The 57,671-nt window shown below is 66.8% G+C and carries 44 protein-coding genes and 1 tRNA gene (1 of these 45 running past the window's edge); 20 read left to right on the plus strand and 25 right to left on the minus strand.

All coding sequences use genetic code 11. The features are described 5' to 3' along the window. The first annotated feature begins 180 nt into the window (after positions 1–180). Positions 181–645, plus strand: coding sequence for a hypothetical protein (locus JX005_RS05575; RefSeq protein WP_214466423.1), 465 nt, complete (start codon positions 181–183; stop codon positions 643–645). Between the two features lie 258 nt (positions 646–903). Here the strand turns inward: JX005_RS05575 and JX005_RS05580 are convergent, their stop codons facing one another. The 3 genes from JX005_RS05580 to JX005_RS05590 are packed head-to-tail and all read right to left on the minus strand — an operon-like array spanning position 904 to position 5,764. After that, positions 904–2,403: an Orn/Lys/Arg family decarboxylase gene (locus JX005_RS05580; protein WP_214466424.1), complete on the minus strand. Its 1,500-nt coding sequence runs from the start codon at positions 2,401–2,403 to the stop codon at positions 904–906. Further along, positions 2,400–3,593: a M20/M25/M40 family metallo-hydrolase gene (locus JX005_RS05585; RefSeq protein WP_214466425.1), complete on the minus strand. Its 1,194-nt coding sequence runs from the start codon at positions 3,591–3,593 to the stop codon at positions 2,400–2,402. The genes JX005_RS05580 and JX005_RS05585 overlap by 4 nt, the downstream gene beginning before the upstream one ends. Positions 3,594–3,628: 35 nt before the next feature. Next, positions 3,629–5,764 carry a heavy metal translocating P-type ATPase gene (locus JX005_RS05590; RefSeq protein ID WP_214466426.1) on the minus strand — a complete coding sequence of 712 codons (2,136 nt, stop codon included), beginning with the start codon at positions 5,762–5,764 and terminating at the stop codon, positions 3,629–3,631. Between the two features lie 339 nt (positions 5,765–6,103). Between JX005_RS05590 and JX005_RS05595 the strand changes: the two genes are divergently transcribed. Beyond that, positions 6,104–6,997 carry a DUF308 domain-containing protein gene (locus tag JX005_RS05595; RefSeq protein WP_246533562.1) on the plus strand — a complete coding sequence of 298 codons (894 nt, stop codon included), beginning with the start codon at positions 6,104–6,106 and terminating at the stop codon, positions 6,995–6,997. Between the two features lie 386 nt (positions 6,998–7,383). Here JX005_RS05595 and JX005_RS05600 read toward each other — a convergent pair whose 3' ends face one another. Further along, positions 7,384–7,998 carry a hypothetical protein gene (locus tag JX005_RS05600; protein WP_214466427.1) on the minus strand — a complete coding sequence of 205 codons (615 nt, stop codon included), beginning with the start codon at positions 7,996–7,998 and terminating at the stop codon, positions 7,384–7,386. A gap of 112 nt (positions 7,999–8,110) precedes the next feature. Here JX005_RS05600 and JX005_RS05605 point away from each other — a divergent pair, with 112 nt between their 5' ends. Next, positions 8,111–8,290, plus strand: coding sequence for a MerR family transcriptional regulator (locus JX005_RS05605; protein ID WP_223169206.1), 180 nt, complete (start codon positions 8,111–8,113; stop codon positions 8,288–8,290). 371 nt (positions 8,291–8,661) lie between these two features. Here the strand turns inward: JX005_RS05605 and JX005_RS05610 are convergent, their stop codons facing one another. After that, the gene (locus JX005_RS05610; protein ID WP_214466428.1) at positions 8,662–9,492 is read right to left on the minus strand and encodes a DUF3800 domain-containing protein; all 831 of its coding nucleotides are present in this window, start codon (positions 9,490–9,492) and stop codon (positions 8,662–8,664) included. Positions 9,493–10,046: 554 nt separating this feature from the next. On the opposite strand from JX005_RS05610, the gene JX005_RS05615 reads away from it, so the two are divergent. Then, complete coding sequence (locus tag JX005_RS05615) at positions 10,047–10,349, plus strand: hypothetical protein (RefSeq protein ID WP_214466429.1); 303 nt, start codon at positions 10,047–10,049, stop codon at positions 10,347–10,349. 52 nt (positions 10,350–10,401) lie between these two features. Here the strand turns inward: JX005_RS05615 and JX005_RS05620 are convergent, their stop codons facing one another. The 5 genes from JX005_RS05620 to JX005_RS05640 form a co-directional block, all read right to left on the minus strand. Continuing rightward, a complete protein-coding gene (locus JX005_RS05620) occupies positions 10,402–11,589 on the minus strand; it encodes a Mur ligase family protein (protein ID WP_214466430.1) in 1,188 nt (395 codons plus the stop codon). Between the two features lie 211 nt (positions 11,590–11,800). Beyond that, positions 11,801–14,176 carry an AAA family ATPase gene (locus JX005_RS05625; protein WP_214466431.1) on the minus strand — a complete coding sequence of 792 codons (2,376 nt, stop codon included), beginning with the start codon at positions 14,174–14,176 and terminating at the stop codon, positions 11,801–11,803. A gap of 348 nt (positions 14,177–14,524) precedes the next feature. Then, positions 14,525–15,259: a hypothetical protein gene (locus JX005_RS05630; protein ID WP_214466432.1), complete on the minus strand. Its 735-nt coding sequence runs from the start codon at positions 15,257–15,259 to the stop codon at positions 14,525–14,527. A gap of 490 nt (positions 15,260–15,749) precedes the next feature. Then, entirely contained in the window at positions 15,750–16,940 is a 1,191-nt protein-coding gene (locus tag JX005_RS05635) for an Asp23/Gls24 family envelope stress response protein (RefSeq protein ID WP_214466433.1), read from the minus strand. A 277-nt stretch (positions 16,941–17,217) separates the two neighbouring features. Continuing rightward, positions 17,218–19,959: an AAA family ATPase gene (locus JX005_RS05640; RefSeq protein ID WP_214466434.1), complete on the minus strand. Its 2,742-nt coding sequence runs from the start codon at positions 19,957–19,959 to the stop codon at positions 17,218–17,220. A 512-nt stretch (positions 19,960–20,471) separates the two neighbouring features. On the opposite strand from JX005_RS05640, the gene JX005_RS05645 reads away from it, so the two are divergent. From JX005_RS05645 to JX005_RS05660, 4 genes are all read left to right on the plus strand, one after another. Next, positions 20,472–21,530, plus strand: coding sequence for a DNA cytosine methyltransferase (locus tag JX005_RS05645; RefSeq protein ID WP_214466435.1), 1,059 nt, complete (start codon positions 20,472–20,474; stop codon positions 21,528–21,530). Between the two features lie 131 nt (positions 21,531–21,661). Further along, positions 21,662–23,284, plus strand: a complete 1,623-nt coding sequence (locus JX005_RS16365) for an McrB family protein (RefSeq protein ID WP_214466436.1) — start codon at positions 21,662–21,664, stop codon at positions 23,282–23,284. Positions 23,285–23,488: 204 nt separating this feature from the next. Next, a complete protein-coding gene (locus JX005_RS05655; protein ID WP_214466437.1) occupies positions 23,489–25,075 on the plus strand; it encodes a DUF2357 domain-containing protein in 1,587 nt (528 codons plus the stop codon). Next, entirely contained in the window at positions 25,053–25,484 is a 432-nt protein-coding gene (locus JX005_RS05660) for a very short patch repair endonuclease (RefSeq protein ID WP_214466438.1), read from the plus strand. The genes JX005_RS05655 and JX005_RS05660 overlap by 23 nt, the downstream gene beginning before the upstream one ends. A 295-nt stretch (positions 25,485–25,779) precedes the next feature. Here the strand turns inward: JX005_RS05660 and JX005_RS05665 are convergent, their stop codons facing one another. The 7 genes from JX005_RS05665 to JX005_RS05695 form a co-directional block, all read right to left on the minus strand. Further along, positions 25,780–27,576 carry a GmrSD restriction endonuclease domain-containing protein gene (locus JX005_RS05665; RefSeq protein ID WP_307858503.1) on the minus strand — a complete coding sequence of 599 codons (1,797 nt, stop codon included), beginning with the start codon at positions 27,574–27,576 and terminating at the stop codon, positions 25,780–25,782. Positions 27,577–27,765: 189 nt separating this feature from the next. Then, on the minus strand, positions 27,766–30,945 hold the full coding sequence (locus tag JX005_RS05670) for a type I restriction endonuclease subunit R (protein ID WP_307858504.1): 3,180 nt from the start codon (positions 30,943–30,945) through the stop codon (positions 27,766–27,768). Beyond that, on the minus strand, positions 30,942–32,282 hold the full coding sequence (locus JX005_RS05675; protein WP_214466440.1) for a hypothetical protein: 1,341 nt from the start codon (positions 32,280–32,282) through the stop codon (positions 30,942–30,944). Before JX005_RS05675 ends, JX005_RS05670 begins: the two co-directional genes overlap by 4 nt. 5 nt (positions 32,283–32,287) lie before the next feature. Continuing rightward, entirely contained in the window at positions 32,288–32,896 is a 609-nt protein-coding gene (locus tag JX005_RS05680; protein WP_214466441.1) for a hypothetical protein, read from the minus strand. A gap of 71 nt (positions 32,897–32,967) precedes the next feature. Then, positions 32,968–34,170 carry a restriction endonuclease subunit S gene (locus JX005_RS05685; RefSeq protein WP_214466442.1) on the minus strand — a complete coding sequence of 401 codons (1,203 nt, stop codon included), beginning with the start codon at positions 34,168–34,170 and terminating at the stop codon, positions 32,968–32,970. Continuing rightward, positions 34,167–35,771, minus strand: a complete 1,605-nt coding sequence (locus JX005_RS05690) for a class I SAM-dependent DNA methyltransferase (RefSeq protein WP_214466443.1) — start codon at positions 35,769–35,771, stop codon at positions 34,167–34,169. The genes JX005_RS05685 and JX005_RS05690 overlap by 4 nt, the downstream gene beginning before the upstream one ends. A gap of 8 nt (positions 35,772–35,779) precedes the next feature. Then, entirely contained in the window at positions 35,780–37,786 is a 2,007-nt protein-coding gene (locus tag JX005_RS05695) for a hypothetical protein (protein ID WP_214466444.1), read from the minus strand. A gap of 192 nt (positions 37,787–37,978) precedes the next feature. On the opposite strand from JX005_RS05695, the gene JX005_RS05700 reads away from it, so the two are divergent. The 4 genes from JX005_RS05700 (at position 37,979) to JX005_RS05715 (ending at position 41,448) form a co-directional block, all read left to right on the plus strand. After that, on the plus strand, positions 37,979–38,605 hold the full coding sequence (locus tag JX005_RS05700; RefSeq protein ID WP_214466445.1) for a DUF4352 domain-containing protein: 627 nt from the start codon (positions 37,979–37,981) through the stop codon (positions 38,603–38,605). 52 nt (positions 38,606–38,657) lie between these two features. Then, positions 38,658–39,692, plus strand: coding sequence for a TM2 domain-containing protein (locus JX005_RS05705; protein WP_214466446.1), 1,035 nt, complete (start codon positions 38,658–38,660; stop codon positions 39,690–39,692). A 104-nt stretch (positions 39,693–39,796) separates the two neighbouring features. Continuing rightward, complete coding sequence (locus tag JX005_RS05710) at positions 39,797–39,991, plus strand: hypothetical protein (protein WP_214466447.1); 195 nt, start codon at positions 39,797–39,799, stop codon at positions 39,989–39,991. Between the two features lie 326 nt (positions 39,992–40,317). Continuing rightward, the gene (locus JX005_RS05715; protein WP_214466448.1) at positions 40,318–41,448 is read left to right on the plus strand and encodes a site-specific integrase; all 1,131 of its coding nucleotides are present in this window, start codon (positions 40,318–40,320) and stop codon (positions 41,446–41,448) included. 219 nt (positions 41,449–41,667) lie between these two features. Here the strand turns inward: JX005_RS05715 and JX005_RS05720 are convergent. Further along, positions 41,668–41,739, minus strand: a tRNA-Arg gene (locus JX005_RS05720). 58 nt (positions 41,740–41,797) lie between these two features. On the opposite strand from JX005_RS05720, the gene JX005_RS05725 reads away from it, so the two are divergent. Beyond that, positions 41,798–42,607 (plus strand): endo alpha-1,4 polygalactosaminidase, encoded by an 810-nt coding sequence (locus JX005_RS05725; protein ID WP_307858505.1) that lies wholly within the window; start codon positions 41,798–41,800, stop codon positions 42,605–42,607. Between the two features lie 70 nt (positions 42,608–42,677). Here JX005_RS05725 and JX005_RS05730 read toward each other — a convergent pair whose 3' ends face one another. Further along, positions 42,678–42,959 carry a Fe-S cluster assembly protein HesB gene (locus JX005_RS05730; RefSeq protein ID WP_214466449.1) on the minus strand — a complete coding sequence of 94 codons (282 nt, stop codon included), beginning with the start codon at positions 42,957–42,959 and terminating at the stop codon, positions 42,678–42,680. A 346-nt stretch (positions 42,960–43,305) separates the two neighbouring features. Between JX005_RS05730 and JX005_RS05735 the strand changes: the two genes are divergently transcribed. After that, positions 43,306–44,850, plus strand: a complete 1,545-nt coding sequence (locus tag JX005_RS05735; RefSeq protein ID WP_214466450.1) for a Re/Si-specific NAD(P)(+) transhydrogenase subunit alpha — start codon at positions 43,306–43,308, stop codon at positions 44,848–44,850. After that, positions 44,847–46,262 (plus strand): Re/Si-specific NAD(P)(+) transhydrogenase subunit beta, encoded by a 1,416-nt coding sequence (gene pntB / locus JX005_RS05740; RefSeq protein ID WP_214466451.1) that lies wholly within the window; start codon positions 44,847–44,849, stop codon positions 46,260–46,262. The genes JX005_RS05735 and pntB overlap by 4 nt, the downstream gene beginning before the upstream one ends. Positions 46,263–46,282: 20 nt before the next feature. On the opposite strand, the gene JX005_RS05745 is transcribed toward pntB, so the two are convergent. Both JX005_RS05745 and JX005_RS05750 read right to left on the minus strand, forming a co-directional pair. Next, positions 46,283–46,639 carry a histone-like nucleoid-structuring protein Lsr2 gene (locus JX005_RS05745; protein ID WP_214466452.1) on the minus strand — a complete coding sequence of 119 codons (357 nt, stop codon included), beginning with the start codon at positions 46,637–46,639 and terminating at the stop codon, positions 46,283–46,285. A gap of 250 nt (positions 46,640–46,889) precedes the next feature. Further along, entirely contained in the window at positions 46,890–47,768 is an 879-nt protein-coding gene (locus JX005_RS05750) for a helix-turn-helix transcriptional regulator (protein ID WP_307858506.1), read from the minus strand. A 142-nt stretch (positions 47,769–47,910) separates the two neighbouring features. On the opposite strand from JX005_RS05750, the gene JX005_RS05755 reads away from it, so the two are divergent. Beyond that, entirely contained in the window at positions 47,911–48,264 is a 354-nt protein-coding gene (locus JX005_RS05755) for a DUF485 domain-containing protein (RefSeq protein ID WP_214466453.1), read from the plus strand. Further along, positions 48,261–49,874 (plus strand): monocarboxylic acid transporter, encoded by a 1,614-nt coding sequence (locus JX005_RS05760; RefSeq protein ID WP_214466454.1) that lies wholly within the window; start codon positions 48,261–48,263, stop codon positions 49,872–49,874. Before JX005_RS05755 ends, JX005_RS05760 begins: the two co-directional genes overlap by 4 nt. Before the next feature lie 207 nt (positions 49,875–50,081). Here JX005_RS05760 and JX005_RS05765 read toward each other — a convergent pair whose 3' ends face one another. Then, positions 50,082–50,627: a methylated-DNA--[protein]-cysteine S-methyltransferase gene (locus tag JX005_RS05765; RefSeq protein ID WP_214466455.1), complete on the minus strand. Its 546-nt coding sequence runs from the start codon at positions 50,625–50,627 to the stop codon at positions 50,082–50,084. Between the two features lie 195 nt (positions 50,628–50,822). Here JX005_RS05765 and JX005_RS05770 point away from each other — a divergent pair, with 195 nt between their 5' ends. Both JX005_RS05770 and JX005_RS05775 read left to right on the plus strand, forming a co-directional pair. Then, positions 50,823–54,527, plus strand: coding sequence for an AAA family ATPase (locus JX005_RS05770; RefSeq protein WP_214466456.1), 3,705 nt, complete (start codon positions 50,823–50,825; stop codon positions 54,525–54,527). Next, positions 54,514–54,705 (plus strand): hypothetical protein, encoded by a 192-nt coding sequence (locus JX005_RS05775; RefSeq protein WP_214466457.1) that lies wholly within the window; start codon positions 54,514–54,516, stop codon positions 54,703–54,705. Before JX005_RS05770 ends, JX005_RS05775 begins: the two co-directional genes overlap by 14 nt. A 649-nt stretch (positions 54,706–55,354) precedes the next feature. Here JX005_RS05775 and mscL read toward each other — a convergent pair. Genes mscL through JX005_RS05790 form a run of 3 tightly spaced genes read right to left on the minus strand, consistent with a single transcriptional unit; the run spans position 55,355 to position 56,737 of the window. Beyond that, positions 55,355–55,777, minus strand: a complete 423-nt coding sequence (gene mscL, locus JX005_RS05780; protein ID WP_214466458.1) for a large conductance mechanosensitive channel protein MscL — start codon at positions 55,775–55,777, stop codon at positions 55,355–55,357. A gap of 33 nt (positions 55,778–55,810) precedes the next feature. Continuing rightward, entirely contained in the window at positions 55,811–56,125 is a 315-nt protein-coding gene (locus tag JX005_RS05785) for an FmdB family zinc ribbon protein (protein WP_214466459.1), read from the minus strand. 15 nt (positions 56,126–56,140) lie between these two features. Further along, complete coding sequence (locus JX005_RS05790; RefSeq protein ID WP_214466460.1) at positions 56,141–56,737, minus strand: 5-formyltetrahydrofolate cyclo-ligase; 597 nt, start codon at positions 56,735–56,737, stop codon at positions 56,141–56,143. 113 nt (positions 56,738–56,850) lie between these two features. Between JX005_RS05790 and galU the strand changes: the two genes are divergently transcribed. Beyond that, a protein-coding gene (gene galU, locus JX005_RS05795; protein WP_214466461.1) for a UTP--glucose-1-phosphate uridylyltransferase GalU crosses the window boundary here: on the plus strand, positions 56,851–57,671 show its 5' portion. It continues 67 nt past the right edge of the window; only the first 821 of its 888 coding nucleotides appear in the window; its start codon is at positions 56,851–56,853; its stop codon lies beyond the right edge, outside the window.

Genomic DNA, 57,671 nt, shown 5'->3' on the forward strand with positions numbered 1-57,671 from the left:
CGATCGATGCTACGAGCGCCGGTCGGGCGATCGCCTCCTCCGTGAGGGGGAATTCCGGCCGCCGCAGCCGGATCGGTTCGACGTCGGATGCTCCGCGCCCACGCATTCTCATCCTCGAGTCGCACGCGGATACACCGCCCGGCCGACGACCGGACGGGGCCGGTTCGCGAGGCTGGAGTCATGCCTGCATCCCGTACCTCCGCCCGTCTTGCCGCCCTCGCCCTCGTCGCCGCCGCAGCCGTCGCCGTCCCCGGCTGCGCGGTCGTCGACGAGCTCGTCTACAAGCAGCGCTCGTCGAGCTTCGACGCCCTGGCCGACGCTCCCGACGCCTCCGTCGCGCATGCCGCGTGGGTGCCCGCTGACGCGACCGACATCCAGATCGTTGAATCGACGAACGCGGATGCCGGCAACGCGACCCTGCTGCTGACGAGCTCCGCGCCACTGGATCCCGACCTGTGCGTGGAGGTCGACCGGCAGTCCGCGCCGAGCTATGCGATCGACGGCGCGCCGGAGATCTACGGCGAGAACGGCGCCGCGACCGTCTTCGCGTGCGGCGCGTGGAGCGTCGTCGCCTCCGACGACGGCTGGTTCGGCTGGACGCCCAACCACCCCGACGAGCACGCGCGGTCACCCGCGGCGCCCTGACGAGCGCTCCGGATGTCGCGCGGCGAGGGCGCCACGCCGATCGAGTCGGAACGCTCGCAGCGCGTGCTCTGCTGCTCGAATCGCGCACTTTGCGTATTCGGTCCTCGAGAACAGGCAAAGTGCGCGACTCGAGTCGATCGAGTCCGCGTGTATCGAGATCCGAGGTTGCGGGGGTCTCGATACGGCGCTGTGCGCCTACTCGACCGGCGGGGGACGGCGCTGCGCGCCTACTCAATCGGCGGCTGACGGACCGGCCGCTTACTCGACCGGCGAGGGCTCGGTGACCACCTGCACGGTGGCGAGCGTCGGATCAGCCGCGTACGCGATGCGTCCGCCGTCGGCACGCGTGGCGCGCAGGGCGTCGAGCGCCTCGGCCGTCACGATCTCGCCGGGCGCCAGCACTGGCACACCCGGCGGGTAGGGGGCGATGAGTTCGGCGCAGATGCGGCCGGTAGCGGCATCCGCTCGCACTGTCTCGTGCGGGGCGAAGAACGCGTCGCGGGGCGGGATGGCCGTCTCGGCGCGCACGCTCCACGCGGCAGACGCGGTGATCCGTCGGGGCTCGCCGCGGTGACGCTCGATCGCGGCGGTCAGCGTCTCTACCAGCCGCGCGACGGTCGTCTCGTCGTCGGCGAGCGTGATGATCGGCACGAGCACGTCGCGGTCGGCCATCTCGAGCGTCATGCCCTCGGCGAGCAGGTCGGACTCGATGGCGTGCCCGTGCGCGCCCGTGCCCGCGAGCAGCACGACGAGCTTCGCGGGATCGACCGCAAGCGGTCCGTCCGGGTGAGTCGCGGGCCGATCGACCAGCACCTCGACGCCGTCGATGGCCGACAAAGCTGCACGCGCGACGGCGACGAGCTCGACGAGCCGGCCGATGAGCTCGGCGCCGTCGCGCTGCAGCAGCGCACGCGAGGCGTCGGCGCTGGCGAGGATCGCGCCTGCGGCGCTGGTGGTGGCGGATGCCTCGAACCCGCGTTCCAGTCGGTCGGGGTCGAGCAGCCCGCCCGAGCGCGTGGTGCGGGCGAGCAGGAGGGCGGATTGGCTCCAGGCGGGGAGGGTCTTGTGCGCGCTCGTGATGAGCGCGTCGGCGCCGCGGCCGAGGGCGTGATCGGGCACGCTCGGCGAGAAGCCGAAGTACGCGGCCCACGCGGCGTCGATGACGAGCGGCACGCCGGCGGCGTGCGCGGCGTCGGCGAGGCCGGCGATGTCGGACATCGTGCCGACGTACGAGGGGTCGCCGACGAGCACGCCGCACGCGTCGGGGTTCGCGGCGAGGGCCGCCTCGACGGCGGCGACCGGCACCGACCCGGGCAGGCCGGTGGCCGCGTCGATCGACGGGTGGACCCACACCGGCCGCAGCCCGGCGAGCACGAGCCCCAGCAGCACCGAGCGGTGCAGCGTGCGCGAGACGATCACGCTCTGACCGGGCCGCCCGAGCGCGAGCACCGACGCCTGATTCGCGTGCGTCGAGCCGCCGACCGAGAGGCGGCACCAGTCCGCGCCCCACGCCTCGGCCGCGCGGGCCTCGGCGGTCGCGAGCAGGGCGTGGTCCTGCTTCATCGTGTCGAGTCCGGCGAGCATCGGCACATCGCCGGCGATCACATCTCCGACGAGGTCGCGATGGTGCTTGTGCCCCGGGATGCTGAACGGCATCGTGCGCCCGTCGCGCACGTCGGCCATGAACCGCAGCCAGGCCTCGAACAGCGGCGCGTCGGCGGCGTAGCCGCGAGGGTCGCGCGGGTCGGTCGGGGTCATGCGCGTGCCTCCAGGAATCGGCCGACGGCGTCGGTGACCGCGATCGCGTAACGCTCGACCTGCGCCACCTCGACCCACTCGTCGACCGCGTGCAGCCCGCCGCCCGCGGGTCCGCACACCACCGTCGGCACGCCCGCGGCCTGCCAGAGCGCCGACTCCATCCAGTACGGCTCGCCCACTGCGTCGGGCCGCCGAGACCCGGCGGCGACGAGCGCCTCGCCGAGGAGCGTCGTGAACTCGGCGGCGCTGCCCGCGGCATCCGCTTCCCATGCTTCGCGCGCATGCGTGAGCGTGACCTCGGCGGTCAGGCCGGGCGTGCGGGCGGTGACCGTGTCGACCAGGGCGCGCACCTCTTCCAACGCGTCGGCGGCGGCTTCGCCCGGAACCGTCCGGCGCTCGACGGTGACGGAAGCGGTCGCGGCGACGGTGAATGGAGCCGACCCCGCCCGCACGACCGTGGCCATGAGCGAGCCGTGGGGGAGGAGCGGATGCCGCGACCGCTGCCGCAGGTCCTCATCGGCCTGCGCGATCGAGGCCAGCAGCTCGCCCGTCGCCCGCGCAGCATCGACGCCTTCGTCGGGCTGCGACGAGTGCGCCGCCTTGCCGCGGAGGCTGACCTCGACGACCGAGTAGCCGCGGTGCGCGGCGGCGAAGTCGAGCCAGGTCGGTTCGCCGATGAGGCAGAGGTCCATGCGCACGCCGCGCGCGGCGAGGTGCTGCAGCACGGTCTCGGCTCCGACGCTCGCGTCCTCCTCGTCGGCGACGAGGGCGACGATCACGGTGCCGGGTGCGTCGAGTTCGGCCAGTCGTTCGGCGGCGACCACCAGCCCGGCGAGCCCGCCCTTCATGTCGCTGGCGCCGCGTCCGGTGAGGCGGCCGTCGTCGATGCGCGGAGCGAAGGGCTGCGGCATCCCCTCCACTCCCACGGTGTCGAGGTGGCCGTTGAGCACGATCGTGCGGCCGGAGCGCGAGCCGGTGTGCTGCGCGAGCACGCTGACCCGGCGCGCGTCGGACGGCGCGGGGAACAGCTCGACGGTGTAGCCGGCACCCTCGAGCCGCTCGGCGAGGACGGACGCGATGTGCGCTTCGCCCTCGGCCGAGGGCACGAGGCTGGGGTTCACGCTGTCGATCGCGATGAGCGTGGTCGCGAGGTCGACGGCAGCCGCGCCGAGATCGGAGGGTGAGGGCACGGCTCCGACGATAGCGCGGGGTCGGGACCCGGCTGTCAGCGCCCCAGCAGGGTGTCGGGCCGGAGGTCGAGCCGGCGCAGCAGCTGGGCGTTGAGCGCGACCACGATGGTCGAGAGCGACATGAGGATCGCCCCGACCGACATGGGCAGCACGAAGCCGATGGGGGCGAGGATGCCCGCGGCGAGGGGGACCGAGATGAGGTTGTAGCCGGCGGCCCACCAGAGGTTCTGCTTCATCTTGCGGTAGCTCGCGCGCGACAGCTCGATCACCGAGAGCACCGAGCGGGGGTCGTCGCTGGCGAGGATCACGCCGGCCGAGGCGATGGCGACGTCGGTTCCGGCGCCGATCGCGATGCCGACGTCGGCCTGCGCGAGCGCCGGGGCGTCGTTGACGCCGTCGCCGACCATCGCGACCTTGCGTCCCTCGTGCTGCAGCTGCCCGACCTTCGACGCCTTGTCTTCAGGGCGCACGCCGGCGAAGTAGCGGTCGATGCCCAGCTCGGCGGCGACCGACGCCGCGACGGCTTCGGCATCGCCGGTGATCATGACGACCTCCACGCCGCGGTCCTGCAGCGCGCTGACCGCCTGCCGCGACTCGGGCCGGATCTCGTCGGCCAGCCGCAGGGCGCCCGCCACCTCGCCGTCGACGAGCACGTGCAGGATGATCGCGCCCTCGTTGCGCCAGTGCTCTGCGATCGAGAGCTCGGCCGTGCCGGTCTCGTCGAGCAGGTGCGGACCGCCGACCTGCACGCGGTGGCCGTCGACCTGGGCCGAGACGCCGACCGCAGGGGCCGACGAGAAGTCGGTCGCGCGCGGGATGGTGAGGTTCTGGTGCTGCGCGGCGGTGACGATGGCGCGGGCGAGTGGATGCTCCGAATCGGCCTCCGCCGCGGCGGCCAGCGCCAGCACGCGGTCGGCGTCGTGACCGGTGGCGGGCTCGATCGCCGTGACGGCCGGAGCGCCCTTCGTGAGCGTGCCGGTCTTGTCGAAGAGCACAGAGTCGACGGTGCGCATGCTCTCGAGGGCGAGGCGGTCCTTGATGAGCACGCCGCTGCGGGCCGCGCGCTCGGTCGCGATCGACACGACGAGCGGGATCGCAAGGCCCAGCGCGTGGGGGCACGCGATGACGAGCACGGTGATCGTGCGGATCACGGCCTCGTCGGGGAACCCGATCAGCGACCAGACGATCGCGGTGATCGCGGCCGCGCCGAGCGCGAACCAGAACAGCCAGCCCGCGGCGCGGTCGGCCAGGCGCTGCGCACGCGACGACGAGTTCTGCGCCTCGGTGACCAGGCGACGGATGCCGGCCAGCGCCGTGTCCTCTCCGACCGCGGTGATGCGCACGCGAAGCCCGGAATCGGTCGCGACGGTGCCGGCGACGACCGGGTCGCCGGCACCGCGGCGGACGGGCCGGGACTCTCCGGTGATCATGGACTCGTCCATGCTCGCGGTGCCCTGCACGACCGTGCCGTCGGCGGGCACGCGTCCGCCGGGGCGCACGACGACGACGTCGCCGAGCTGCAGGTCGGCCGGCGCGATCGTGACCGTGGAGTCGCCGTCGACCTTCTCGGCCTCGTCGGGCAGCAGCGCCGCGAGCGAGTCGAGCGCGTTGGTGGTCTGCGCGAGCGAGCGCATCTCGATCCAGTGACCGAGCAGCATGATGACGATGAGCAGCGCGAGCTCCCACCAAAAGTCGAGCTCGGGGTGCAGCATCCCGAGACTCGCTCCCCACGACGCGACGAACGCGACGGTGATCGCGAGCCCGATCAGCAGCATCATGCCGGGCTTGCGCGCGCGCAGTTCGCTGACCGCGCCGGTGAGGAAGGGCGCGCCGCCCCAGACGTACATGACCGTGCCGAGCGCGGGGGAGACCCACGCGACCCAGGCTGCGTCGGGCAGCGAGTAGCCGAGGATCATCGCGAACATCGGCGAGAACGCGACGACCGGGACGGCGAGGAGGAGGTTCCACCAGAAGAGGGTGCGGAAGCGGGTGACGTGGGAGGTGTGGCCGGCGTGGCCGGAGTGGTCTTGGTGGGTGCCGTGGCCGGCGTGGGCGCCATGGTCGGCGTGTGCCTGGCGGGATTCAGGGGTGGAGGCGTCGATGGTCGACGCAGTGGGGTGGTGGTCGTGCTCGTGCGGCGTGTGGTGCGTGTGGGTGTCGTGCTCGTCCATGCGGCTCTCCTCGGTGAGGCTGGCGTGATGCAGTCGACAACGTGGGTACCCCCCTAGGGTATTCCAAGTTCGTCGCGTTCTGTTCTCGGAGTTTCGATGGGATGGCGCTTGCTCAGGAATGCGTCAGCCTCGGCACAAGAGCCGTTGCCAGGGATTGATGTGGCCATAGGTTCGATGCTGGCGCGCATAATGCGCGGGGGAAGTCTGGGCGATTCGCCCATCGGATGCCTCGTCGCGCGCCGACCGGAGCGCACCTCATTCCTTGGCCTTGCCAACGCTCGAGGATCCGCGCTGTGGTTCTCCCGCGGCCCCAGAGCCGTCCACCACCGAGAGAGATCAATGACTGACGCACCACAGCAGCCCACGTCCTACCCGCAGCCGCCCCAGGCGTATCAGCCCCAGCAGCCGCAGGGGTACCCGCCCCAGCAGCCCGGTTTCGTGCCGCCTGCGGTTCCGCCTGTGAAGCAGAAGCCGGCACGGAACGTGCTCGGCATCATCGCGCTCGCCACGGCGGCGCTCGGCTTCGTCTTCGCCTGCATCCCCGGCGCGCTCATCGTGGGCTGGATCCTGCTGCCCGTCGGGTTCATCCTCGGCATCATCTCGCTCTTCCTCAAGGACAAGGCCAAATGGCAGGGTCTGACCGCGATCATCGTGTCGGTGATCGGCACCATCGTCGGATTCATCGTCTTCTTCGCCGTCGTTGCGACGTCGTTCAGCAACGCGTTCCAGTCGGAAGTGAATGTCAGCTCCGGCGATGACACTGCCGTCGTGGAGGAGGAAGGCACCGCCGACGAGGCCGCCCCTGAGGTCGGCACGCGCGAGAACCCCGCTCCGCTTGGCTCCGCTGTCGAGGGTGAGGACTGGACGGTCGTCATCAACTCGGTCACGCTCGGCGCAACCGACCAGATCCTCGGCGCGAATCAGTTCAACGAAGCCCCCGATGCGGGGACCGAGTACATCCTCATCAACTACACCGTCACCTACACCGGTGAGGACGCCGAAGGCGGTATGCCCGTGATGGTCGGCGTCGAGTACGTGACCGCTGCCGGCGTCACGGTCGACTCGCTGGAGAAGATGTTGGTCGGTCCGGACGAGATGGACGCCATGAGCACTCTCTACACCGACGCATCGGCGACCGGCAACGAGGCGCTGCAGGTGCCGACACCCGCCGACGGCGTGCTCGCCGTGCGCCCGGGCATGTTCGCAGACACCGTCTTCGTCGCCATCAAGTAGGCAACGCTACGAGCGAGGGCCGGGGGCACGAGCTCCCCGGCCCTCGCTCGTTTCCGAAGGGGCCAGCCAACCCCTAGAGGGACTCGAACACGTTTTGAGCATTCTGCATAGCGATGTCGAACGACAACTTCCGCGGAATTACGCGGGGTTCTGAGATCGCCGCGACATCCAGCGACGTCCGAAAACAGCCAGGGGCGAATGGAATGCGGCCAAAATGCGGGCAAGAGTTGCCAGTGCTGGAGGGGGCTTCAGGCGCATCTCAGAACCTAATGCGGCCAAGCGGGTATTGGTCACTGGTTGACGCGTGCAATTTTGCGCGTTCTGCTCACAGTTGCTCGTCATGCTTTGCAAAGTGCTCAAATGCGGTTCAACGCATTCCAATGGTGTCAGCGGCCGATCGAGGGTCCCGATGAACCTGGCCTGACCGAAGGTCCGGTGAACTGCTCGCGAAGCTGCTGCTCGCGAGCCTGGACAAGCACCTCGCGACCGGTGGCCTCGTCGACGAGGCCGGCAATACGCGCCCGATTCATCATGCGCGTCGCGGTGCTAACGCTGACGCCGAGCTGTTCCGAGACGAGCTTGAGGGGGCCGTCGTTGATGACCGAGGCGAGGCGGTACAGCCTGGCTGCCTCGTGCAGGTTCTGTTCCTCGGAGCGCGACTCGTCCGCCCTCAGTCGTGTCAGGTATTGTCCGTAGGTCTCGAGCTCAGACAGGCCACCGTCGATGCGGACAACGCGAGCTGCAGCCCATTTGACGATGGCCTGCACTCGGAGGTCGCGCAGCAGCGTGGTGGTCACCTCGTCGCCCTGGCCGCTCCGATCCACTCGAATCGACTCAGCCGCCGCCCGCCGCAGCGTCGGGTCGTACACGACGTGGGCCCGCACGGCACCCGGAATGTCAGGAATGCCAGTCACGACGGCGACCCACGAGCGTGGAATGTGAATGCCGTCGCCGGCGTCGAGTATCTCGTCGTCGATCAGTTCGATCGAGAGTTCAGGCATGCTGCGAGTTTCCCAGTTTCGGGAAACGCGAGCAAGTGATGACATCGAGCACTCACCGGTGTACAGTGCGTGAGCAAGTGATGACATCTACCATCCAGCGAAGGAGAAAGTCATGAACTCATCGCCGAATTCGCTTGCCCTGACGATGAAGGATGCCGCGAAGCTCGTAGGTGTCGACTACCGCACGATCAAGCTCGGCATCGAGAACGGAACGATCCCCACAGTCCAGCTCGGCCCGCGCCGGATGATCCCCCGCGTGCCGCTGTTGCGCGCCTTCGGCGTCGACGCCTGATAGCGGCCTGATGGGCGGTGCGACGTCGCCGCGCATGTCTAACGGGTTCGCAAGCGACCGGTGTGCGTCTATCAGCGGTCCCATCCGTTCGACGAAAGCGCCGCTGCGTACTGCCGTATCGCGCGGCAGACACTGTTCAGCCTGATCAGCCAGGGTCGCCGGCCGAGCTACTTCAGGCATGGGACGTGTGACGCGTTCCTCGCCGCCCGCCCTGGACGTACGGATCCAGACGCGCCTAGCATCCGTAGACCAGTCTCGCGAACGTAACGTGAAGCTGCGCGAGGCCAAAGAAGAAGGCGACTAGCTGCGCTAGCCGCCTTCACGTCCGGGCTATAGGCCAGAGGCCCACACCCGATGCCAACCATTATATCTCACTCGTTTCCAGAAAATAGTCCCTTGGTCAAAGATGTGGTCGACATTGGCTTTGACTCGAGGGCGTCTGCCGCCGCGGTGGCAGGCGATCCGTTCGGACTCGGAGGAGTCCATCCTCCGTGCGTGTAGATCTTCAACGAGTGAGGCCCGGAATGAAGGCCGCCGATCAGGGTCGTGACCCCGAGCTGGGTTCGCACATGCTCGGCGAGCTGTCCTTTGGGGGAGGTGTGGCTTGCTAGCCCGGCTGCAGCGCGGAACTCAAAGGCAGCAGCGGACGTCAGCATATCAACGATCTGCAGGCCGTCAGATGACTTCGAATCCAGCCGCACCACGCTCGTGAGGGCGAGTCTTGAGGTACGTCGGTTCACGCGATCGCGAAGGTCATCCTCAAAGCGCACATGGTCTGGAGTTGAATAGTTGTCAGCCAGTACCGACGCGACCTCGTTGAAGACAAGCGCGCCAAGCACAAGCTGCTCAGCCATCTTCAGATACGCCTGCCACTGATCCCCAAAGCGCACTACCGGGTCTGCCGCCTGTCGATCGGCCAGGAAGCACCTGAAACTAAGGTCTCCACAGCCGACCGCTTCGCTTGCTAGATCTTTATACATCGGCAGCGAAGAGCGGGTCACGTCCGAGAACTTGAACTCGGTGTAGTAATGCTTGCGGTCGCGAAACTTCTGCACCGTGCGGAGCAGTGTCGAGGGGTTGGTTGCCTTCACCAACCCGACTGCAAAGAACCGATCGTTCGAGATAGCGCCGGTTTCATCGAGCAGCAGTAGCGACGTCGGGTGCTTGCGTCCCAACCGATCCCCGTAACTTGTCCCCGCCATGACAAAACACTATCCAACACCGCGGACCCGGATCCGCGTCCGGGCGGTGCTCGGGGAGAGGGTGCACGGGACGGGAGGGTGCGCGGCACGCCGCGATGGGCGCTGTGTGGAGACCCTCAGCGGAGGACACGCGTGCGCAGTGGAAGCGCGGCTGGAGCTGCCCGCCGGCGCCAAGCCCCGGCGACAACGGCCTCGACGAGGGCGGCGTCATCCTCCACATGCGGCTGGCGATCGGGATTCCGGTCGGGGCCGTGCGCATGAGCGCGGCGTGGTTTGCGCGCGGATCCCTGCGCGGGCGAGGAAGGAGACGTCGTACGCGCACTGAGGCATTGAGAAGATGTCGGACGCGGAAGGACGTGTCGACGACGCCTAACGACCGGATGTCCTGACGGAACTTGGATGATGCAAGCGGTTTGGGGATTGCACCGTGACCGCCTCAATGGGGACCTTCCGGCACGACCCTTTCGCCATAATTCGGTCGGAGGGTTGCAACCGTACCGAAGATCCTCGTTGAATCGGTAGAGCGTCGCCGACGCACGAAATGAGAGGGCTTTATGGCTGACGAGGCTAGCGCGGGCTACAACCCGGACGGCGGGTATGACCCGGACGGCGGGTATGACCCGGACGGCGGGTATGACCCGGACGGCGGGTATGACCCGGACGGCGGGTATGACCCGGACGGCGGGTATGACCCGGACGGCGGGTATGACCCGGACGGCGGGAATGACCCGGACGGCGGGTACGATCCGGACGGCGGATACGACCCCGACGGCGGCTACGACCCGGACGGCGGGTACGACCCGGACGGCGGGTACGACCCCGACGGCGGATACGACCCCGACGGCGGACGCGCCTGACCACCTTTCGAGCGCGGCGTCAGCGTCTTGCTGTCGCCGCGCTCGTCTGTCCTTAATCGAGGCGTTGCACGGGTGACATCGCCTCACGGATGACATCGCGGTCATCATGGGGCAGACGCCGGGTGCCGACGAGCTGGTAGTGTTCGTCGCCTTTGCCTGCAACCAGCACTGTGTCGCCAGGGCGGGCCATCTGCAAGGCGGCGCGTATGGCGTCTTTGCGCAGCGGGATCTCGATGCTGTCCGGTGCCCCTGCGCGTACCTCTCGTCGGATGCGATCCGGCGGCTCGCGTCGCGGGTTGTCATCCGTCAACACGACCAGATCCGCCAGGCTTTGAGCGATCTGTCCCATGTCGCGTCGCTTCCCTCGATCTCGCTCCCCACCGGCCCCGAAAACCAGCAGGAGACGTCCGTGCGTACGCGCACGAACGGATTGTAGGGCCGTGCGAAGAGCGCCCGGGTTATGCGCGGTGTCGACGATGGCGGTGACACCGTCGCGTTCGCCGATCACTTGAAGTCGGCCCGGTGGCGGTGTTACCTTGCTGAGCGCTTCGGCTACAGCGGCCGGATCGCCACCAGCTCCGATCACCGCCGCAGCCGCCAGCATGAGGTTCGTGACCGCGATCGGATGCACAGTAGGCAGCGCAACGAGGTGCGATGCTGCGCCGATTATCAACCGTCCGCGCAGACCACCGTCGACTTCTTCCGCCCCGACGAGGCGAACCTCGCCGCCTTCGCCAACGGTGACCAAACGCGCGCCGCGCCTACTCACCGCTGCTCGAACGAGGTCGCCCTGAGCGGAGTCCGTCGCCAAGATCGCAACGCCGTCAGCTCGCAAGTACTCCTCGAATAGCCTGAGCTTTGCGTTCCAATACGCATCGACGCTGCCGTGCACGTCGATATGGTCCCGCTCGAGGCCTGTTGACACGGCGGTATCGACTTCCACTCGCTCAAAGAGCCCATCGGCCAAAATCCCGACGAAAGCCTCCAGAGAGATCGCGTCCGCTCCAGCGCGAGCCTGAGAGTCGATGAGGTCAGGCAAATAGTCGGCAGACCGACGCGTCTTTGCCTCATGCACAACGCCGTCGACGTCCGTGATTCCGGTGGAATCGTAGCCCGCTGCACGCCACCCGACGAGCTTCATCAATTGAAGCGTGGCGGTCGCAACGCTGGTCTTTCCGTTCGTCCCGGTAACCGCCGAGATAAGTGGCCTGCCCTGTGGCGATGTGACGGGCTGAATCATGATGCTCCCTCGGTCCGGCGCGTCCGGCCACGCAAGATTCATCCCACCACATATGTGAGCGATACGCGGCGGGTCTTACGTGCTGCCCACGAGCGCTTCCTCAGCGGGCGCTCGACCGATCGACGCGAAACTACTCGCGGGAAACGACGACATAGGCCCGACGCTCAGCGATCGATCCCCGGCTGAACAAGCCTTGTGCGCCAGCCAGGGGTCATTGAGACGCAGTTTGTACCCTGACGGCGCCGGCGTAAGGCAGCGCCGCGAAGGCTTCGAGGAAGCCTTCGTAGTCATCGACCGGCTCCCGAGGAGCATCGCTCAGCGAATACTCGCGAGTCCATGTCGCCATCACCGCACGCACTTCGTCTGCTTCCGCGCTGTCGTCAAGTTGGCTATCAATCTCCTCGATGAGGAGGAGCACGGCCTCTCGGGGTGCTGACACAGGGTAGTCCGTCTGGAACCGGTCCCGGATGCGGTTAACACGATCCTTGATCAGCTCACTCGACTGAGTTCGCAGGGCTTTCCGTTGGACAGTCGCGAGCTCTCGAAGGAGCAGCGAGAAGTTGGCGGCCAGGCGCTCGCGTGCTGGAAGCGGAACGGCGTCGGAAACGCCTGCTGCGACTACGTGACGCGCGAACGCGATCTTGTCGAGGTGGAAATCTTCCATCGAGAGGTGATCTCTAACAGCAGTTGCGACTCGATCGAGCGTCCCGCCCGGAGTCGCGAAGACCAACTTCGGATCCAGCTCGAGTTTGTCCACGTTTGCATCAGTCACGAACTCGGCGACGTAACGGCGAACTGCGTCAAGCGCGACATCCAAAGGCACGAGATCTTCGATGCCAACTACACCGCCGGGATTGTCGGACTGGAATCCAGTGATGTCATTCAGTTGGCGAACGAACTGAGGGTCAACCAGCTGCTTGCCGTTCGGTCCTCCTTTGCGCAGCTTTGCCACAGCTTGGTCGCCGGCAGCGTCGCTGTCGAGGAGTACGATCACCGCTGGCTTGTCCACATCACGCCCGCGGGCGAGGAACGCCATATACGGCACATGACTTGCCGAACCCGCTGGCACGAGCGAGATGTCATTGAGGTTCAGGTTCTGGGATTCTGGCACCCCGGCAAGCCTCAGGTTGCCCGACATACCCGCGATTAGCACCTGATCCGAGGCGCCCTCAAGAATCAGATTGCACCCGCCCATGAAGGTCGTCTCTGCAACCAGTTCCCCGAGGGCAGAGCGTAGCGGCTCGTAGTGGTTTCGCGCGGCATTCGCGACCACGCGCGTCCCCTCGTCATGCCGTCCCTTGTCCAGAACTCTAAGACGCTCAGCGTGGTTCTTGTCGATGAGGAAAGGGGAGTGCGTAACATAAACCACCTGCACGGCAGGTACGGCGGAGTCCTGCGGAAATGCAAAGGCCTCAAAGATCCGCAGCAGATCTTGCTGGCCCGACGACGACAAGTACGCGTCAGGTTCGTCCATCAAGAGGATCTCTGGGCGTGCCCCGTTCCCCTCCTTCGCTGCATTAGCGACGTGGGCTAAGTACTGCACGAAGTAGCTGAGGAAGTACTTAAGACCGCCGCTTCGCTCGTCGAACGAGTATGTCCGTCCGGTTCTGTCACGAATCATGAAGTCAAGATGGAACTCCTGGTGCTCCACGAACAGCTCGAAATGCTGATCTTGGCGCCACCAGTGCTTGAAGTTCAGCGCATGAGAAAGCTCGGAGTTGATCGTGTCGACGATGCTGGTCGCGTAGCCGCTCTTGCCCTGGCCGATCGCAGTCGAGAGCTGGTCGAACAGATCGGGATTGAGTCCTGCGACATCGAGGAGAAGAGTCCTTGCAAGCTCAAATTTGCGCAGATCGGTCTCCACGACCGCGGCGCTGGCAGTGAGGTTCGACCTTAGGGTCTCCCGGTTCGCCTCGAAGTCTGAGGGCGAGGACAGCATGCCCAGCTGGCCGAATAGCAGTTCCAACCCGGAACGAACCTGGGCGTGTGGCATCGCATCCCTTGATTGTCCAGATGCGACGTACTTGATCGGCACGGAGTCCGGAAGGGGAACCCCCGCATCGATTTTGAAGACCGACGGCATCCCCAATTGCTCGAGGGCAGTCGGTTTCTTGACGGTGGCGATTGTCCACTGCTCGCCGTGACGCAGGTAGATCCGGGTCTTCGGCGTTGTGTTCATACGGAAGTACGCCAGCTCGTCGGGCAGCACTTCCACCTTTTGGCCGATTACTTCGCCAAGGAGAGGTAGGTCTGTGACGGAAAGGTCGTTGAATCTCAGCCCGAACTCGGGGAGCAGTAGATCCTTGTGGCGCAGGAAGAAGGGCGAGTATCGACAGAAGTCACGCTGCAGCACTTTGTCGCCGGTCAGCCCAAACTCGATGGCCGCGAGGACTTGGCTCTTGCCGGATTCGTTGGCGCCGACAACGGTCGTGATGTGCGGGTCGAGCGTGACCTTCACGAAGGGGTACGGCGCCAGGCCGCCCGGAACATCGTCCCACGGCAGGGGGATATAGCCGGGGCTGGATCGCTTCATGAAGTCGAAGTTGAGCGAGCGAAAAAAACGTGCGTACACGGCGGTCAGCTTCATCGAGATCCCCCAGAGAGTTTTCCTAAATGTAGCGAGTGCGAACGACATGAGGGGCGCCAAGTCTGCTCACGGAACATTCGTGTCCCGAGTGATGGTCGAGATCCTCGCGGAACTCAACGGCAACGCATTGACCCGGCCGACGTGCTGGCGCACGTTTGGGAGGGATCTCGGGACGTCGCGTCAATGCGTACAACTGGACGCCTGACGGGTGCCGAACCGAGCGGGTCCGTCGAGATGCGGCATCCCGGGAAGGTTGAATGTATGGCGGACAGCCGATCCTGCGATAGGTGCATCAAGGACATCGACCGGCGCATTCGGAACAGAGCTTCGGCTGCAGCTGTGACTGATCTACGAGATCCAGCCGACGATTGTCGGGTACAGCGAACTGAGTGCGACGAGAAACAAGAAGGCGGCGACGAAGATGGAACCGCGGGCGGGTGCTGGCGTCATCACGCGGACGAGGCGCCCAGTCCTAGGGATGGCGGCAAAACGCGGCATCGGCTCCCCGTCGGCGTCATCTAGCCAGATTCGGTCGCGGAGCGGCAATGCATCCCGCCACCGTTCCGAAGTGAGTGCGCGAACAGCCGCACGCGCGAAGCCAGCATGATCGACGGAGAAGCAGAGCCATGCGCTCTTGGCAACCACGCCCGCCAACGCGATGAGTGCAACGGATACCACGATCAGCGCCAAGAACCCGTAGAAGTATTGATTCGCCGACGACGCAGTGCCGACGCGGTCGAGGTCGAACGCGAGGAGAGTCGCTATGTACGCGCCGAGGGCGAAGGTGGCTCCGGTCCAGATGAGGCGCCCCGCCCATCTACCCGTGCCAGCGAGCGCCGAACTGGACCCTTCAGTTGTCACCGGCATGCGGGAGGCGATCCAGACGACCAGTGCGACAGGAGGTGCCGTGGCAAGCACGCCGGCGAAGGAGACGAGGTCCTGCGAGGGCAGGTTCGGTGATGGCGAGAGCGTCACGGCCAGAACCGCAGCGCCAACGAGCACGAGGTAGAAGCAGTACCACAGCACAGGGTTCTGCAAGTGATCACGGATGCCTTCGGCCGATACGCTGCTGGATGCCGCCATGACACTAGGATGTCGAGCACCGCCGACAATCGCGGTTCCTTTAGAGGGCTTATGCGTGCCAATCCTCGGCTGAGTGGCGGAACTCGGCGCCTCGACCGCGTGGAACGGAAGCGGTCCTTCGAGGTAACAGGCGAGAAAATGTGCGAGCGAAGCTGAGGTGCCGTCTAGGGCCGCACAGCTCTACGCGAAGACCGACGCGCTCGCAGAGCAGAATTTCACTCGACAGGACACGAAGGAGGCGGCCCACGAACCCGGCACATTGGCGTCCTGATGGACGAGATTCTCACCGAGGTCTTCCAGGGTCCAGCCCGAACCGCGCGGCTACGGGGCAAGCGCACCGCGCCTGGTCGGTGACCGGAAGTCGCCCTCCCCAGGCCACGTAGGCCGCATCTCATCGACGATAGGTCGGGAGTCGAAAATCACTCGACCCTCTACCCGCAGGTGCCCCTGCGCGCTACTACGGATTGAGCCCAATGCTATTGGGCAGACTTCAAGTCGGATCCTCGTCGCCGGGTTCCTCGTCCTCGCTCGCACGCGGCAGGTTCTGATTAGCGAGACCTGTCAGCAGCAGCGGCTCAGCCATCTCATCGCCGTTGTGGTCGCGCCACGTGAGGCGAAACCTGCACTCCTGGTTGACACCGCCCGCGTGCACCCGCACCTTGAACATCCGGTTGCCTTCTCCGTGCATCTGCTGCCAGTAGCCGGCATCTACGACGGAGGAGTTCGCGTCCATGGAATCGATCCGGACACCGTGTGCCGTACTGTCAGGCATAGCGTTGCGAAGGATCACTTCCATCGTTCCGCCATCCGCGGTCCAAGAGCCCGCCCCCCAGCTGATGGACCATCGCGGCGCAGGCGGTGGTACAGACATGAGCACCGTCTCGGCGTGATCCTGGAGGCCGCGTTGGTATCCCTCTTTGACGCCCTCGCTGTGTCGTTTGCGCAGCAGATTCTCGTGAGCGGATCGGATGTCTTCCGACGGCATGAGAACATCCCGCTCAAAGGCATCACCGCGTTGGTCTCGCCACGAGACGTGAAATGTAACGCCTTCCTCCAGCCCTTTGCCTGTCGGGACGCCTTCGAACCACTTCCCCGTGCCGGGGCTCATTGGGCCCGCGAAGGACGCTTCACCAAAGCCGGTGAATTCGGACTCATCCCAAGTGACCTCTACGTCGGACACCGAGTAACCGTGGTTGGTGAGAAAGATCGCATTGGGCATGCCAAAGCTGTCTTTGACGTCGAACCGCCAGGTGGGTTGCGCTGAGCTTGTTCGCTCTTTCTTGACCTCGACACTTCGACGGTCGTAACCCTCTTGCCCCAGCGCCGCGCGCTGGGCGGCTGACATGATCCTGAGCTCGCCGCCCCAGGCAAAGAATCTGTCGATGTTCTCCCAGACGGCACGCCGCCATGCGTGCAGGGCGAACGACAACGTCAGCAGGACCAAGATGGCAAGCCCCGCGACGACCGCAATGATGAACAGGCCCCACCACCAAAATGCCGCCCAGAAGGAGCTCGTTCCGTTGGTCTTGATGTACTCCCGGATGCCGTCCTCAATGAACGGAGCGGCTACTGCGATAGCTAGCGGAATAATGACCGCCAGGAGGATTAGTGAGCCGAACACCCACCCGAGAACTCGGAGCGTGCGGAAGCCTGACTTGGCCGCGGCCGACGAATCACTCACAGCGGAACATTAGCGTCTGGCGATCAGCCCCTCCCGTCGATACCTCGCGACACGCGCCTCGGGTCTAACCCTTCGATCCGTCTCTAGGACGTCTCGTGTAGCGCGACACTGCCAGGCGGATCATCGCCGAGCCGGCACGGCGCACCCGACTTGCTCGAGAGAGGGTCCTTCACATCAGCAGCCGAGGAGAATCTGCGCGAGCGATGCTGAGGCCCCGCTTACAGCGGCCGTATAGCCCACCGGGACACTATCTCGCCAAGCGCCCGCCAATCGGGCTCTACATGCCCATCCCGCGCCCCGCGTACGACGCCCCGACCACCGGCCCCGTCGCCATCGCCGCCTCGCGGTCCCGCGCTGCGCGACGCATCTCCGCCTCGACCGCGCGCACAGCATCCTGCATCGTCAACTCCGGAGTGCCGCGCTGCATTGACTCGGCGAGGCACTCGCGGGCCGCGGCATCCGTCCGCGCCACGACGATCGCGACGTTTGCCACCCGCCCGCGCGTGAGGCCAACATAGAGCCCCGCGGCGTCCACATCCGGCCCGACCACCGACGCATCGGCGGTGTCGCCCTGCACGCCGTGCACGGTGGACGCGTAGGCGAGCTGCAGGTGCTCGCGCGCGTACTCGGTGGACACACGCGCCACCTCACCGCTGTCGCTCACGGCGACAAGCCACAGGTACTCGTCGCGGATGCCGCGCACGATCCACTGCGCGCGATTCTCGACTCCCGTGAGCCGGTCGTTGCGACGGGTCTGGACCGTGTCGCCGACGAGGATGCGCTGCCCGCCGATTCCCCACGCGGCCAAGCGGACGTCGAGCTCGCCCTGATCGACTCGCCGCTGCTGGATGGCGTCGTTGATCGCGTCCGCCTCAGCGTTGGTACCGGAGACCAGCGTTACCCGCTTGCCGCGCGCGTGCCACTCGAAGTATGCGTCGATCATCCGCTCACGCGCCGCGTCGTGGTGTTCGACCCGGTCGACGTGACCGTGTTCGGCGAGCTCGCCCGCGACCACCAGCGCATGCTCGCGATCACCCGCATCCCGAAGCCGCAGCGTGAGCGCCGCGTAGTTGGGATCGCGGAACCGGTGCACCGTGTCGAGCTCGACCGCAGCATTCGCGTACCGCATCGCAGAACCCATCGCACCCGAATGCCCGACCGGCGACGCCTGATGCGTGTCACCCACGAACGCCAGCCCGACGCCCTGCTGGATCGCGAGCTGGACGAGGACGTTCGCCGTCTGCAGGTCGACCATGCCGGCTTCGTCGACGACGATCCGATCGCGAGAACGCAATACGTACTGGGTTGGTCCGCCGTATACGGCGCCCGTATTGGAATCGACTTCTCCCACTCGGAGCCTGGTCCACACCTTCGCGCCGGCCTCGTCGGTGCCCCATCGGTAGCCGTGATCCGAGAGCAGGGCATGAATACTGGATGCCGCGGCCCCGACCTCCTGAGATGCCACCGACGCCGCCTTTCGCGTGGGGGCAACGACGAGCATCCGCCGCCGTTGCGACGTGAGCGCCGCGAAGGCAGCGCGCAGCATCGTCGTCTTGCCCGCGCCGGCAGGGCCGGTCACGGTCACGAGCCCGTCCGTGCCGGCGATGGTGCACGCGGCAGCGCGTTGCGACGCATCCAGTGGTGTCAGATCCTCGTGCGGTGCGAACCGGTGCAACTCGCCCGGCAGCAGGGAGCGCCCCGGCTGGGCGAGCACGTCCAAGCGGCCGGCCAGACGCACCTTGGCGCGTACGGTCTCGGTCGCCATGAACGCCTTCACGTGCGGCGGCGGATCATCGGGAACGAGCCGATAGACGGCACGCATGGCACGCTCCGTGATCTCGGCGATCACGCTATCGAGCCGGTCGCGCTCGGCTACGACGTCCGTGCGCGAGAGCGCGCGTATGGCGCCCGCGCGGATGTCGAAGATGCTGAACCTCCCGCCGCATGAGGTGGCCCGTTCGTCCGCGTCGACGACCGCCTGTGCAGCGAGCAGATCCAGGTCGAGGGCGTGCGGGTCTGTTGCAGCAACGGGAATGGGTGGGCGCGGGGTGGTCAGACTCGGATCGATCGCTGCGATCTCGTCGCGGACGCGCACCTCCCAAGACGCCTCATCGAGATCGGCCGGTTTGTTCGGACGCGACACCGCCCACGCGCGCCGATCGATCTGCTGCAGCACCTCCGCGCTCGGCGCCGATCCTCCGTGCGCCGCCGACCAGCCCGCGATCAGACGCGCGCGGTTGGCTTCGATCTGCGACGACCGACGCGAGACGGGTCGCACGGCGCCGGCGAGTTCGGCGATCTCGCCACCGTCGTCGAGCGTGTAGCCATGCCGGGCGAGCGCGGCGATCCAGGCCGGATCGGTGCGGGCGGCGAGCTCGCCCTCGGCGTTGACCACGGTGTGCAGCTTCATCGCGACGCGCGAGTCGAGGTTCGACCACTTGCCGTCCTTGCCGAGCACCTTGATGTTCAGCCAGAGATGACGGTGGATGTGCGGGTCGAGGGCGCGCGAGCGCCGATGCTGCAGCTCGACGACTTCGATGCGGTTGATTTCCTCACGGATGAGCCCGCCGTGCCCGCGCCGCGCGTTGAGCTCCGTCTGCCACGTGAGCAGGATGCGGTCACGGAGCCGGTCCTGGAGGGCTTCGAACTCGGTGGCGAGTTGGGGATGCAGCAGCGCGGCGATGCTGTAGGACTTCGGGTGGTTGAGCGTTCCGTCGAGCAGCAGGTCGGCGTCGGGGCTCAGCCGCTGATGGCCGCGCTCTTCGCCGGTGACCGGGTCGTGTCCGGTGAGCCAGACACGAAGGCCGCCGGCGGTGAGCTCATCGGAGGTGATGACGCCGTTCGCCACGATGAATCGTGAGACGGTCGAATCGGAGGCGGCACTGTACGCTTCGAGCGCGTCGACGCTGGGGGAGTGCTGCAGGTGTGCGTCGCAGGTGCCCTCAAATGCGTAGCCGATCGCCTGTCGAACCCCTCGGGACTCGACACCTCGCTTCCATCGCTCAAGGCCGCCTCGCATGGCGCCAGAGTAGGGTGCGTTTTACGGATTATCCAGGTATTTTTCTTGGATGTAGGTAGCTGTAGGTAACTGGTCCTAAAGAGTGTCGCTCACCTCGGGTGCCTGCGTGCATCGTGGTCGACTGAATCGCGACTCTCGCCTCGCTCGGGTCATTCTGATTTGCATATAGCGCTGGTCACCCTGGACTCGGTTTCGGCCGAGATCCGTCATACCTGGTCCAGCGCTCGTCGGTATGCGCGGGATCACCGGCCAATTGGGCCATGCGAGCTATCTGTCGCCGACGCTATCAAGGCAGCTGCAAGGGATTCCACCGGTGATCCGTGTCGACAGAAGCTGAGCCCCCAGCCCCGGGTCACTCGTGCTCGTAGCCGCCCGACGGCGGATCGCCGTGGTTGGGAGTCAGTGTCGGAACCGACCGACATACTCGAAGTACGGCCGCGCTAGCGGGTTGAGGGACCCCCTCGTCTTAGGCTGGGTGGGCACCAACGGTTGCGTTTGGAGGAGCAGGACAGTTGTCGAAGAAACCTAGCCGCCACGGCAGCGGGACGGTCGCATCATTCTTTGCCGGGATCGGTGGGTTCGATCTGGGGTTCGAGAGCGCAGGGTTCGAGACGGTCTTTCAGAGCGAGATCGACCCCTACTGCAACACGATCCTCCAGCACCACTGGCCTGCGGTGCCGAAGAACACTGATATTAGGGAGCTGAACTCAGATGACATCCCCACAGCCGACGTCTGGTGTGCCGGATTCCCCTGCCAGGACGTCTCGCTGGCGCGAGCTCGGCCGCGAGATGGGCTTCGTGGGGCAAGATCTGGACTCTTTTATGAGTTCGCTGCTCTACTTGGAGACGCTCGTCCCGGGGTTGTCATCCTCGAGAACGTTCCAGGCCTTCTCAATTCGCACCAAGGACGAGATTTTGGAATCGTCATCCAGACGCTGGTCGAACTCGGGTATGGCGTGGCGTGGCGGATACTTAACAGCAAGCACTTCGGAGTCCCCCAGTCTCGACGTCGCGTCTACATTGTTGGATGTCATAACGACCCAGGACGTGCCGCTCAGATACTTTTTGAGCCCGAACGCGGCGCAGGGCATCTTGCGAAGAGTTTCAAGCCAGAATCGCAGGCTGTTTCCCCCTTTATGGAGCGCGCTACAGCAACTGGCCGAGTCAGCCGAAACGCCCGCGAGCACAGAGACCTCGTAGAGACGGATAAGGAGATCTTCGTACCACACCTGTCGTTCTGCATCTCCGCGACCACTGGGCGCCACACCGGGACCGACTGGAGCCGCACCTACGTCGCTTACCGCGACCGCGTGCGGCGGCTGACCCCGGCGGAGGTGGAACCCCTTCAAGGGTTCCCGGAAGGCTGGACGCGTCCACGCGGCATCTTCGCCGCCGACGCCGACCTTGACAGCAAGCGATACCACGCCCTAGGCAACGCGGTATCGGTGCCGGTTATCTCCTGGCTGGCAGACCGGGTAGCGGCGACGGCGCACGTAAATCATCTCTATCCCCATGCAGCCACGACGGCGCTCGACTCCTCGCCCGCTGAGACCTCTCTGCGGAGCGCATGAACGGCGCTTTTCTCCTTCGCCTGTCCCCGCGCTATTCGCGCTCGGGGCGTTTGAGGGGCACGCTTATCGCACCCGAGGCCGCCGCCACCGAAGACTGGGCATCTGATCAACAGGACTTCTACCGCAGCACCGTGGGGTCGGGAGCCAGACCTCCCGAGCCGACCGTAGTTGAGTTTGGCCAGCCGCCCATAGAGTTCACGAACGACGCCTCCCACATCGTCGGAGATCTGATGGTGTTTGTGATGGGAGCTGAAAGCAGCCAGGGGAGCAGCAATGATCGCGGGCTCCTTGGGGTTGGTCGAATTGCGCAGGTCGATAGGACAAACGACCTCCAAGGAGCGTCGGCTCGGGTGGCGGTGCGTCTTGAAGACGTACTTCTCGCACACCCGGTAGTTACAACCGCCGTTATGCGCGATTCTCCGTTCTTCACCGCTTCCGGGCTGGGTGAGCAGAAGATCTTTGGCTGGACTGGAGCGTCATCAGCGCAGAACTGCGTACCCCTGCACGACAGGTCTGCAAGTACGGATGGCGCCCGGATGGCGCCTGTCTACGTGACGCTCGCGCTAATGCGCGAGGCAAGCCCGGGATTCTGGTCGGACTTTGAACGGGAATACCCTGAGCTCTCCCAGACGGTAAATGCGCTCCCCGTACCATTGGTGGACAGCTCCCAACTGGACCTTGGATATGTCCCACCGGAGTATCGCAGCGAGCCAATTGACTCCACTCTCGTCGCCGAATATCTAGCCGCGAGAGGTATGACGCTTCACCCCTGGCAGGTTGCCGCATATCTAGCAGCCGTGCGCGCAAAGCCTTTCGTGATCTTGGCGGGTATTTCTGGGACCGGCAAGACCAGGGTGCCCATGCTTGTAGCGGAGGCAACGGGCGCGGAAGTCGAAGTTGCAAGTGTCCGCCCTGATTGGACGGATTCGAGCGAGCTTCTCGGGTACACAAACCTCGCTGGCGACTTCATACCAGGACCGTTGATGCGATTCGCCGCGTCTGCGATGCAGGCTCCTGAGCAGCAACACTTCTTCGTGCTCGACGAAATGAATATCGCACGCACCGAGTATTACTTGGCCGATGTGCTGAGTTGCATGGAGCGCAGGGATCCATACGGGAACTCCGCGCCGCTCCTCCCGAGCGCGGGAGCGGCAGACGCTATTGATTACAGCGAAGTTGTGATCCCCAGCAACCTGGCGATCATTGGGTCCGTGAACATTGACGAGTCCACGTTCGACTTCTCCAAGAAGGTTCTCGATCGCGCGTTTGTGCTTGAATTTGGTGGCGTCGATCTCTTAGCCCTTCAGGCTCAGTCGGCCACCGCGGGCAACCAGCGAGTCTGGTACGGCGCGGCCTCTTGGCGCGGCGAACCGGTCGGACTCGCAAACCGGACGGACCAAGACGGCCCTGCAGGCACCGAGGCGCTGCTAGCGCTGGTCGAGCTGAACGACATTCTGCGGGTCGCGCGACTGGACATCGGATATCGTGTGCGCGATGAGTTCGTAGGGTTTGTCCTCGAAGCCGCCCATGTCGGCGTCGGGTTTGCGGACCGCGCCGGCAACGCAATTTCCCCCTTGGATGTTGCGGTGGCGTCCAAGCTTCTTCCGCGCATTCAGGGGAGCGGCCACGGGATGCGCTCGGCACTTGAGGATCTTTCAACCAAGCTCTCGGATCTCGGATGCCATTACTCGGCGGCGCGTGTAGGCGCGATGACCGAGCGCCTGAAGTCTGACGGTTACACCAGCTTCTTCTAACCAATGCCCGGATTCGCGGACATCATCAGGGTGGAGCACCCCAGCTTCTCACTGGCAATTCAAGCCAAGTCTCCGGCGGGGGTTGCGGTCGTGCCGGGCGCAGCCGCTGGGATCGCAGTCGATTCCGATGAGGCATCAGTTTGGACCGCGTCTGAATATGGAATGCAGGTCGGCTTGTGGGAGCAGACTGAGTATCGTCTCGTAATGGAGCCCACCCGTCGTGGGGATCGTGCACGAGTGCAGGCACGCGCAGCCTCGATCACTGCAGACCTTGCCACTGTTGGGTCAACTGGGGCGGTCGCCGGGCTCGTCAACTTTAGGTCGACGATCGGTCGTTGTGAGCTGACTCTCGAGACTGAGAGTGCGAGCACTCGCCTGTCATTCGAGGTATTTCCTTCGAAGCTCGACTATCAGAACGACTATCAACAACTCTTGGCAGATATAGCTAGACACAGAGACAGGCTCCTCTTCCGGTACTTCAGTTCGACGCATCGCGATCTCGGGACAGTCGATGCAACGGGCTCGGATATAGACTGGCTCGCCATTCTTCGACATGAGCTGGGCGCTATTGTCGAGGGCGTCAAGCTCATCGAAAGACAGCCGCTTTCCCTGTTGCGAAGCGAGGTGCTGTTTGCGCCTGTACACAAGATCAAACGAACCAACCCGTCAACGCTGACCGCTATTCGTCAGCGGCGCGGCAAAGGAGCATGGACGACAGTTCAGGGCACCGCAATGCATGAGTTGCTCCCCTTCGATGGCCGAAGCTCGTCTTGGGACACGCCGGAGCACAGATGGATCCACGGCCAGCTACGCATTGTGCAGATCGAGCTCAGTCGCATCCGCGCTGACCTGCGGAACTCAGGCAACCGCCGGATTGACGAGAGAGTTGTGGTCGACACTACTTCGGCGGAGCTGTCTGCGATGGAAACGACGATTCGTGATCTGCGTCGATCGCGGATCCTCAGCAGCGCCGCCCCTGACGCCAATGCCATGGAGCGACCATCTACCGCTCTATTGACCAAGGCTGGATACTCGCAGGTCTATCGTTCGCTCCGGCTATTACGCCAGGTCCTTGCTCTGGAGGGTGCGACTGTGACCTCGGGAGTGAGCAGTTTGGCCTTGTTGTACGAGCAGTGGTGCTTCCTGGAGGTTCTCGACTTGGTCAGGCAGCACTTTCCCCAGTCGGACCCCGTCGACGAGTTCTTTTCGGTCTCCGAGGTCTTGCTTTCCTCGCGGCTCGAATCGCTGCACGCGGAGGTTCGGTTCAGCGACGGCGAGCGAGAAGTGCGGGTGGCGTACAACCTGAGCTTCGCCACCGCTACGGGGGAGCACCGCCCCGACATCGCTGTGCTGCTGGATCGGCCAGGGTGGCCAACAACCATCATTGCGCTCGACGCGAAGTATCGGCTTCAGCGTCCCAGCAAGCAGTACAAGTGGCCAAGCCCTGGGGCAGATGCCGTCAACGCAATGCATCGTTACAGGGACGCCATCGTAACGATGGCAGGCAATGGAGCAGTGCGGCCGGTCGCACAGGCAGTTGCTTTGTTTCCTGCCGAGGACGCCGACTATCACGAGGCGCCCTTGTATCGGGCCGTGGGAGCGGTCGGAGTGGGCGCGATCCCATTCCTGCCTTCCGGTAAGGCGCTAGCTGCAGGCTGGCTCGCGCGAGCGCTCTCGGCGCCGGATGAAGCTGTGATGGTTGCCCCCGCGACGCCGAGAGAGTTCACGGGCTCTCGCCATAACGCGCATGAACGACTAACTTTTTCGAATGGATACGGCGTCCTGGGCTAGCTCGCCGGCTACGCGCAGGTCTATGCAAGGCAATCGTTCGTCGAACACGGAGCCCGAACTCGCGGTTCGCCGAGTTCTGCACAGGATGGGCTTTCGCTACCGTATCGACGTCCGGCCCGAGCGAGACCTGTCGATCAAGGCTGACATTGTCTTCACTCAGCAACGTGTGGCGGTGTTCGTTGACGGCTGCTTCTGGCACGGTTGCCCGGAGCACTATCGCGTGCCCAGCACGAACTCCTCCTACTGGGGCCCAAAGATTGAGAAGAACGCGGCGCGCGACCGGCACGCCGTTGCTGCCTTGACGTCGAGGGGCTGGCTAGTGCTGCGATATTGGGAGCATGAGCGGCCGATCGAAGTCGCGCGGGCAATAGCCCAGTGCGTGCTCACCCAGAAGTCGCCATCGCGCTAACAAGCGCATCCGTCTTACGCCGTCTCGTCGATCCTTCACTCCAATGAGCGAAAGCTGCTCGTAGATCCTGCACGCAACGCGGCGGTGTGCGACGCAGCTTCGGGGCCGATTCCCTCGTTGCGAAGCTGGCGGACAGCCGCAACGAGCAGCGCCGACGCTTCGTCCCGCGTGCTGTATCGCTTGACCGCGACCGCGCGCTCGTCATTCCCGCTCGCCGGAGCCGCATCGTCGGCTATGCGGGACGGGATCATCCGCGCCACGGCGACACCTCCAGCATGAGAGCCATCCCGGTCGTCTAGATCGCCTCGGATCCGAGCAGATCGATCTCGGTCGGATCCTCGTCGATCTGCTCACCGCCGTCGGACTCATCCGTGACGATGACCGGCTTTCCGATCGCGCCGGCGATCATTCCCACAAGCGCCTGCTGGCGGGTTGCCATGAAGGCGGTGAAGTTGTCAGTCCGTAACAGGTCGGGATCGATGAGGTGGGATCGCAGTCGGGTGTCGAACGCGGCAGATGCCAGTTCGGGGTTCTCGCTCTCGATGCGACCCATGTAGTCAGACGGGGCTACTCCGCCGATGATGCGATTTGTCCTCGCCGCGAGCGGGGTCTTGTTGATGATCGAGTCATAGATGCCTTTGGCGATGCCCTGCTTCTTGCACCAGTCCTGCGGGAAGATGTGATGGATGTCGACGTTCTCGTCGAAGAAGATCGTCTGCGAGAACTTCTGGCCGGAGCGGAAGTCTTCTGCCCCTTCATGCATCAGGAGCGCGTTGACCCCCTTGTAGGCGGCGGAGAGCCGCATCCTCATCGTCTGCAGCCGGTCCGCGCGAACCGTTGCTTCGTGCACGGTCGAGGGAAGATCCCCGCCGCGGACCCACGCGACGACCTCGAGGAAGTCGCGAGCGATGCGCGTCTCCGTGGACGAGCCGTATAGCTCTCCGAACACTCCGTTCCAGTACCACCTGCGGATCTTCTCCATCGCCGCAGGCGAGTCGGCCTCGCCGCCGAGCTCGGCAAGAATCGCGGCCAGCGGAACGACCTGGCTCTGGTATGGCAGATCCTTCACGCGGTAGATCCCCAGCCGCACGAGGAACTTCGCCGCTTCGAGGAAGCCGGCTTCGACTTTCGACTGGTACCGCAGGTACGCGTCGAGCGGAAGGTCGAGGAGCGACTGGCGAGTCGCCGACACCTTCGGCAGCTCCTTTCCGCTCTTCCCCTCCGCCTGCGCGCGAGACCGCACGTCGCGGGTATAGAAGAGCGAGATCGCCTGCAGGAAGTCCGTGTTGCCTACGCCGGCGAGTACGCCTTCGGAGGCCGAGGGCAGCCTGAGTGCCGAGCGGAAGCGCTCATGCCTGCCCTCGATGCCGTCCCCTCCGTACCAGTCCTTGCGCAGCTCGTACCCGTCGGCGGCGTACATCGCGGTGATGAGTTCGAACGCGTCGAGGGGCTTGCCGCCCGTGTTGACCTTCTCGAAGACCACACAGACGGCTTCCTTGCTCGTTGCAGCAGCGAGCTCGATGACGGGAACCAGGTACTCGGTGAAGTTCTTGACGATGCGCTCGTAGAACTCGCTGATGCGTCGGAATCGCTCCTGAAAGTCGTCGAGCTTCATGGCCCAGCTGACGAACGACTGGTTCCAGTCCGACCACCCGACCACGGCGCTGATCGGGAACATCCCATGCTCGAACTCGAGTTCCTGCGTGGAAAGGTCCCTTTCGATGACGCGCCCGAAGTCGGAGGTGAACCGGCGGTCTTCGGGAACGCTGACAACGGCCTCATCTCGATCGACCGTCTCATCCAGGCACTTCTCGATGTCGAGATAGAACCATCGCTTCACCCGCTGACGACGCGGCGTGATCGTATGGACGACTTCGTCGCGCATCAGGACCTGATACATCGACGTGAGCCGCTGCTGTCCGTCGAGCAGAAGCGACTCGGCCTTGTGCTGACCGGCGTCGACGGGAGCACCCTCAAGCACGCGCGGCTTGAACTCGACTGCGCCACCGGTCTTGAGTGTCATCACCGCGCCGACGGGGAAGCCGCGCGACACCGAGGCGATGAGGCTCCGAATGCGCTCCTCGTCCCACACCCAGCTTCGCTGAAAGTCAGGCAGCTGGAGGCGGCCATCGTGACCAGACTTGAGAAGGGTGAGGAGACTGATTGAGCTCGCGGTGAAACTCGTCGTGGATTCGCTCAACTGCGTTGCCTTTCTGCGACGGTCGCCGACCTTCAGTGGTCGGTTAGTGCTGACACAAGGGATGGTTGTCTGGGATGCCGATCAGCGCCGCTCGCTCGCGTATCTCGGCGCCATCGATTCCATCTGGTCCATGACGAGCTTGATGGCCTCGGGCTGCTTGTCGGGCGGGTACTTGTACCTCACCAGAAGCCGCTTGATCGACGATCGGAGTTTGGCGCGAACGTCGTCCCGCACGGTCCAGTCGGTGCGCACGTCGCGCCGCATCACGGCGACGAGCTCGCGGGCGATCTGCGCGAGAACGTCCTCGCCCTGCACGTCGATCGCCGACTCGTTGGTCGCGACCGCGTCGTAGAACGCGAGTTCATCGCTCGACAGCGGCGGGGTGAAGTTCGACCCGCGGGATGCCTCGGCTGCGACATCCTTCGCCATCGCGACCAGCTCGGCGATGACCTCGGCGGCCGTCAGCTGCTGGTTGGTGTACCTCTTCATGATCTCGGCGATGCGCTCCGAGAACGCCTGCTGCCGCACGAGGTTGCCTCGAGTAGCGGCGATCCCGGCGTCGACGAGCGACTTGCGCAGAGCCTCGATGGCGAGCTGTGGGTTGCGTGCCTTCTGCGCCTGTGCGAGGTACTCGGGGCCGAGGTTGTCGAGGGTGAGGCGCGGCAACCCTGCCGCGTCGTAGATATCGAGCACCTCGTCGGTGGCCATGGCCTTCGCGACCAGTCCGCTGAGCAGACGCTGAATCTCCTCAGGCACCGGCTCGTCGCGCGCCTGGCGCTCGTTGGCGTCGTACTTCGCCATCCAGACGCGCACTTCTTCGTAGAACGCGATCTCGGAGTGCAGCTCCGCGAGTGCGTCGCGACCGGATGCCAGAGCCCACGCCCGCGCGAGAGCGCCGCTCGCTGCGCGGTAGCGCGCCTTGAGCGTCTGGCCTTCCAGCGCCGGGTCGTTGAGCGGGTTGTGCGCATCCCGGAGGAAGCTCGTGGCCTTGGTCGCTGCTGTCATCAGCGCCCGCGGGCCGCCGTGCTTCAGCGGGGCACGCCAGTCGCAGTCCTTGAGCATCTCGCGGATGTCGGAGACGAGCTCGAGCGCGATTCCCACGGCCTCGTCGACATTTCGTCCCACCGGCCGGGTCTGCTGGTCGTCGACCGTGTACTCCGACAGGGCCTGCGCGAGGTTCTCTGCCAGGGGCGCGTACGCGACGAGCAGACCATCTCGCTTGCCGCGGAACGTACGGTTCACTCGGGCGAGCGTCTGCATGAGCAGCGCTCCTTTGAGCGGCCGGTCGAGGTACAGGGTGTGAAGCGGCGGCGCATCGAACCCGGTGAGCATCATGTCCTTGACGATCACCAGCTCGAGATCGTCGTCGGGGTCTTTGAGACGCTCCTTGATGGTCGCGTTCTCCGAGTCGCGCCGAACGTGCGTGCTCACCGGCGGCTGGTCGGCGACCGTGCCGGAGTACACGACCTTGATGCGACCGGCATCCAGCGCATCGGAGTGCCAGTCGGGTCGCAGTGCGACGATCGCGTCGTACAGTCGCGCGCAGATCTCGCGCGTGCCGCCGACGATGAGCGCCTTTCCGTGGGACTCGATGAACGGCACCATGCGGGCCCGCCGTTCCTCCCAGTGCGCGACGATGTCTTCGGCGAGCGTACGGATCCGTTCGGGCGCGCCGTACACCGCGTTCACGACGGCGACGGATGCCTCGAGCCGGGAGCGCTCCGTATCGTCGAGGCCGACCGTCGCCTCGTCGGCGGCGCGGTCGATGTCCTCCTCGGACGCATCGTCAGCGAACGCGACTTTGATGAGCCTAGGCTCGAAGTAGACCTGCACAGTCGCACCATCGGCGACCGCGCGTGTGAGGTCGTAGACGTCGATGTCGTCGCCAAACACCGCACGCGTGTCGCGCTCGGCGAACGAGATCGGCGTGCCCGTGAACGCGATCCGCGTCGCGTTCGGCAGCGCGTCCCGCAGGTGCCGGGCGTATCCGTCGAGGTCGTCGTAGTGACTTCGGTGCGCCTCATCGACGACGACGATCACGTTGCGGCGATCGGTGAGGAGGGGATGCTGCGTCCCCGCCTCCTTCTCATCCTTGCTGAGTCCGAACTTCTGCAGCGTCGTGAAGTATATGCCGCCGGTGACCCGGCTGGTCAGCTCGGCGCGCAGCTGTGCGCGCTCGGTGATCTGCACCGGCTTCTCGGCGAGCAGCAGACTGCGCGTGAACGTGTGGAAGAGCTGCCCGTCGAGTTCGTTACGGTCGGTGACGACGATCACGGTGGGGTTCTTGAGACTCGGATGCCGCGTCACGAGGTTCGTGTACAGCTCCATCTCCATCGACTTGCCCGACCCCTGGGTGTGCCACACCACGCCGGCCTTGCCGTTGGACTGCACCGCCTGCACCGTGCTGCCGACGGCCTTTGCCACGGCGAAGTACTGGTGCGGCTTCGCGATGCGCTTGACCAGACCGTCGGCCCCCTCGTCGAACGCGGTGAAGTTGCGCAGCAGTTGCAGGAACCGCTCCTGGTTGAACAGGCCCACGAGTGCGTCATCGAGCGGCTGAACGTCGACGCCGTTCTCGATGCGCGGCTGCTCGAGCCTCGCCCCGTCGTCATCGACGTTCCATGGGGCGAAGTGGTTGAGAGGAGTGAAGGGCGTTCCGTACTTGGCATCGAGCCCGTCGCTCGCGAGAACCAGCACGCAGAAGCGGAACGCCATCGGGAACTCGCGCAGATAGGTGTTCAGCTGATCTCGCGCCGACGACACTCCCGCACCCGCAGCACCGGCGCGCTTGAGTTCGACGATGCTCAACGGCATCCCGTTGACATAGAGCACGATGTCGAACCGACGGTGCAGGTCGCCCTGCCGGATCGTGACCTGGTTGACGGCGAGCCAGTCGTTCTTCGACCAGTCGGTGCTCACGAGCCGCACCCGGACGTTCTGCTCCGCCCCGTCTGCGTCGAGATAGCTCAGCGGATACCCGTCGACGAGGTACTCGTGGATGCGGTGGTTCTCGGTGAGCGCGTCCTGCGACTTCGGGGCCGCGACCTCCGACGCCGCCTGCTGCAGGTAGTGCAGCGGCACACCCGGATTGAGGGTCTGCATCGCCGCGACGAGGCGCGGGCGGATGAGCAGCTCATCCCACGTCTCGCGTTCCCCGCTCCCGGGTGCGATCTCGTCGCCCCGCAGGGGACGCCAGCCGAGCGGCTCGGCGAGCGTGTCGAGCGCCGCCAGCTCCCAGGTCGACTCGAGGATGCGGGTCACCTCGTGGCTCCGTCATCTCGGCTGTCTGAGCTGCCGGAAGCGTCGGAATCGGCCGTGCGCTGAAGTCGCTCGGCGATCCTGCCGGCGAGGCGCCCGGTCGACATGCGTGCGGTCTCGAAAGTCTCCGTGCCGAAGCGACCCGCGGCGTGAAGCCCGTCCTTGCTTGCGCCGACGACGTCGTCGCGCACGTCCACGGCCGCGGCGGACCAGCGCCGGGCCTCGAGCGCCGCGCGCTCGTCAGCAACACCGAGCGTTGCGTGGAGATCACCGACACCGGATGCGACCTGGTTGCTCGCTTGCACCACGACCTTCGCCGACAGCGGGTTCAGCAGCACCTTTGCGTTCGCGCGGCCTGCGGCGGCGTCCATTCGTGCGACGAGCTGCGTGGTCGTCGTGGCGATGAGTTCACGCCGGCGCCCCCGCGCCGTCTGCAGCGCGATGCGGTGCTTGTCGAGTTCGTCGGGTGAGGCGTCGAGGACGCGGTCGAGTTCGAGCACACCCATTCCCTCCTGCAACTGGAAACAGCGGGCGAGCACCGCGAGCCACTCCACGACGGTGTCCTGCGCCTGCTTCGACAGGTCGGCGAGGTCAGCGATCTTCGTCTCACGCTCGAGCTTCTCGGCGAGCCCGTCGAGCTGCCGTAGCGCGTATGCCTGAGTGCGGGCGATCGTGGCAGCAGACCCCTGCACCTTCGACCACGTCACCTCGGACACGCGGCCGACCTCGTCACGAACGACCATGGTTTCATCGAGCATCAGCTCGACACCGATCATGTCGGCGAGCACCGCGTCCTTCTGGGCGCGAAGGATGTCGTCGACCTTGGCGTCGATTTTCGCGAGGTACTCGGTGATCTCCTCCATCTGCTTCTGCATCGCGTACTGCGCCATGATGCCGCCGACGCCTGCAAGGATTGCGGGGTTGGTGAGCATGGAACCGACGTTGCCGGGCTTGATGAACTGCAGGTTCTTCGTGAATTGACCGTTCGCCCCGCGCGTCGTGGCCTGAACGACGTCGTGTCCACGCTTTACAAACCTCGCATCTTTCGCGCCGCGCGATGCGATCTGCGCGGCGCGCGCCGACTCCTCGGTCAGTTTCATCCACCGCCCGGCGTTGGCCGAGACCTCCGACGCCGTCTGCAGGGCAGACCCGCTCTTGGCCACAGCCGAGTTCAGCGGCCGCAAATCGAGCTCGCGCGACGGCACGCCCGTCGAGGCGACGAACAGCTCGACCGCGGCAGGCTCGCCGAAGACGAGCAGGCCGTCTCCGTCGCTGATCAATTGGATCTCGTTGCCCAAACCGTCCTCAACGGGCTCGGAGAGCTGGAATTCATCGGTCATTCGGGTTACTCCTCAAACACAAACGTCAGTTCCGCATCGGGATCTATCGCTGTGATGATGCTGGTGTAGTAGAGCGTGGCCTGATCCTCGAGATCGTCTTTATAGGTCGCGATGTACTCTTCCTGGTTCTCAGGGCTCAGGATGCCGTTGATCATCTCGGTCTGACTGATCTCGCGAGAGAGCCACGCCAGCGTCCCGTTTTGCTCGATCGGCTCCTGGAAGAGGGGCTGGTCGTACCCGATGAATGTGAACTCCGGAATGGTGATGACGAACGGCACTCGCGTCGTGTCGATCGTCACCGCCTGGCCGTCGATGCCCAGCTTCGCCGTGAACTTGTACTCAAGCAGCGTTAATCGATCGCCAGCTGGGACATCGATGCCGAAGAACTTGCCATCGCTGCCCTCTCGCTTTATGCCCTGGATCCCCAGGCTGACGAGCGCAACTTCCTCAATCCGTTTGACGGACTGAACGATCTGCGTATCGGTGCTCTCGGAATTGGTACTGAAGAGCGCGGGAATCTTCGCGACCCCAGAAAGTGCGAGCACCACAACCAGGGCTGTCGCGCCAACCATCCCCACCGCCATCCAGCCCATGGCTGCGAACCACTTCTTCAACGTCGCAATCTCCCCAGCTCAATGCGTCAGTGCAGTCTTGTGAATCTATCCGGTGCCGGTGTCGATCACCGTCAGGCGCCGGCTTCGGATACTGCAACCTCGGCATCGCGGACCCGAAGCTTGCCCGACATGAGTTGCGGGAGCAACGCGTCGCGGGTAGCGGCGAGCGTTCGGCTCTCGGCAACTGCCGCGAGCATCGCGTCGCGGATACTGTCAAACCGCGAGGCCAACTGCTGAGCCGAGTCGGAAGTGGGCCAACGAATCTCGACGGACGCGAGGTCCTTCCAGCTGGTGCGAGGCATTCGGGTGCCCTCGCTCGCCGCGACTACTTCTTCGATCACCGCATCGCTCGACAAGGCGGCCAGCAGGACACTAGAGAGGCGCCGGTCTCGCGAGCGCACAACGAGGATGTCGGTCGAGCAGATTCCGCTTCGTGGTGCAGAGACCACCTTGTGGAAATAGGGACGCAACTTGCCGAACAGGATGTCACCGGCTCCGAATCGTGACTTGGTGCTGCTGACGTCGTCAGCCCGGCCTTCATCAGTAAGCCACATGTGACGTCGCCCCACGTGCTCGAGGCCGACATAGAGATCGTCGGGATTGACGCCCGACGGATCCACGCCTGACCTCGGTGAGTCAGCGATTTCGCCGACGCGAACAAGGTCGGCATGAAGTGCGACGTACTCAGCCCGAATCAACTCATCGGCAGCGGCGGCGAGGGCGGTGTTGGCGGCGATCTTGTCGTCGAGGGCGCCGAGCACCTCGGCGATCGCCTGCTGCTCAGCCCGCGGTGGGAGCTTGAGTCGATACGTTGATGAGAAGGCCGTGTACTGGAATCGCGCGACCCCCGTGTGCTGTACCTGAAACGTCTCCAGAACCCCGGAGTTGTAAAGATTCTGGAGCTGGCGCTGGACGAACCTCGCGTCAACGAGAAGCGGGTCGACACGAATGAACCGCGCAAAACTCGCACAAGACACGGGCCCCTCGAAGCTGTCGAGGATTTCCTGCGTGACGAGCAAGGTGCGACCAGTCGGCGACTTGGGTGACCCGCCAGCAGTCTCTATGAGGATGTCGTTCGCCTGCAGGGTGCGGCGTGCAGAGGTCCGGTTCGGGAGATATCGCCGCGGAACGGAGCCCACTCGCCTGAGTGCAACCTCCGCGAAGTCGGTACCGCGGATGATCGCGAACCTGCTGCTGTCAGGTTGTTCCTCTTCCTGCCCCCAGTCGCCGTCGCGCGACTCGAGTGTCAGATCAACGAGGGTCGCGTCATTCACGAGACCCGCCCCAGCTGCTCGCGCACGATCTCGGCAAGCCGCGCGGACTCAGTGAACTGCGCTTCGAGCTCCGCTTGCAGTCGGGCAAGCTTGTCTTCGATTGGCTCGCCGTCGTCCGCAGCCTCAGCCGCGCCCACGTACCGTCCCGGTGTCAGTGCGTAGTCCGCGGCCTTGATCTCGGCGAGCGTCGCCGAGTAGCAGAAGCCCGGAACGTCTGCGTATTCGTCGGGCGCAGCATCCGATTCGATCCCGCGCCACGCGTGGAAGGTGCCCGCGATCTTCGCGATGTCCTCATCCGAGAGCGCGCGCTCGGCGCGGTCGACCATGTGTCCGAGCCCGCGGGCGTCGATGAACAGCACCTCACCCGCTCGCGCCCCCTTGTCCTTCGCGAAGAACCAGACGCACACCGGGATGCCGGTCGAGCGAAACAGCTGGGTCGGCAGCGCGACCATGCACGACACCAGGTCGGCCTCGACGATCTCGGCGCGGATCTGACCTTCGCCGCCGGAGTTCGACGACATCGAGCCGTTGGCCATGACGACGCCGGCCTGCCCGCCGGGGGCGAGCTTGGAGAGGATGTGCTGGATCCACGCGAAGTTCGCGTTGCCGGCCGGGGGTACGCCGAAACGCCATCGCGGGTCGGACTCGTTGCGGGCCCAGTCCTTGATGTTGAAGGGCGGGTTCGCCATGACGAAGTCGGCCTGCAGGTCGGGGTGCAGGTCGCGGGCGAAGGTGTCGCCCCAGCGCGGCCCGAGGTTGCCCGAGAGCCCGTGGATCGCGAGGTTCATCTTCGCCATGCGCCAGGTGCGCTCGTTGAGCTCCTGCCCGTACACCGAGATGTCGCTGCCCTCGCCGTGGTGCGCGTCGATGAACTTCTCGGCCTGCACGAACATGCCACCCGACCCGCACGCCGGGTCGTACACGCGGCCATGCGTGGGCTGCAGCAGCTCGACGAGTACTCGTACGACGCCGGCGGGCGTATAGAACTCGCCGCCCCGCTTGCCTTCGGCAGCGGCGAACTTCTCGAGGAAGTACTCGTACACCTCACCGAGCAGGTCGCGGGCACGGCGTCCGTCCGATCCGCCCTGCCCCTGAGCCGCGAAGCGGGCGGAGTTGAAGAGGTCGACGAGCTCGCCCAGGCGGCGCTGGTCGACGTTGTCGCGGTTGAAGATGCGCGGGAGCGTGCCTGAAAGCTGCGGATTGGCCTGCATGACGGCATCCATCGCCTCATCGATCAGCGCGCCGATCGACCGGTCGATGCCGTCGACCGCCGCGCCCTTCGCGTTCTCGGCGAGGAACCCCCATCGTGCGTTGGTGGGAACCCAGAACACTCCGCGCCCGGTGTACTCATCGGTGTCGTCGATGAGGTCGGCGATCTGGCCATCGTCATAACCGTCGGCGGTGAGCTCGGAGCGGAGTCCGGCGCGACGCTCGTCGAAGGCATCCGACACGTACTTGAGGAAGACGAGCCCGAGGATGACGTCCTTGTACTGCGAGGCATCCATCGACCCGCGCAGCTTGTCGGCGGCCTTCCAGAGCGTGTCTTTCAACTCCTTCATGGTCGACGGCGCCTGCGGGGCGGTTTTCGGTGTGCGGGGCATGTGCGTCCTTACTGCGTGGATGCCGCATCCGCGGCGGTGGTCGTATCGATCAGAGTCACCTCTCCCGACGTCGCACCGGCGACGATCAGAGCGGCATAGTCGTCGAGGAGTGCGGCCCGAGCCTCGAGGTCGGCGCGGGCTGCGGTGATGCCGGCGAGGGCGTGGCGGAGCGGCGCGATGGCATGCGGGGCGACGCGGCGCAGTATCCATCGCTTCCAGGCACCCGGCCCTGCCACGGCGCCGGTGATGTCGGCGGCGATGATCTCGGGGACGAGCCCGCCCGGGTCGCCGACGGTGATGCGAAGGACGCGGGCAGGGTAGGCGACGACCTTCGAACCGTCGGTGTCGACCCAGGCCGCCGCGGTCGGGGCGGTGCGGAAGATCACGTCGCCCGGGCGGGTGAGCTGCGCGGTGGGATGCTGCGTGGCGAACGCGAGCTGATTCACGCGGGTGCTGCCGATCGACGCGGGACTCTCGAGGTCTGATGCTGTCACCACGACGAGCCCCTCCGCGCCGAGCAGGTCGGGGTCGAGGCGCGTGCCGGAGATCATGCGGACGTGTCCGTCGTGCATCAGGTGCGCAACCGTCGCGGACGCCGGCGTCGCGTGGGACGCGGGCGCCGTCACGATCGGCGCGATATCGGCCTGCACGGTACCGGCCGCAGCGTCGATGAGCGCGGGCAGGTCGGCTGCCTTCGGGTGGGTGCCCTGGCTAGTGATGCTCGACTCGACCAGCGCGCCGCCGCGCGCCAGCAGGGCAGCCGTTCGGGCGAAGATCGCGAACCGGAACGAGTGGGCGCGGACCTCGCGCGCGCTGCCCATGCTGGCGACGATGTCTGAGACAAGGTCTGCCCGCGTTGCCGGCGTGAGGGGGACGTCGGTCAGGTCGGCCACAACGGTGAAGCGGTCAGCGATCGCGACCTGCCCCATCGGTGCGCCGAGTACCCATAGAGCGAGAGCTTCGCGGGGAGCGGTGTCGACCAGTCCCGGAGTGAGGCGGGCGATGCCCCGCACTCGACCCGTGCGAAGCACGTCGGCGCGCAACCGTTCGTCTGAGGAAGAGAGAGCGTCGACCAACGCGCGAGCGGGTCCGATGATGACGGCTGCGTCGTCGTCGCTCAGTCCGAGCGACACGTCGTCGACGGCCCGCAGCATCGTGGCGATGTCATCGCTGCGCCCTGCGGGAACGCGCGCAACGGTGACTGATCGGGATGCCGCGCCGTCGGCGGCGTCGGCAAGCCACACGCCCTCGGCGCGCAAGCGCCGGCGCAGCTGCCGCGCGGCGGGCTCCGCGGGAATGGTCACGTGGGCCTCGTCGCCGAGGGCGATCGCGAGGGCCGATGACACCTCGGCGTCGTGAGGATCGAGGATGATCGCGGTCTCGAAATGAGCCAACGCGCGCGTCGCGTCACCGATGAGCGTGACCGCATCCGGTGAGAGCCGACCGGCGGACCCGGCCGACCCGCGAGACGCTGCGTGGCGTCGGCCGACGAGAGCAAGAGCAGCGGATGCCGAATAGGCGGCGTCGACGAGGCGGCCGACGTATCCCAGCCAGTGCGCGCCGCGATCGGCGTGCGACTCGACTTCGCTACGCAGTTGCGTGTCGTCGGGGTCTGCGTGTGCTGCAGTGTTTCGCAGGTCTTCGGCCGTGCACGAATCGAGGGCTCCTCGCTGCGCGTGAAGGGCGATGAGCGCCTCGAGCTCGCCGACCGCCTGAGGGTCGGAGAACGAGAAGCCTGCCGGAACGGCGGCGGCCGCGGCATCCATCTTCGCGTCGGGATTTTTCCCGTGCGCCGTCCGCGAGAGCCAATCGGCGACCTCGCTCGCGTCGAATGCGTCTGCACCGTTCACTCGTGCGATCGAGGCCGGGAACGGGTCGTCGGCTGCAGCGAATCGCTTGCGCCACATCGACGCGACCGGCCGGCTCACCTGCGCGAGCTCGGCCACACCGGCAAGCGTGACCAGCAGTGGCTCGCCGGTGGCGGCGCGCTGGTCGGGCAGGGCTCGGGTGGTCATGGTGTGAACGCTACCGAACTGCCGCACCTTGTGTGCCCCGTCCGTGATAACGGGGGTTATCACGCCACCGTCGCGGCCGGATCCGCTGACTTCTCTAGCTTCACTCTTGGCGGTGTTCGAACCGCCGGAGCGGACGGTCGACGTCTGGGGGCCCGACCGTCCGCTCTCCTTCACATCCCCCGAGGAGAAGCCATGCGCACCGTCACCGCACCGATCCTGGCGATCGCCGCGCTCACCATCCTTACGGGCTGCAGCGCCGCGCCGAGCACCGCTGACCCGTCGCGCCTGCCCGGCACCCCGCCTGTCGCAACGCCGACGCCCACGCCGTCGCCTACCGAGTCCGAGGCGGGCGCCGACTTCGGCGAGCGGGTCGTCAACGACCGCGGCAACCTCGTCAAGGAGGTCGGCCAGCTCGCCGGCACGGGCCGCTCCGACAACCAGGACCTGCTCACGTCCCAGTTCGCCGTCACCGACATCGTCGTCGATGTCGCCTGCACTGCGGAATTCGCCGATGTGCCCGCGAACGGCCATTTCATCGGCATCCATCTCAACGTTGAGACGACGCGTGAGCTGGCGCAGGACGAGATCGGCACCCTGTCGTTCTCGCAGTGGGGCTGGCAGGCCTTCGACGCCGACGGCAAGCGCGTCAACGACCCGCTCGGCAACGCGCGGTGGTGCATGGATGCCGGCGACCAGCTGCCCTCCGACATCGGCCCGGCGCAGAGCGTGTCGGGCTGGATCGTGCTGGACGTGCCCACCCCCACCGGCTCCGTCGCCTTGACCATGGGCGCCGCCAACGGCTGGGAGTGGTCGTACTGACCACGACTTCTCGCAATCGCAAGAACAACCAACACACAACAAGGAGACAATCGTGACCACCCCCACTCCGGCGCCGTACGCGGCACCGGCGCCGGCTCCATCAGCGCCGCAGGCCGACACCGGACAGCGCTCATTCCTGCTCACCTGGCTGTTCGCCCTGTTCCTCGGCATCTTCGGCGTCGACCGGTTCTACCTCGGCAAGGTCGGCACCGGCATCCTGAAGCTCCTCACGTTCGGCGGGCTGGGCGTCTGGGTGCTCGTCGACCTCGTGATCGTGCTCGCCGGCGCCGCCCGCGACAAGCAGGGGCGCCCGCTCGAGGGGTACGACAAGCTGCGCCTCGTCGCCTGGATCGTCACCGCTGCGATCATCGTGCTCAGCATCGTGATCGGCGCGGTAAACGGCGGCAACGCGGTCAACCGAGCAGTCGACGACACCGGATCGTCGTCGCCCGTCGAAGAGGTCGAACCGGGCGCGCCCGTCGAGGTCGAGCAGGCAGGGGAGCCTGCCGCACCCGCGGAGCCCGAGGCGACTGCCGCGACGTGGGCCAACGACCGGTGGGGCACGTTCGACGTCATGACGCAGACGGGCGCCGGCGACGGTCTCATCACCCTGCCTGAGGGCGCGACCGGCGGCATCGTCACCGCAACCCACAATGGATCGCGCAACTTCGCCCTCTCGGTACTCGACGCTGCCAATGCGTCTACCGGCGAACTCCTCGTGAACACCATCGGCGGATACACCGGGACCACCGCGTGGGGCATCAACGCGCTCGACGACGGCGTGCGCATCCAGGTCACCGCGGATGGCGACTGGACGATCACGATCGCGCCGATGGGGGCGGCGCCGGCGCTCGCGTCGAGCGGTGCAGGGGATGCGGTCTTCCTCTGTGACAGCGGTGCGGCAGCTCTCACTGCGACCCACGACGGTGCTCGCAACTTCGTCGTTCTCGAGGACACGGGCGAGGTGTTCAGCATGGGGCTGCTCGTGAACGAGTTCGGCGCGTACTCGGGGACCGTACCTCTGTCGGCTGGCCCGTCGGTCATCACGGTGAACGCCGACGGCGCGTGGACGCTCACCGTCGGTTAGGCGTTCAGCAGGGGTCGGGTCGTGGATGCGCGGCTCGGCCCCTCCCGGCACTCCCCAACTGAATACCCCTACCCACTCCCAATCGGTTCGAAGGATGGAAGCTCATGTCACTGCACAAATCACACACCTGCGGCAAGATCCGCTTCCGCGACCACCGCGAAGCCGTCACCGCGCTCCACAGCGTCGCGACGCTGCGCAAGAGGGCTGAGGAGGAGATGCTTCCGACGCGCAGGCGCGAGGTGCGCACCTACGAGTGCGACGCCTGCCACGGGTATCACCTCACGAGCATGGCGGCGTGACGACGCGGGATTCCACAGGATGGACGTCGCGCACCCCTTCGCGCCTCTCTCCGACATTCAGCCCCCCAGCGGTCGGGTGCGGCGCAGTGCTCGTCGTCGAACGGCTGCTAAGCGACGCGCGTCAGCGCGGAGTCTGCAAGGAGTGAGCGGCGAGAACGGAGACGCGAACGATCGCTACACTCTCTGCGTCGGACGGGGCGCCCTCCACCCCAGCGGCAGTTGACGACGTCTTCCGTCATCTATCCACATCTCTCATCGGCCGCGTTGACGCGGACGCACGAGTGTCCGACACTGGCCCTGAATCCAGCATGAGCGGAGGTCGAGAGATGGGCACCATCACCCCGTACGAAACGGCAAACGGCCGGCGCTACCGCGTGCGCTATCGCAAGCCTGATCGCACCGAAACGCAGAAGCGCGGCTTCACGACGATGCGCGAGGCGAAGCTCTACCTGTCCATGGTCACCGTGTCCAAGTCGAAGGGCGAGTACATCGATCCCGTGGCATCGCGGGTGCCGGTCCGGATGTTCGCCGACAGCTGGCTCCGGTCGAAGCAGCCGCCGATGTCGAAGCCTTCGTACTACATGACGCTCGAGCGGGCGTGGAAGAACCACGTCGCTCCAGTCTGGGCAGACAGGGAGATCTGGTCGATCCGGCGGTCTGAAGTTCAGGACTGGGTGTCAGAGCTCGCGACGCAGAAGTCGCGCACGGTCGTGCTTCGCGCGCTGGGAGTCCTCGCAGGCATCCTCGATGTCGCCATCGATGATCGTCGCCTTGCGAACAATCCGGCGCGACACATTCGCAATCTCCCTCGGAGCGGACCAGGCAAGCGCCGCGTCTATCTCTCGCACGACCAGGTGGCGACGTTGGCGGCATGCTCGGCGTATCCGACGATGGTCCTGACCTTGGCCTACACCGGCCTGCGCTGGGGGGAGGCGACGGGGCTGCGCGTGCGGAGTGTGAATCGACTGCGTCGACGCTTCGTGATCGAGGAGAACGCGGTGATGATCGCGTACGAGATCCACGTCGGCACGCCAAAGACGCACGAGAGGCGCTCGGTGCCTTACCCCGCGCGGCTCGCTCCGATGATCGAGCAGGCGTGCGCCGGCAAGGGACCGGAAGGGCTGCTGTTCGGCGACGGGATCAACCACATGCGCAACTCAGGCGCACAGGGATGGTTTGCGAACGCGGTCCGCCGTGCGCAGGCTGTGGACCCATCGATCCCGAGGCTGACGCCTCACGACCTCCGCCACACCGCCGCATCGCTCGCGATCAGCTCGGGCGCAAACGTGAAGGCTGTGCAGCGGATGCTCGGCCACGCGTCGGCCGCGATGACGCTGGACACCTACGCCGACCTCTTCGACGACGACCTGGATGCCGTCGCTTCGCGCCTCAACGACGCGATGCCGCTCGTGGCGTTGCCGTCAGGTCCGCAGACCCGCTACGCCCGACCGACGTAACGCCGGAGAGCAGACTGCTCAACCTCTCGACGAGGCTCAGGACGCCCGAAATGCGCGATTTCGTCGTTCTGAGGCGTCGAACGACGCTCCGTGAAGGGCGTCGAATGTGCCTCGTTTTCGGCTCACAGGTTTTTCAAATGCGGCCAAAAAGCGGCCAAAAACACAATCTGAGTGGTCTGACCTCAGAAGAAATTCCTGGTCAGAGGCAAGAAAAGACTGTGCCCCTGGAGGGACTCGAACCCCCAACCGTTTCCTTAGGACGGACCTGCTCTTCCATTGAGCTACAGAGGCTGGCCCCGAAAGTCTACCCTCGCCGCCGACGCCACCTCGGGACGAGTAACGTCGCACCGTGGCAATCGGGCGGGGCGCGGCATCCGTCATCATCGCTGTCGCGACCGCGCTGGCGCTCGCCGCGTGCACCGCGAACGCACCGACCGCGATCACCTTGCCCCCAGCCGGCGCAGCCCCCGACTACCAACTCGGCGGAGCCTACCCGCCGCCGCCCGGCGTCGAGATCGTCGTGCGCGACCGCACCGCGGCGCCCGTCGAAGATGCGTACTCCATCTGCTACGTCAACGCGTTCCAGACCCAGCCGGGCGAGCTCGCCGATTGGCTCGGCCAGCTCCTGCTGAAAGATGCCGACCAGAACCTCGTGTTCGATCCGGCGTGGCCCGACGAGGCGCTGCTGGACACGGCATCCGATCACAACCGCGAAGCGATCGCCGAGATCGTGCAGCCGTGGATCCAGGGATGCGCCGACGCGGGCTACGACGCCGTCGAGTTCGACAACCTCGACACCTACGCCCGCAGCGACGGCGCGCTGACCCTCGACGACAACCTCGAGCTCGCCGAAGACCTGGTCGAGATCGCCCACGACGCCGGCCTCGCCGCCGGACAGAAGAACGCCGCCGAAGACGCCGCCGCCCTCCGCAGCGAGGCCGGCTTCGACTTCGCCATCGCCGAGGAGTGCGCCGCGTTCGACGAGTGCGACGCCTACACCGACGTCTACGGCGACCGGGTGATCGCCATCGAGTACTCCGACGCCGACGACTTCCTCGCCGCGTGTGAAGACGAGCGGATGCCGCCCTCCGCGGTGCTGCGTGACCGCGACCTGGTCACACCCGACGACGCCGCCTACATATTCGACCTCTGCCCCTGAGGCTTACCCACCCGGGAACGGCAACGGCCCCAACGCCGAAGCGCCGGGGCCGCCGGAAAGCCGAGGGAGCTCAGCCCTGGAGGCCGATCGCGAAGCGCACCGAGCCGTCCTCTGCCAGTTCGGCATCGAGCACGCGGTCGTCGAGCGCCGTTGCGGCGGTCTCGTCGAGGAACACCCGTGCGCCGTCGGTGACGACCACGGTGTCGAGCGGCTGCGGGTCACCCGCGACGCTCAGTTCGAAGCCGGTGTCGTTGCCCGCATCGCGGATGCGCACGCCTCCGTCTTCGACCTGCGGAACCCGTGCGACGATCTGCTTGACGGCCTCAGCGGCGGTCTGGGTCATCGTGAGCATGATGTTCTTCCTTCCGTAGCGGACTGCGGACCGGCCACGATTCCGAGAATCCGGGTGGGGTGCAAGGTGAGGCGGGGGTTTGGAGGGGATTCACACGTTCGGGGTGCGGTTGCCCCCGGGTCGTTGAGCGAGCGGAGCGAGACGAAACACGGTTGCGGGTGAGGAGCGCTGGGAACGGGGGCGCGTTTCGTCTCGGTCGCTTCGCTCCCTCGCTCAACGACCCAGGGGCCGGAGTCAACGAAATGACAAGATCTGGGATTCTTGCCGCCGTGTCGGGGGAAATGCGAGGCTGAACGTCTGCGCCCTCTGACAGGGTGGAGGCCCGAGCACCGATCCAGAGGAACGCATGACCCGCATTGGCATCGTCGCCGAAGCGCCCGGAGAGAACCGGGTGGCCGCGACTCCGACCACCGTCCCCAAACTGATCGCGCTCGGCTACGACGTCGTCGTCGAGTCCTCAGCCGGAGCCGCATCGTCGTTCCCCGACGCCGCCTACACCGCGGCCGGAGCGACCGTCGTCGACGGCGCGACCGCGTGGGGGTCGCCGATCATCCTCAAGGTGAACGCGCCGAGCCCCGCCGAGATCGACCGCCTCGCCGACGGAGCCACGATCGTCGCCACGCTCAGCCCCGCGCTGCGGCCCGACCTCGTCGAGGCGCTGGCGACCCGACAGATCACGGCGATCGCGCTCGACGCGGTGCCGCGCATCTCACGCGCGCAGTCGATGGACGTGCTCAGCTCGATGGCCAACATCGCCGGCTACCGCGCGGTCGTCGAGGCGGCGCACGAGTTCGGCCGCTTCTTCACCGGCCAGGTCACGGCGGCGGGCAAGGTTCCGCCGGCGAAGGTGCTCGTCGCGGGCGCCGGCGTCGCGGGCCTGGCCGCGATCGGCGCGGCGTCGAGCCTCGGCGCCATCGTGCGGGCGACCGACCCCCGCCCCGAGGTCGCCGATCAGGTCGCCTCGATCGGCGGGGAGTACCTCGAGGTCGTCGTGCCCGACGAGGCCAAAGAGGTCTCGGCCGACGGCTATGCCAAGGCGACGAGCGAGGCGTACGACCGCCGGGCCGCCGAGATCTACTCCGAGCAGGCCGCCGACGTCGACATCATCATCACGACCGCGCTGATCCCGGGTCGCCCGGCGCCGCGCCTCATCACAGAAGCGGATGTCGCGACCATGCGCCCCGGCAGCGTCGTCGTCGACATGGCCGCGGCGCAGGGCGGCAACGTCGCCGGCTCGGTCGCGGGGGAGCGGGTCGTCACCGACAACGGCGTCGTCATCCTCGGCTACACCGACCTTCCGGGCCGCCTGCCGCAGCAGGCATCCCAGCTCTTCGCCACCAACCTGGCGAATCTGCTCAAGCTGCTCACGCCCGCCAAGGACGGGGAGCTCAGCCTCGACTTCGACGACGTCGTGCAGCGAACCGTCACAGTCGTGCAGGACGGCGCGGTCACGTGGCCTCCTCCGCCGGTGCAGGTCTCGGCCGCGCCCGCGAAGGCTGCGGTGGCCGCAGCACCGCCCGCGCCGAAGAAGACGATGTCGCGCGGAACCAAGACCGGCCTGGTCGTCTCCGGCATCGCGGCGCTCTTCGCGATCTGCGCGTTCGCGCCGCCACCCCTGCCACAGCACTTCCTCGTGCTGACGCTCGCCGTGGTCGTGGGCTTCTACGTCATCGGCCACGTCGCCCACGCGCTGCACACGCCGCTCATGAGCGTCACGAACGCGATCTCGGGCATCATCGTCGTCGGCGCCATGGTGCAGATCACCGTGCCCGACCTGACGGTGCAGATCCTCGCCGCGATCGCCGTGCTGGTCGCGAGCATCAACATCTTCGGCGGCTTCGCCGTCACGCGGCGCATGCTCGCGATGTTCCAGAAGGGTGAGACCCGATGAGCGCCGTCGCCGGCCAGGTGGCCGGAGCCGCCTACATCGTCGCCGCACTCCTCTTCATCCTCAGCCTCGCCGGGCTCAGCAAGCACGAGACCAGCCGCCGCGGCGTCACCTACGGCATCGTCGGAATGACGATCGCCCTGCTCGCGACGGTCTGGCTCGTCGCCGCCGACGCGTGGAGCGATCCGGCGGCGACGCTCGGCCTCGTCCTCCTGGTGGCGGCTGTTCTCATCGGCGGTGCGATCGGTCTGTGGCGCGCGCGCATCGTCGAAATGACCGGGATGCCGGAACTCATCGCCCTGCTGCACTCCTTCGTCGGTCTTGCCGCGGTCCTCGTCGGCTGGAACGGCGCGCTGTACGACACCGGCCTCGAAGGGACGCTCGCCGACATCCACCACGCGGAGGTCTTCATCGGCGTCTTCATCGGCGGCGTGACCTTCACCGGCTCGATCGTCGCGTTCCTCAAGCTGTCGGCCCGCATCTCGTCGAAGCCGCTGATGCTGCCGGGCAAGAACGTCCTCAACCTCGGGGCGCTCGTGCTCTTCGTGATCCTGACGGTCTGGTACGTCATCACGCCCGAGCTCTGGCTGCTTGTCGCGGTGACGGCGCTGGCACTCGCACTCGGCTGGCACCTCGTCGCGTCGATCGGCGGCGGCGACATGCCGGTGGTCGTCTCGATGCTCAACAGCTACTCGGGCTGGGCCGCCGCGGCCGCGGGCTTCCTGCTCAACAACGACCTCCTCATCGTGACCGGCGCGCTCGTCGGCTCGTCGGGTGCGTACCTGAGCTACATCATGTGCAAGGCGATGAACCGCTCGTTCCTGTCGGTCATCGCCGGCGGCTTCGGCATCGAGGCGCCGAGCTCGGGCGACGAGGAGTACGGCGAGCACCGCGAGATCGACGCCGAGAGCGCGGCCGATATGCTCGCCGGAGCGTCGTCCGTCGTCATCACCCCCGGCTACGGCATGGCCGTCGCGCAGGCGCAGCACGGCGTCGCCGACCTCGTGCACAAGCTGCGCGAACGGGGCGTCGACGTGCGGTTCGGCATCCATCCCGTCGCCGGCCGCCTGCCCGGGCACATGAACGTGCTGCTGGCCGAGGCCAAGGTGCCCTACGACATCGTCCTCGAGATGGACGAGATCAACGACGACCTCGCGCGCACCGACGTCGTGCTCGTCATCGGCGCGAACGACACAGTGAATCCCTCCGCCGCCGAAGACCCGGGCAGCCCGATCGCAGGAATGCCCGTGCTCCGCGTATGGGAAGCCGCGAACGTCATCGTCTTCAAGCGCTCGATGGCATCGGGATACGCGGGCGTGCAGAACCCGCTCTTCTATCGCGAGAACGCGCAGATGCTCTTCGGCGACGCGAAAGACAAGGTCGACGAGATCCTCGGGCAGCTCTCACGCGTGTGAAGGCCGCGAGGCGGCGTGCCTCAGTGCGCCGCCTCGTAGGCTTCGAGAACGGATGCCGGCACCCGGCCCCGCTCCGACACCTGATGGCCGTTCGCCTTGGCCCACTCGCGGATGGCGCCGTAGTCCTGCTGGCCGGTGCGCCGCCGCTTGCGGGCCGCACCACCGCCGTTGCCGCTGCCGCCGCGGGACGAGCCGACGCTGCGGCCGGCGGCGACGTAGGGGGCGAGGGCGTCGCGGAGCGCCGCGGCGTTCCCCTCGGTGAGGTCGATCTCGTAGGCGACGCCGTCGAGGGAGAAAAGGACGGTCTCACCCTCTCCGATTTCGAGGACGGAGCCGTCGAGGTCGTCGACGAGCTGATGCACAATTCTGCGAGCCATGAAAAGCACAGTACGCGCGATTGTCGCCGAATGGGCGCGGATATTCGGATGGTGTATAAGCCGGGTCTGTGAATTCAGGCAGAGGGTATTGCGTCGGGAGACGCGTTTCGTCTCGCTTCGCTCGCTCAACGACCTGGGGGTCGGGTCGGGGAGACGCGTTTCGTCTCGCTTCGCTCGCTCAACGACCTGTGGGCTCGGCTTTGCGGGTCGTTGAGCGAGGGAGCGGAGCGACCGAGACGAAACGCGCAGATCAGGGGAGGAGGCCGGCGCGACGCGCCTTGGCGACCGCGGCGTGGCGGGTCGAGGCATCCAATTTCGCCATCGCGGACTGCAGGTACGACTTGACCGTTCCCTCGCGCAGGGAAAGAGTCGCGGCGACCTCGGAATTCGTCGCGCCGAGCGCGGCACACGCGAGCACGTCGATTTCGCGTGGCGAAAGTCGCACGTCGAGTTCGAGCGCCGGCTCTTTATCAGACTGCGACAATGCCGCCAGGCGCTGCTCGAGACGCGACAGGCGTGCGCGCAGTTCGGGGTCGTCGACTCCGGCGGCGATGCTCCGAAGTTCGGCGTAGGTCTCGCGCAGCTCTTCACGGGCGGCCGTAGCGAGAGCGGATGCCTCACCCCGCGCCGGCGCGGGCATGACGCTCAGCCGGCGCTGGACCTCTTCGTGGATGCGCAGCTCGGACGACAGCTCGTCTGCCACGGCGATCGCGGGACGCGCGGCAACTTCGCCGACGGGTGAGGACGACCAGGATCCGCAGTAGATGACGCCGCGCGCCCGCGCGCCGACGAGCACCGGGACGGCGAAGAGCGTCGAGATGCCCTCGCCGAGCACGGCGCGGTCGTAGTCGTGCGTGATGCTGCGCGATGAGCGGTAGTCGAGTGCGAGACGCGGGCGCTTCTCAACGAGAGCACGGCCACCGAGCCCGCGGGATGCCTGAACCACGAGACCCTCGAGGCTGCGCGTGCGGGCGCCGACGATGGAGGTGACGTGGATCGCGTCGCCCCGCTCGAGGCCGCCGAAGGCGACGGGGAAGTGTGTGCGACGCACGAGATCGGTCACCGCGCGGGCGAGCAGCTGGGTGTCGCCGTCCGTGCGGTTCGACTGATCGATGCCTGGTGCGCTCACGCGCTACCTACTTCCGGGGGTGACGGCGTCCTCGCCGCTTTGCGTAGCGTCGACCCTACCACTCGGGTAAGCGCTCGTCCCGCCTCCCGAGATACCCCCACCCGGCGCGACGACGCGCCCGTACATGAGGCAAGGAGGCCACATGTCCGATCCCCGGACAGACACCGCCCCACCCGGCGGAATCGACTACATCGAGGTCGAGGAGTCGCCACGGTTCACCGAGCTCAAGCGCCGGCAGCGCGGGTTCGTGTTCCCGATGGCGATCGCGTTCCTCGTCTGGTATTTCGCCTACGTGCTCCTTTCGTCGTTCGCGCCGGAGTTCATGGCGCAGCGGGTGTGGGGTGACATCACGGTCGGGCTGATCTTCGGCCTCGGGCAGTTCGTCACGACCTTCGCGATCACGATGACCTACGTCTGGTACGCCAACCGCAAGCTCGACCCCATCGCCGAAGAGATCCGTGACGAGCTCGAGGCCCGGCAGGAGGCATCCGTATGAACGAGATCTTCGCGACGATCTCGGCCGCCGTCGACACGGTCGAGAACAACCCCATCCTGAACATCTCGATCTTCGGGGCGTTCGTGGCGGTGACGCTGTTCATCGTCATCCGCGCCAGCCGCAACAACAAGACCGCGGCCGACTACTACGCCGCTGGGCGCTCGTTCACCGGACCGCAGAACGGCTTCGCCATCTCGGGTGACTACCTGTCTGCGGCGTCGTTCCTCGGCATCTGCGGCGCGATCGCGATCAACGGCTACGACGGGTTCCTCTACTCGATCGGCTTCCTCGTCGCGTGGCTCGTGGCGCTGCTGCTCGTGGCCGAGCTCATGCGCAACACCGGCAAGTTCACGATGGCCGACGTGCTGTCGTTCCGTCTGAAGGAGCGGCCTGTGCGCATGGCTGCGGCCATCACGACCCTCGCGGTGTGCTTCTTCTATCTGCTGGCGCAGATGGCGGGCGCGGGCGGGCTGGTCTCGCTGCTGCTCGGCATCACCGAGACGCTCGGACAGTCGATCGTCGTCGCCGTGGTCGGCGTGCTGATGATCGTGTACGTGCTGATCGGCGGCATGAAGGGCACCACGTGGGTGCAGATCGTCAAGGCGTTCCTGCTCATCGGCGGCGCGCTGGTCATGACGATCTGGGTGCTGGCGATCAACGGGTTCAGCCTCAACACGCTGCTCGAGAGCGCTGTGGCGGCGTCGCCGCAGGGTGAGGGGATCCTCGGGCCGGGCCTGCAGTACGGCGCGAATCCGTGGGACTTCATCTCACTTGCCATCGCGCTCGTGCTCGGCACGGCGGGTCTGCCGCACGTGCTGATGCGCTTCTACACGGTGCCGACCGCCAAGGAAGCGCGTCGGTCGGTCGTGTGGGCGATCTGGCTGATCGGCCTCTTCTACCTGCTGACGCTCGTGCTCGGCTACGGCGCCGGCGCCCTCGTCGGTCCGGAAGCGATCGCGGCGGCACCCGGCGGTGTCAACTCGGCTGCACCGCTGCTCGCGCTGCACCTCGGCGGTCCGATCCTGCTCGGGTTCATCTCGGCGGTCGCGTTCGCGACGATCCTCGCGGTCGTCGCCGGGCTCACGATCACCGCGGCGGCCTCGTTCGCGCACGACATCTACGCGAATGTCGTGAAGAAGGGCAACGTGCCGGCCGACGGTGAGGTCAAGGTCGCCCGTCGCACGGTCGTCGTGATCGGCATCCTGGCGATCATCGGCGGCATCGGCGTGCAGGGTCAGAACGTGGCGTTCCTCGTCGCGCTCGCCTTCGCCGTGGCGGCGTCGGCGAACCTGCCGACCATCCTGTACTCGCTGTTCTGGCGCAAGTTCACCACGCGTGGGGCGGTGTGGAGTATGTACGGCGGTCTGGCCGCCGCGATCATCCTCATCTTCCTGTCGCCGGTGTTCTGGGGCACGGAGACGAGCGTCTTCAAGGTGGGCACGGCGATCTGGCCGCTCAACAACCCGGGCATCGTCTCGATCCCGCTCGGGTTCTTCCTGGGCTGGCTCGGATCGGTCACCTCGTCGAGGGCGGAGGACCGGCGGAAGGCAGCCGAGATGGAAGTGCGGTCGCTCACCGGCTTCGGTGCTGAGAAGGCTACGCACCACTAACCCCGATTCACCGCGGTGAATCGCACGGCCCGGGCGGAGGCGCCCGGGCCGTGCTGTGCGGACGACGGGGAGTGTCCGCGGGTGGGCGACTGCGCGGGCGGCCTACACGCCCGCGGGGGTCGCCTACGTGGTGGGGGTGGGGGTGGGGGTGCGTGGTTGGGTTGGGGCGTTTCGTCTCGCTTCGCTCGCTCAACGAACCGAGGAGCGTCAACGAACCGGGACGGCCGGGCGCTCTAGCTCGATCAAGTACTTCTTCACGTCGGGACGACCGCCGTACTCGCCGAGCGAGCCGTCGGCGCGCACGACGCGGTGCACGGGGACGACGATCGAGAACGGCGTCGTCGCGCACGCGGTGCCGACCGCGCGCGCAGCGCGGGGACTGCCGGCCGCGATCGCGACCTCGCCGTACCCGGCCGTCTCGCCATAAGGGATGTCACGCACGGCCTCGAGCGCGTCGCGGGTGAACCCGCGCACGAGGCGCCAGTCGAGCTCCAGGTCGAACTCGCGCCGGTCGCCGTCGAAGTACTCGTCGAGCTGCGTGATCGCTGCGTCGAAGAGAGCGGCCGACGGACCATCGGGGGAGTCGTCGGGCATCGGCACGGCCCGCAGCGCAAGGGAGACCCGTTCGATCTCGGCACCGAGGGGGCCGTCGAACGGGTGAAGGGTCACGATGCCCTCGGCCGTCGTGACGATCAGGATGTCGCCCACGGGGGAGGGATGGACGCGGAAGCGAGGCGGGTCGTGGGGGGTCATGGGACCATCCTGGCCCCGCCCCATCGAACCCGCGATCGACGGAAACCAGGCGTGTACAACCCCGCCCGGATTCCGGGTGGGGAGGAACGGCTGGTCACCCGGCGTGTCCAATACCGCGAAACTCGGCTCCGCTGCAAGAGGCATCCGGAAGCGACGCTTAGTGTGGCTCGTGTGTGGCGAGCAGAAGGCAGCGTCGTGGCCGGCGCAGAAGACGCCGTGTCCGGCAGCGTCGTGACGCCGGGCGATCTCGGCCTCGCCGAGCCCGACGTCGTGGTGGCGCACATCGCCGATCCCGAGCGCGAGCGCCTGCGGGTGCAGTCGGCCGACCTCGGCGGGCGCTCCACGCTCCTGCACTTCACCGACACGGGCGACTCGTCCATCGAGATCACCAAGGCGCATCCGGGCAGCCTGCCGCAGTTCATCACGGGCCGCTCCACGCTTCTCTCCAACCTCTTCCGCGACGAGGTCGCCCGGCGCAACGCGCGCCTGGCCGCCGAGCGGATCACCGCGAAGAACACGGAGCTGCGCACCACGCGCGGGCTCGAGCCGGTGCATCTTGCGGTGGGCCTCGCGAACTGGCGCATCGGCAGCCTGGAGTGCTCCGCTCCGGTGCTGCTGCGACCGCTCGCCATCCGTCGCCACCACTCCGACTTCGAGCTCAAGCTGCACGGCTCGTTCATCGTCAACCCCGAGCTCGTCCGGGCGATGCTCACGCACTTCGGCATCGAGCTCGACGGCGCCGGTCTCGCCGCCCTCGCGTACGAGGGCGGCGTCTTCAAGCCGCAGCCGGTGATCGACCACCTGCGCGCGCTCACGTCGTGGATCGAGTCCTACGTCGTCAAGCCCCGCCTACTCGTGTCGAGCTTCGCCGATGTCGGCGATGCGATGGCACGGGATGCGGCAGACCTCGACCACCCGGTTCTCAATGCGCTCGCCGGCCATCCTTCCGATCGCGAGGCGCTCACGCTGCGCCGCGACGCGGTCGCCCCGACGAGCCCCGACGAGCGACCGCCCGCGGCCGACACCCTGCTGCTCGACGCCGACTCCGAGCAGGAGCGCGTCCTCGCGCGCATCACCGCGGGCCAGTCCCTCGCCGTGCACACGCTGCCCGGCACCGGCGGCACGCAGACCGTCATCAACGCGGTCGGCGCCCTCGTGCGCGACGGCAAGCGTGTGCTCGTCGTGAGCGCCCGCAGCTCGACCCTCGACGGCATCCGCCACCGCCTCGCCGGCATCGGCCTGCCCGGCCTCGCCGTGTCGCCGCGCAAACTTCAGCGCGACCTCATCCGCGCCATCGGCCGCAACGAGAAGGCCGAGCCGCCGAAGATCGCCGACATCGACGACGCCCTCGTGCGGCTTCGTGGCGTGCTGCGCGACTACCGCGGAGCCGTGACGGCGCAGCATCCGTCGCTCTCCGTCTCGGTGCTCGACATCCTGCGCGCTCTCGCGACCCTCGCGGCCCACAACCCCGCCCCCTCGACGGCGGCGCGCTTCGACGCCACGACGCTCGAGCGGCTGGCCGACGGCCGCGCCGACGCGGCCGAGAAGCTCGCCGCCGCCGCGCGGCTGGGGGAGTTCCGCTTCGGACCCGACGACTCGCCGTGGTACGGCGTCTCGTTCGCCAAGCCCGAGCAGGCCCGCGCCGCCCACGCGCTCGCCGGCAAGCTGCACCGCAGCGACGTGCCGAGCCTGCTCGAGCGCGGCTACGAGATGATCGCGCAGACGCGGATGCGTCCGTTCCAGACGATCGCCGAGCTGGGCGCGTACCTGCGGCTTCTCCAGGGCATCCGCGACTCGCTCGACCGCTTCAGCCTCACCGTCTTCGAGCGCCCGCTGGGCGAGCTCATCCAGGCCCACGCGGCCCGCCGCGACGCGCCGAACATGAGCGGACCCAACCGCCGCCGCCTGCGCCGTCTCTCGCGCGAGTACGTGCGCCCGGGCGTGCACGTGCCCGACATGTACGAGGCACTGGTGCGGATTCAGCAGCAGCGCACCGAGTGGCAGCGGTTCGTCGACTCCGGCGTGACCCCCGAGGTGCCGCTCGGCCTGGCCGACGTCCACGTCGCGTGGGCGCGGGTCGACGCCGAGCTCGCCGAGCTCGACGGCGTCCTCGGACGCAGCGGGGCCGACCGGCTCGCCACGCTTCCGGTCAAGCACCTCGTGCGCACGCTCGCCGGCCTCGCCGCAGACTCCGACGTGTTCGACAACCTCAAGGAGCGCGCGACCCTGCGCACCGAGCTCGCCGGCCTCGGCCTCGAGCCGCTGCTCACCGAGCTGTCGGTGCGCCACGTCCCCGAGGCGCAGGTCGCCGACGAGCTCGAGTACGCCTGGTGGCAGTCCGCGCTCGAGCTGCTGCTGCGCACCGACCGTGCCGTGCTCGGTGCGAACACCGCCGTGGTCGACCGCTTGGAGCGCGACTTCCGGCTCGTCGACGAGGCGCATGCCGCGGCATCCGGTCCTCTTCTCGCCTCTCAGCTGGCCACGCAGTGGCGCATCGGCATCGTCGATCACCCGGCCGAGGCGAGTGAGCTCAAGCGGGCGCTCAAGAACGGCGGCGTCACCGCGGCCGACCTCGTGCACGCGGCCCCGAACCTGTCGCGCGTGCTGGCGCCGGTGTGGCTGTCGTCGCCGTACGACGTGCCCGCCATTCCGGCGTCTCCCGAGTTCGACGTGGTGATCGTCGCGGATGCCGCGGCCCTGTGCCTCGCCGAGGCGGCACCCGCTCTTCGGCGCGGCCGGCAGATCGTCGTGTTCGGCGATCCGGTCACGCAGAAGCCCACGCCGTTCCGCGTCGCTGCCGGCACGCCCGACGAGAACGAGCAGGAGTCCGAGGAGCCGTTCGACCAGACGAGCGTGTTCGAGCGCCTCGCCGAACTGCTGCCCGTCGAGACCCTGACCCGCAGCTACCGCGCCGGGGGAGAAGACCTCGCCGAGCTCGTGAACGACGCCTTCTACGGCGGCGAACTGGTGTCGCTGCCGTGGGCGGGTTCATACCTCGGCCGCGGAAGCCTCGGCGTCGACTACGTCGAGGGCGGCACGGGTGCACCGGATCCGATCACCGGTGCCGTCGAGAGCCCCGACGCCGAGGTCAACCGCGTCGTGACGCTCGTCGTCGAGCACGCCGTGAACCGCGGGAGCGAGTCGCTCATGGTCGTCACGGCCAGCAGCCGGCACGCCGAGCGCATCAGGGCGGCAGTGGAGAAGGCCTTCTCCGGACGCTCCGACGTCGCCGACTTCGTCTCGCGCGACACCGCCGAGCCGTTCGCGGTGCTGACGCTCGAGGAGTCCGTCGCCGAGAGCCGTGACCGCGTGATCTTCTCGCTCGGCTTCGGCCTGACCAAGCACGGCCGCGTGCTGAGCGACTTCGGCGACCTGTCGACGCCTGACGGCGAGCGACTGCTGACCGTCGGGATGACGCGTGCCCGCCGCTCGATGGTGATCGTGTCGTCGATCCGCCCGTCGGCCTTCGACGACGGCCGGCTCGAGCACGGCGCCGCGACGCTCATGTCGATCCTCGGCGGGATCGCCGCGAAGGCGCGCGAGGCCCGGCTCGAAGACCTCGCCGACCCGCTGACCCTCGCGCTCGCGCGCGAGCTGCGTCGCCTCGGCCTCTCGGTCGACGTGCACTACCGCGGACTGCTGCCGCTCGTCGCGCAGTACGACGGCAAGGCGGTCGTGGTCGAGAGCGACCCCGAGACGATCGGCGAGTCGCTACGCGAGTCGCTGCGGCTGCGCCCGCAGATCCTGCGCCGCCTCGGCTGGCACTACGTGCGCGTGCACTCGTTCGACCTGTACAGCGACCCCGCGGGCGTCGCCCAGCGGATCGCTGCGATGCTCGGCGTGCCGCCCGAGGCCCCGCGCGTCGAGACCGACACGCAGCCGATCGATGTCAGCGACTGACCGTCAGCGCATCGAGCGGGTCCCCGGTTCGCGTCGCGTCAAGCTGACGCCCGCGCCCGGAACGAGCGCCGAGCCGGTCCCGGGTGATGAGGAAGCGGATGCCGTGGCCCCGGCTGCCGGCGAGGGTTCGGGGCCGAACGACGAGCGGCTGAAGAGGGATGTTCCGCCGCACTACTGACGTGCCGCCCCCGCTGGTCGAGTAGGCGCGCCAGCGCCGTGCCCGCTGGTCGAGTAGGCGCGCCAGCGCCGTATCGAGACCCCCGCGCAACGGCGAGTTTCGGGTCGTTGAGCGAGGGAGCGAAGCGACCGAGACGAAACGGGTTCCCGCATGAGGGGCGTTTCGTCTCGCTTCGCTCGCTCAACGACCCGGGGTCGGCCCCCGCGCCGGCGAGTTTCGGGTCGTTGAGCGAGGGAGCGAAGCGACCGAGACGAAACGTTCTGCGCGGCGAGGGGCGTTTCGTCTCGCTTCGCTCGCTCAACGACCCGGGGTCGGCCCCCGCGCACGTGAGAGGGATCTCGATACACGCGCTTCGCGCGCACTCGATCAGCGGGGGTCGAGCTCGCGTTTCGTCTCGCTTCGCTCGCTCAACGACCCGGGGTCGGCCCCCGGCACCCGTGAGGTGCGGGTCGTTGAGCGAGGGAGCGGAGCGACCGAGACGAGACGCGTTCCCGCATGAGGGGCGTTTCGTCTCGCTTCGCTCGCTCAACGACCCGGGGTCGGCCCCCGCGCACGTGAGAGGGATCTCGATACACGCGCTTCGCGCGCACTCGATCAGCGGGGCCCGAGCTCGCGTTTCGTCTCGCTTCGCTCGCTCAACGACCCGGGGTCAACGACCGGGGGTGGGGGGCGCCGCGGCGAGGAGGTCGCGGATCTGCAGCAGCAGCTCCTGCTCGGTGGGGAGCTCGGATGCCTCTTCCTCGGCGATGCCGGCCTTCGCCGCGGCGCGCTCCTTCCAGCGGTTCATCGGGTACACGAACACGAAGTACACGACCACGGCCACGGCCAGGAAGTTGATGATCGCGCCGAGGATCATCCCGAAGCCGAAGAAGACGGGCTCGCCACTCAGATTGGTGACCGTCCAGCCGACCTCGTCGAGGCTGCTCGCGTTGAACACGAGCGCGATGAGCGGGTTGATGAGTCCGGCGACGATGTTGTTCACGATCAGCGTGAACGCGGCGCCGATGACGACCGCGACCGCCAGGTCGATGACGTTTCCGCGGAGGATGAACTCCTTGAAGCCCTTGATCATGTGACGCTCCTCACTGTCTCCGGCTTCCGCCGGTCACGACCCGGTCGAGGCGGGGGAGGCTTTCGCCTCCGACTTCGATGATGTCGAAGACGGCGAAGAGCCGCCAGTCGAAGGCGACGACGACGAGGACGACGCGGCCGAGGTCGAGGCATCCGACCCCTTCTTCTCACCTGCGCGCGAATCGGTGCGGTAGAAGCCCGAGCCGTTGAAGGTCACGCCGATCGAGCCGTACTCCTTGCGCAGGGGTCCGCCGCACTCGGGGCACTCGGTGAGGGCGGGATCGGCGAAGGACTGGACCGCGTCGAAGCGGTGTCCGCACTGCTTGCAGGCGTAGGCGTAGGTGGGCATGTCTCTCTCGGTCGTTCAGCGCCGGACGGGCGCGAGGACGATGGTCTGCGTGGGGGTCACGACGCCGCTGACGGGTTGGTCGTGCAGGTCGCTCGGAACCTCGTCGAGCACCTCGGAGTCGAAGACCACGGCGTACACCGGAGGGCAGCGCTCCATCGACCCGATCGTCTTGTCGAAGTATCCGCGTCCCCAGCCGAGGCGCATGCCGGTGCGGTCGACGGCCGCGGCGGGGATCACGAGCAGGTCGACGTCGTTGACGGCGATGGGGCCGAGCAGCTCGCCGACGGGCTCGGGGAGCCCGAACATGCCCTCGGTGATGTCGAGCTCGGGTGTCGCGACCGACCAATCGAGCAGGCCGTCGGCTCGGGTGACGGGAAGGAGGACTCGGATGCCGCGCCCCACGGCCCCGGCGACGAATTCGCGCGTGCCGGGCTCGGTGGTGGTCGAGAGGAAGCAGGAGATCGACCGGGCGCCGACGCTTTCGACGAGCGCGTCGAGCTGTGCGTGGATGCCGACGGCCGCGACTTCGCGGGCCTGCGGGGTCAGCAGCTGCCGCCGCTCCCTCAGCTCTGCTCGGAGCGCGCGCTTCGCATCGGCGATCGCGTCGGACATGCCCTTGATTCTAGGCGTCGCTGCGCGGGTCGGCCGTCCGCGCGGCATATCGCGGCGGCCGAGCGGGTGTCAACGCACGGGGGTCGCTGACCTGAGGACCCTAGAATGCTCGCATGCCCCACACATCCATGAAGGCCGTCATTCCTGCGGCCGGACTCGGCACGCGCTTCCTTCCGGCAACGAAGGCCATGCCCAAGGAGATGCTGCCGGTCGTCGACAAGCCGGCCATCCAGTACGTCGTGGAGGAGGCCGCTCAGGCGGGCATCGACGACATCCTCGTCATCATCGGTCGCAACAAGAACGCGATCTCGAACCACTTCGACTCGGTGCCCGAGCTCGAGGAGAAGCTGAAGGACAAGGGCGACGTCGATCGCCTGCACCGGGTGCTCGAGTCGAGCGACCTCGCCGACATCCACTTCGTGCGTCAGGGCGAGCCGAAGGGTCTCGGTCACGCGGTGCTGCGTGCCAAGGCGCACGTCGGCGACTCGTCGTTCGCGGTGTTGCTCGGTGACGACCTCATCGACGAACGCGACGAGCTGCTCACGACGATGATCTCCGAGCACGAGCGCACCGGCGCGACGATCATCGCCCTCATGGAGGTCGCTCCCGAGCACATCCACATGTACGGCGCTGCGGCCGTCGAGGCCACCGACACCGACGGACTCGTCAAGGTCACCGGGCTCGTCGAGAAGCCGAAGAAAGAGGACGCGCCGTCGAACCTCGCCATCATCGGCCGGTACGTGCTCAGCCCCGGCGTGTTCGAGATCCTCGAGCGCACCGAGCCGGGCAAGGGCGGCGAGATCCAGCTGACGGACGCGCTGCAGGAGCTCGCGGCCGACACCGAGGGTCCGGGCGTGTACGGCGTCATTTTCCGTGGTCGCCGTTACGACACCGGCGATAGGGTGGACTACATCAAGGCCATCGTGCAGCTCGC

This window comes from Microbacterium flavescens, assembly GCF_018588945.1.
GTDB classification, from domain to species: Bacteria; Actinomycetota; Actinomycetes; order Actinomycetales; family Microbacteriaceae; genus Microbacterium; species Microbacterium flavescens.

Coding starts and splice junctions, on each gene's coding strand:
- JX005_RS05620 (WP_214466430.1), bottom strand. CDS start 11,589: ATGATTCAGCCCGTCACATCGCCACAGGGCAGGCCACTTATCTCGGCG.
- JX005_RS05785 (WP_214466459.1), bottom strand. CDS start 56,125: ATGCCCACCTACGCCTACGCCTGCAAGCAGTGCGGACACCGCTTCGAC.
- JX005_RS05595 (WP_246533562.1), top strand. CDS start 6,104: ATGACTGACGCACCACAGCAGCCCACGTCCTACCCGCAGCCGCCCCAG.
- pntB (WP_214466451.1), top strand. CDS start 44,847: ATGAGCGCCGTCGCCGGCCAGGTGGCCGGAGCCGCCTACATCGTCGCC.
- JX005_RS05790 (WP_214466460.1), bottom strand. CDS start 56,737: ATGTCCGACGCGATCGCCGATGCGAAGCGCGCGCTCCGAGCAGAGCTG.
- JX005_RS05695 (WP_214466444.1), bottom strand. CDS start 37,786: ATGACCACCCGAGCCCTGCCCGACCAGCGCGCCGCCACCGGCGAGCCA.
- JX005_RS05690 (WP_214466443.1), bottom strand. CDS start 35,771: ATGCCCCGCACACCGAAAACCGCCCCGCAGGCGCCGTCGACCATGAAG.
- JX005_RS05630 (WP_214466432.1), bottom strand. CDS start 15,259: ATGGCGGCATCCAGCAGCGTATCGGCCGAAGGCATCCGTGATCACTTG.
- JX005_RS05590 (WP_214466426.1), bottom strand. CDS start 5,764: ATGGACGAGCACGACACCCACACGCACCACACGCCGCACGAGCACGAC.
- JX005_RS05675 (WP_214466440.1), bottom strand. CDS start 32,282: ATGACCGATGAATTCCAGCTCTCCGAGCCCGTTGAGGACGGTTTGGGC.
- JX005_RS05600 (WP_214466427.1), bottom strand. CDS start 7,998: ATGCCTGAACTCTCGATCGAACTGATCGACGACGAGATACTCGACGCC.
- JX005_RS05605 (WP_223169206.1), top strand. CDS start 8,111: ATGAACTCATCGCCGAATTCGCTTGCCCTGACGATGAAGGATGCCGCG.
- JX005_RS05615 (WP_214466429.1), top strand. CDS start 10,047: ATGGCTGACGAGGCTAGCGCGGGCTACAACCCGGACGGCGGGTATGAC.
- JX005_RS05625 (WP_214466431.1), bottom strand. CDS start 14,176: ATGAAGCTGACCGCCGTGTACGCACGTTTTTTTCGCTCGCTCAACTTC.
- JX005_RS05610 (WP_214466428.1), bottom strand. CDS start 9,492: ATGGCGGGGACAAGTTACGGGGATCGGTTGGGACGCAAGCACCCGACG.
- mscL (WP_214466458.1), bottom strand. CDS start 55,777: ATGATCAAGGGCTTCAAGGAGTTCATCCTCCGCGGAAACGTCATCGAC.
- JX005_RS05755 (WP_214466453.1), top strand. CDS start 47,911: ATGTCCGATCCCCGGACAGACACCGCCCCACCCGGCGGAATCGACTAC.
- JX005_RS05575 (WP_214466423.1), top strand. CDS start 181: ATGCCTGCATCCCGTACCTCCGCCCGTCTTGCCGCCCTCGCCCTCGTC.
- JX005_RS05580 (WP_214466424.1), bottom strand. CDS start 2,403: ATGACCCCGACCGACCCGCGCGACCCTCGCGGCTACGCCGCCGACGCG.
- JX005_RS05760 (WP_214466454.1), top strand. CDS start 48,261: ATGAACGAGATCTTCGCGACGATCTCGGCCGCCGTCGACACGGTCGAG.
- JX005_RS05640 (WP_214466434.1), bottom strand. CDS start 19,959: ATGCGAGGCGGCCTTGAGCGATGGAAGCGAGGTGTCGAGTCCCGAGGG.
- JX005_RS05700 (WP_214466445.1), top strand. CDS start 37,979: ATGCGCACCGTCACCGCACCGATCCTGGCGATCGCCGCGCTCACCATC.
- JX005_RS05655 (WP_214466437.1), top strand. CDS start 23,489: ATGGAGCCCACCCGTCGTGGGGATCGTGCACGAGTGCAGGCACGCGCA.
- JX005_RS05775 (WP_214466457.1), top strand. CDS start 54,514: ATGTCAGCGACTGACCGTCAGCGCATCGAGCGGGTCCCCGGTTCGCGT.
- JX005_RS05660 (WP_214466438.1), top strand. CDS start 25,053: ATGGATACGGCGTCCTGGGCTAGCTCGCCGGCTACGCGCAGGTCTATG.
- JX005_RS05730 (WP_214466449.1), bottom strand. CDS start 42,959: ATGCTCACGATGACCCAGACCGCCGCTGAGGCCGTCAAGCAGATCGTC.
- JX005_RS05735 (WP_214466450.1), top strand. CDS start 43,306: ATGACCCGCATTGGCATCGTCGCCGAAGCGCCCGGAGAGAACCGGGTG.
- JX005_RS05715 (WP_214466448.1), top strand. CDS start 40,318: ATGGGCACCATCACCCCGTACGAAACGGCAAACGGCCGGCGCTACCGC.
- JX005_RS05745 (WP_214466452.1), bottom strand. CDS start 46,639: ATGGCTCGCAGAATTGTGCATCAGCTCGTCGACGACCTCGACGGCTCC.
- JX005_RS05710 (WP_214466447.1), top strand. CDS start 39,797: ATGTCACTGCACAAATCACACACCTGCGGCAAGATCCGCTTCCGCGAC.
- JX005_RS05765 (WP_214466455.1), bottom strand. CDS start 50,627: ATGACCCCCCACGACCCGCCTCGCTTCCGCGTCCATCCCTCCCCCGTG.